Below are 57,671 nucleotides of genomic sequence, written 5' to 3'. Positions count from 1 at the left end.
CGCATCTTCATGAAGCTGTTCAAACGTTTCAGGTGAACATGCTTTTAAATGTTGCTGTAAAAATTGTTGAAACAATGCATGGAAACGATATTTCCTTCCCCCTGCAAGCGGAATGACAAAGGCTATTTTAGAAAGCTGATTTTGAACATCTTCTCCCCATTTTTCTCCGTAAATATCCGTTAGCACATCTAGAGAAATTAATTGATGTACACTCAGCTTCAATAAAAGTTGCTGTACATTGGATTCAAGCTTATCAAACACTTCCTCTGATAAAAACGCAAAGAAGTTGGTCACAGAACCATTTGCTATATCGATCAATTGTTTATCCGTATGCTTCGCTTGATATGCAAGTAAAAGCACAGCCATTGCCCAACCCTCCGTCATTTGCATCACAAACTCACATTCCTCATCAGACAGACTGCGTTCAAAATAAGCTTCAAATAAAAACTGAATATCTTCTTCGGAAAAAATAAACTCCTGTTCTACGCATTCAATTAATTGATTATTCATGCGCAACTTCAGTAAACAATTCCACTCGGGCATTTTTCGTGTGGCCACCATAAGATGAATTGTTTTCGGCAAAAATTGCAATAATTGATTTAATACATAATTAATAGAGAAGACGTGCGACACATAGTGATAATCATCCAGCACAACTAAAATTGGTTGATTAATTTTATGAAATTCATTTACTAGCTGCTTTGAAAGCTGTAAAAGTTCCTCTACGTTATGAAATTTTAACTTAGCGTCCCAGCCTGTCATGCCTTGTCCAAACGTAGGAAATTGCTGTTGTACACTAACGATTAAATGTCTTAAAAATGGGAAAATCGCATCATCGTCACTCGTAATTTGGTACCAAGTACAAACTATTTTTTGATCATGAACGAATTGGCTAATCAATGATGTTTTTCCGTAGCCCGCGCTACTTGTTAAAATAATGCACTTTGCCTGCTCCCATTCCGAAAGCTTTTTCAACAAATTCGCTCTTCGTAAATAGTTTTGTACAGGTGTTGGCGGAATCAATTTCGATACAAAAATATGCTGTTCCATATGCCCCACCTCCACTCTATTTTCAGAATAGTTTAACATAAAAAAGACACTCTATCTTTTTAATTAAGTAATTATAAATAATATTATTCGATTTAAAGTTAGTTTATGTTTTCCTGAATTACCCATAATAACTTGCTTTATATGAAAGTTTTTTTCAATAGAAGACAATGGCTATTCTATTAAAAGCAAAGGACTGATTCCATCGATAAAGCATGGAATCAGTCCGACTGTCTTTTTTAATTTGGTAAAGTAAACATTAATCTTTTACCTTTAGAAGTATCTTTTGCTTCTTTATCTTTAATTGGACCAAGTTCAATTTCAAAAGCTTTATCTTTCCATATCTTTTCATATTGTTCTTGATCAAAAGCGTATACTTGTAATAACTCCCCAGATTCTCCAGGCTTAATGTTGTCAGCCTCACGATATTTTAGTAGCATATTATCATTTAATAAATATTGAGAACCGTCATTAACAGTTAGTCTTGAAGTCATGAATGGCATGCCAATTTCACTAGATGCTTTATTATCTAGCTTAAACTTCGCTGTTAATATTACAATACCATTCTTGAAATTAGAAAATCGAGGTGCTTCTACCTCATTTGGTGTAAATGAGGTAAATTGGTAACCATCTAATGTGACATTCACATCACCCAATTGCTTACTGTCATTGATGCCGCTTTTTTCCTTCAGCATCTCCTTATCACCCCAGTTGTCCACTGTTGCTCTATCTTGATAAAACACTGCGTTACTTGCTATTTTTTCTACACCACCTTCATTCATGGCAAGCTCAAATTTCCCCTCTGAACCAAGCGATGTCGATGTACTAAAATCCCCTTTTTCTGTAAACACCTTTGGCACCATTACTGTCACAGTTTCTAGCTCATTAATTTTCTTTAAGTCAGTTGCGCCGAAAGAATAAGCGGCGTACCCTATCACTTCTTCACCCGCTTTTAGCAAATAATCTTTATCAAAAGGCAACTTTGTTGATAATTGATCTTCTTTTGGAATTAAATATCTATTATGCGAATAATGTTTTTCTGCACCCGTAAAGGTAATATATTCACTAGGCATGTAATAAACATCTTTCTCCATATCATTCTTCACCGTATACTTAGCTAAAATGACACCACCATCTGTTTCACTTCCAAACGGTATACTGAAATCTGTGTGGAAATCCTTTAATTCTACTATTGTATATGCATCTAACGATATAGAAACATTCTCCATTTTATGTGCTTGTGGCGTGTTGTTCTCGTAAAGAACTTTCGTTGTCCCTTGCGTTTCTTTCTCCATATATTGAATTAATGAAGAAAAGTCATTCGCACTGGCAGTTTCTTTATTATCCTCTTCTTTCTCTTCCTTGGCTTCTTTATCTGCTTCGTCTGGTTTTTCTTGATCTACATTAGCTGAAACTTCTTTTTTTGTTTCTTCTTCACTTCCTGCACAGCCACTAACCATTAGTACAGTAATCATTAATAACGAAAAATACACAATTAAATTTCTTTTCATTTTTACCCTCCAAAGATGTTCTAACAATAAATTCAGGACTCAACTCCCTTTATGTGGAAAATTTAGGACCTGTTGATATTTTAATCTACTAATCGGATAAAATTCAATAATTACTGGAAATTTTATACTACAGAACCATTTTAATTCCATATATTGTTTGCAGAAAAATACATTAGTTCCTAAAATTTTTATTAATTACATTTTAATTATGTTTCCTGCTAGCTAATTTCCTTATATAAACGAAGAAAGTCCTATATAAATTGCAATCCCCAGATTTTAATTAAATATTTCTAACCTTTAAGTTACTTTGGCAAGGATCTAATAATGTGCTGTATGAGAATTGTTTTGAAACCTCCTGCAAAGAAGGGAAGGTACCCAACTGAAAAATGAACAATTTTTCCTTTAATGCGTTACAATTCATGAATTTTCTCAATTAATCATTGCATTTCAATGCTTAATAAATTTTTATAGAAATTTGAAAACGTGACCAATGCAGATATATGTATATTTAAAGCGTTTCCAATATTTTTACCTCAAATTTTACTCAGTACAAAACACTTTTAAAAATATTCCGACTATTGTATCATTAAAAAAAGGAGATGATACGAATGACAAACTACACTTATTTAGACTCTGACGAAAATGATGTTTCTTACTTGTACGAAGATGATCAAGACTTCTTTAATTTAGATGGTTTTGACGACAACGATATTTAATAGGGAGCTCACAATTTCATGGAAGCAAAAAAACAAAAAAGGATGTGGCTAACGTTGTAATTTACGCGCCCCATCCTTTTTGCTATTATTTCACATATTTCACGAGCCAGACCGACTCATGTTGACGAATTGAAATGCCTATATAACCTTCTTTGAGTAGTGTTTGTTGACCTTCTGTATCCGCCATTGAAAGTTCCGTCTCACTTTCGAAATTTCGTACTTCCTCGTTTAAAAACTTCGCAAATACATAACGTAACTTTCCACCGTATTTATACTTTAAAGCTGCGACATGCATCCCCTGTGAAAATTTATCCTTTAAGCTCGCGATATTAAACGGCATCACTGTCGCACAAATGACGTTGAATTCCGTTGTATTCACTTGCTGCATAATAATATCCGCCATTGTTCGTTGCAAACCGTAACCTCGAAATTGTGGGTGCACATTTGAAATTTCTTGATAAAGCACCTGTTTTAACTGCACATCCGTCGTTAAACCTACATCCAGTCCAAGGTGTTCCGCATCCATTTGCGGCTTAAGCAACGCACGGAAAGCCATTAGTGAGCCTTCCACAAAAACACCGACCATTAAGCCGTTTCCTTGTAAAATATTACTTAGCTCATCCTCATCTAGCGGCTGTAAAATCGCTTTATCTGGCAATGCCTCCACAACTTCTTGCTGTAAAACCATCAACTGAGGAATATGTGCCTCTGTTAACGCTTCCACTTCATATGGTGTTTCACCTAAAAAACCAGTTGCAATCATTTTACTGCACCACATCTTTTTCACGTGTTAATTCGGCTAAAATCATTTCATCCACTTCAATACCTAAGCCGGGTTTTTCATTTAACTGAATAAACGGAACATCATATTGTAGATTACCAATATCTTTTGAAAATTTAAGTGGTCCTGTTAGCTCAACACTTGTAAATGCTTTATTTGAAAATGCCACATGAAATCCTGCTGCTGAACCAACAGAAGATTCCACCATGGAGCCGATTTGACACTCAATACCGGCCATTTCGGCCATATGAGCAAGCTTCATAGCAGGGTAAATTCCCCCACATTTCATCAATTTAATATTTACTTTATCTGCTGCACGTTTTGCGATAATTTCACGCATGTCGCGGAAACCACGTAAACCCTCATCAATCATCATTGGTATTGATGTTTTTGATTTAATTTCTACCATGCCATCAATATCATCTGCACGCACAGGCTGCTCAAGCCAATCAATATTTAGCTGCTCTAATTCACGGACTGCTTGCATTGTTGTAGAACTGTTTACCCACCCTTGATTTACATCGACACGAATCGCAATATCCTTGCCAATACGTTCACGGACTGCTTGAATTCGTGCGACGTCACTTGTCACATCACGCCCAACTTTCATTTTGAATGATTGATAGCCCATTTCCACACGCTCTGCTGCTTCATTGGCCATTTTTTCTGGTGTACCAATACTTAACACATGCGTAATCGGGAATTTTTCATGATAGCGACCACCTGTTAATTGATACGCCGGCACATTTAGTTTTTTACCTACAAGATCGAAGCATGCAATATCAATGGCTGCTTTTGCTGCCGGTGCACTATAAATAAGCGCATCCATTTTTGCATGAAGCGCCTCAAAATTCATTGGATTTTCACCAATCATTGCGGGTGCTAGTGTATGCTTTAATACCGCATAAGTCCCCTCTAATGTTTCACCTGTTACATGCTCATCTGGAACGGCTTCTCCCCAACCGATTATTCCACATTGCGTCGTCATTTTCACAATAATTGATGGCATATTTGGATATGTACCGTAGCTGACAATAAATGGCTCGATTAATGGTAATTCAATATTAAAAATTTCTATTGTTTTTATTTGTAACATCATTTTTCCTCCTATAATTACAGTGGGCGCTCTATTGTAAATTGCTTGCCGATTTTTGCATAGTCATTCCCTGCCAAACGGCTAACAGCAGCCAGTCCATCTGGATCGATTCGCCCATCTTCGTAAATACTTTCTTCTATATAATATTTGGTTACTTTACCAATAATTAAATCACAACCTTTGTTTTCACCAACACCTCCAAGTTCTAAAGTTGTTTCAAGCTCACATTCCATTCGAATTTTCGCCTCTTTAATACCTGGCACTCGAATCGTTGTACTATCAATTAACGTCAGCCCAACCTTTTCAACTTCACTTTCATCTGGTGCTAAATTCGCTGCGGTTCCATTTACTTTCTCGACATTATCAGTATCAACAATATGCACGACAAATTGGCGATTTTCTTTTATGTTACGTGCCGTATCTTTCATTTCACCTTGTTTCCTTTGTATGCTCACTGAAATCATCGGTGGATTCGATGAAACAATATTAAAGAAACTAAACGGCGCTGCATTGACAACACCTTCCTTTGACATTGACGTGATAAATGCAATCGGACGTGGGATGATTGAGCCAATTAGTAACTTATAATTATCTCGTTCTGTTAATTTTTTAGGATCAATTGCGCGCATTAGTTTTTTACCCCTTTCTATCATTAATTCGACTTTATAGAACTCTCCCCAACGCGTCAAATAGTTTGCTGAAAAGTCAACAATTCAATATGTATGATTATACGGCTATCTCCACAACTGTTTCCCCATAACTTTTATGATTATAAATTAAATAATTTTAAAAATAATTGACCTAATTCTCCATTCGAATAAACCAATATATTTTCTACGCAATCAAAACTTACATCTCGAAACAGCAAAAATATCATTTTATTTAAACTGTTATAAACAGTTCGCATTTTATAGCTAGGATACCTCAAATATGACTAGTAATTTTCAGATTTCTCGTTAAACCCGTTGATATATCAATGTATAATACTACTTCCCCTTAATTTCCTGTGTATTAGTAACTGTTATACTATCGTAAAAAAAGTAATAACCCATCCTTATCCCATTACCCATTTTTAGAGAAAATAGAAATAAATTAGATATTTTTATTATTCAAGTAGAAATTTATCGCTTTTTTTAAATTATTTTCATTTTCACCTCTCATTTTACTTCCCAATCACTTACTTTCCTTAAATATTATTCAAAACGTTGATTTATCAACGTTACCAGAGATTTATCTATCCATATAATTAGTTCACCAAGTACAATTTTTATACGCAAAAACAGAAATTTATGTTTTTTCGAGATAACTTTTTTTCAATTTTCACTTGCCTAACATAATAATTTGATGTTAAGTTATTGTCATGAACGTTCATAGTTTAGACATATCTACTTGAAAGAGAAAATTATTGCAGTATCGCTGTTTTCTTTTGAATTAGGGGGAAAATCATGAAAAAGAATCGTTGGCTTATTGCTTTATCTGCAGTTGCCATTCACCTTTCAATTGGGGGCGCTTATGCATATAGTGTGTATAAAAATCCAATTGCTACTGAATTAGGTTGGGAAGCATCGCAAATTACAATTGCGTTTACAATAATGATGGGATTAGCTGGTTTTTCGGCAGCATTATTCGGTGGAATCGTAGAAAAATTAGGTCCACGAAAAGCTGCCATGGTCGCTGCTGTCCTTTTCGGTTTAGGTCAAGGTGGCGCAGGACTAGCCATTTCAATGGATTCTGTTGTTTTATATTGGCTCACATATGGTTTACTTAGTGGTTTAGGGATGGGGATCGGTTATATTTCACCAGTTTCGACACTTGTAAAATGGTTCCCTAATAAACGTGGCTTAGCAACGGGTATGGCTGTACTAGGGTTCGGATCAGGCGCATTAATTACTGCACCTGTGGCAGTATTCTTAATGGAATCTGTCGGTATTGCTAATACGTACTTCATTTTAGGGATCAGTTACTTTACATTTATGATTTTGGGCGCGCTTTATATTGCACCACCTAAACCAGGTGATGTAGAAGAATCCATCGCAACAGGCAATAAAAAACCACAAGAAATTGCTCAATTGTCTGCACGTGAAGCAGTTCGTACAAAACATTTCTGGATGCTTTGGGGCATGCACTTAATCAATGTTACTTCAGGTCTTATGATGATTTCAGTTGCTTCACCAATGGCACAAGAAATCGTTGGACTTTCCGTAGCATCTGCTGCAACAATGGTAGGACTTATGGGATTATTTAACGGTGGTGGACGCCTAATTTGGGCCGCTGCATCGGATTATATTGGACGTTCAAACGTATTCGTTATTTTCTTTGCGATCCAATTAATCGCGTTCCTAACATTACCATTTACGACTAACGTTATTATATTCCAACTATTTATTTTCCTAGTTGTTAGTTGTTACGGTGGTGGTTTCTCAAACTTACCAGCATTTGCGAGTGACTTATTTGGTACGAAGCAGCTTGGTGTCATTCATGGTTATTTATTAACAACATGGTCACTTGGTGGTATTTTCGGACCAATCATTGTGTCTGCTATTAAAGAAGCAACAAATAGCTATATACCAGTTTTCTACGTATTTAGTTTCTTAATTGCGATTTCGTTTGGTATTTCATTATTACTTCGCTCTGATGTTAATAAGTTGAAAAAACAACAAGCGATAGAGCGTGAAAAATCAAAAGCGGATAAGAAAACACCGGTTCATTCATAAGGGGTTTCTTCATAAAAGGTAAAGGCAAGTCGTGCGAACATGCATGGCTTGCTTTTTTTAATCTCTTTTTTACGGCCTGCACGATGCTGATCAGTTATCCGTTATCGCACAGTTGTGACGAATATGCGCAATCACTCTGCGCTCATATAAGCCGATTCCGGACGCAATAAACCGAGGCGTAATTGATTTATGTTAGAATGAAAGTAATTCAAATAATTTGTGAGGTATTTAAATGCTTTATACAATTATATTATACACACATATTTTTAGCGCCATTATTTCAATGGGACCTTTATTCGCTATTTTCCCTTTACTTAATCGAATGAACGACGCATCCTCTGATCAGGTTAGCGGCTATATTCAATCCATACAAGGCATTTTACGAGCAATTGCAAATGGTGGACATATTGTTGTCCCCTCTGGACTATTACTTATTTGGTTTGGTAGCTGGTCATGGAAAACTTCATGGGTGCTCCTCACGATTATCGTCATGTTTGCTTCTTTATTTTTTATGGCACGTGCATTTAAACCCGCTATGACCTATTCAAAATCAGATGGGTTTGTTAAAGAAAAATTTATTTCTATGATAAAAACCGCAACGTGGAAATATATTTTTTTAATGGGGATTTTACTGTGGTTAATGGTCGTTAAACCGAATTTTTGGTAGAGTTCTAACTAACCTACTCTAGAATTTGATGTTAGGTTCGGTTACTACCACTAAATCATTATAAAGATCTTTTTTGTTCGTGAATTATATTACAGGAAATTCTGTTTTATTTTCTACTTAGCAATGAAACAGCAAAAGGAATGGGAAAAATCCATTCTTTTTTTTGTCATTATTAAATTGATTTTATTGCTAAATCTTCAATTAAGTTTAATATTTTTTAATTTTAGCACACTCTTCTTTGGTCACGTCGTTGATACAAGTTAGTAAAGTGAAATAATAATTCCTGTTCTGCTTCTAGCTCATATTGGTTTTGTTTACAAATTGTTACTAATTTAAATTAACTCCTGTGGTTGATAATCGTCAAAATTTAAATGTCGTGAAAATCTGCGACGTCAGCCTTCATTGTTATCTAAGAAAGACTCCATTTTTCTACATTACCATTACCGGCTACAATAACAATTAATTTACCGCAATGGTCTTCCATATATTTCAGCAAAATTTCAATAGCTTTGTGACCTGGGTCTTCTTCAGCTCCATTATCCAGTAACTTATAAAACTTAAATGCAGCTTTCCCTTCTCGTAAGATACCCGCCCTGGAAGTTTAGTATAGAACATCCATCTTTTTTATATTTTATAATAGTCCGTTTTTACTATATACCAAATTTTTCTATAAAGTAAAATAAATGGATATAAATAACTGACGGAAACTTATATTATTATTAAAGGAGAAAAATCAGATGGAAAATTACTATGAGGAACAGCCTATAAATATTTCATTCAGAGACAATAAATAAATCATTTTATTAATGAGGGGATAATCATTTTGAATATAGATCATATTAAAAATATATTTGAAAACTGGTACAAAAATGAAATGCAACCAATTCATTGGATTATTTATGGTTTGGCTGTATTTATTTCTACGGAAACACATAGCCCATTTTATAGCCTTATTGTCATTATCGTAATTATTTTATCAATGCACTATTTAAAACAAAAAAGCGTATGGGCCAATGTTGCATTTGGTTTATTTACATTAAACATTTCCTTAACTTTAGGTGCGCTAAGTGTATGGTATATCGAAAAGAATCCAAATAAATTGAATGGCGATTCTTTTAATGCACATGCATTTGTTGATTCTATAAAAAAATTTTTTTCGAATAATCTTAACAAATTATTAGCTGAAGTATCGAAAAAAGAAGAGGAAGATCTATTTGCACATAATAAACTCATATCTGAAAAAATGCTTGCTGAAAAAAATGCCGAAGAAGAGCGTCGACTTGTAAAACAGCATCAACTTGATGAACAACGTCGCCTTGATGAACAACGTCAGCTTGATGAACAACGTCAACTTGATGAACAACGTCGCCTTGATGAACAACGTCAGCTTGATGAACAACGTCGCCTTGATGAACAACGTCAACTTGATGAACATCGTCGCCTTGATGAACAACATCGTCATGAAAAACAAGATCAAGCTTACTTTTATAGAAAGCATGAAGATCCTCAATGGAAAATTGACGAAGCAGATGATGCATTAGGACGTAATAGTATAGAACGAGACTATGAGGATGAAAAATATACGTCGAGATGTAGCGGTTGTGGCGAATTTGAATCAAATTGCCAATGCTGTTACGAATGTAAGAGTTACCCGTGTCAATGTTGTACACAATGCAGGAATCATCCTTGTCAGTGCTGCTATGAGTGCAAGAACCACCCGTGTCAATGTTGTATACAATGCCAGAATCATCCTTGTCAGTGTTGCTATGAGTGCAAAAGCTATCCTTGTCAATGTTGTATACAATGCCAGAATCATCCTTGTCAGTGCTGCTATGAGTGCAAAAGCTATCCTTGTCAATGTTGTATACAATGCCAGAGCCATCCTTGTCAGTGCTGCTATGAGTGCAAAAGCTACCCGTGCCAATGTTGTAAAGAATGCAGAACACATCCATGTCAATGTTGTACAGTATGTGGTTATACAAGCTGTCGTTGTTGCTATAGTTGTGGGCATTATAATTGTCGATGTAATGACTAACACTACGCAAAATAAACGCTTCTGAAACAAAAAAATTACCATTCGCAAGTACACTTCGGGTCGTTATCAATGTATTGGCTTTGATATAACACTAAATTATGTGTTTCCAAACTTTGCTGAATTCTATATACATTAATGGAATTGTTGAAGAATTAGTATTATTTTTTTAAACACTAACAAAAGTAGTACGGACCAAGGCCATGGTTTGTACTACTATTTTTTTATAGCAAACGTGAAGGGAATCTTGAGGCATTGCTTTACTTTCCTTTCATAGAATTTTATTAGTAAAATACAAAAACGTTCTCACAGAATAATCTTAAGCAAAGGAATTCTGATTCTTTATTTTGATTTTTTATTTAAACTATTTTTTCCATATTAAGTTCCCAAACATTTATTTTAGAACAACCCTTTTAATCTGAAATTTCAAAATGTTACAATGAAGTTTAATGAGAATCTGAATTTTAAGGGGGCTTGTTCATGAATCGGCAACATGCAGGGGTTATTTGTGGGGGAATTTTATTTTTAGTCATAGCAATGGGCATTAGCCGTTTTGCTTTTACGCCAATCTTACCGTTTATGCGCGTTGATGAAGGGCTAAGCTTTTCACAAGGGGGCTGGCTCGCTTCTAGTAACTATGTCGGTTACTTTGTTGGTGCGTTAGGTGCAGGCTTTATTTTACGGAATAAAAAGCGTTTTGTGATTGCGAATGTCATGATCAATATTATCTCAATTTTAATAATGGGTTGGATTGATTCCTATGGTATATGGATTGTTTTACGCTTTATTGCAGGTGCAACAGGGGGCTTTATTTTCGTATTAACGTCGAGTATTGTCATGGATTATTTAGCATCGAATTTATTAACGCGTTGGAGTGGCTATGTATTTAGTGGTATCGGCCTTGGCATTGCCATTTCTGGATTATTTGTTCCCTACATAGAAGCTTCCTTTGCATGGCAAGGTACGTGGATCGGACTCGGCATCTTATCCCTCCTATTTTTACTAACGACACTTTTATTATGGCGCAATATCCACGTGCAAAATGGTGAAAAGCTTACAAAATCGGATGATACAAATATTTGGCGTGGTTTTATGCCATGGCTTATTGTCGCTTATGGCTTTGAAGGGCTTGGCTATATTATTACCGGTACATTTTTAGTGGATATTATTTATAATATTGAACCATTACGAGCGTATGCCGGTTATAGCTGGGTCATAGTTGGACTAGCAGCAATCCCTTCAGCTCCATTATGGATGCATCTCATGTCGCGTTTTTCTACGATTTCAATGATGGTGATTGCCTATGCTCTTCAAGTAATTGGTATTTTATTACCAGTTCTTTCTCAATCGGTTTGGAGTGTACTTTTATCTGCCTTTTTATATGGGTTCACATTTGTTGGGCTCGTTACGATGACAACTGGCTATGGGCGTCAGCTATTTCCAAAGCAAAGTGCTTATGTTGTATCGATGCTCACAACATTTTATGCGCTCGGACAAATTATCGGTCCCCTTCTTGCGGGGCGCTTAGAAACGTATTTTAATTCGTACAAAGCGCCACTTGTTTTCGCAGGAAGCATTGTGGCATTTGCGCTCGTTGTTTTAATCATTGGGTATGCACGCAGTCAGCGCATTAATCTTAGAACAATTGAAACCCTTTCATAATGCTACAATAGAAGGACATAACGATGGTTCACACGAGCCGAGTTATGTCTTTTCTCTATGTTTAATCAAAAAATAAATCACTAATAAGGAGTACAAGATGGAACAAACTTATTCTATTGGCGAAGTGGCGAAACTGACGAATATTTCGATTCAAACATTGCGCTACTATGACCAAATTGGGTTATTTAAACCTTCCTATGTCGATGAAAAAACGAATTATCGCTATTATAAAGACTCTCAATTATATTATTTAGATATTATAAAATCATTAAAATATGTTGGAACCTCTTTGGACGAAATTAAAGAAGCCCAACAGTTTACCCCCGCACAATTATTAACCTTTTTAGAACAGCAAGAATCCGTTATTGAGGAGCGGATTAATCGTCTTGTTGAAATTCAACAAAGCCTTTTTAAATCTAAAAAGCAAATGCAAGAGCAAATCGCCATTACTGTCTTTAATGAAGTGTATGAAAAAGATGAAGAAGCTACACGTATTTTAACAATTGCACCTAAACAGCTTAATCCGAGTTATATTCCAAATTCGTATTATAGCTCTTTGCTCAAAACGCTAGAAATTGAAAATACGACAATTAGCAGCCGTTATGGCTGTATGTTTAAATACGCAGCTTATGAGAACATTGAAGAAATCATGTATAATCATATCTTCACACCACTATTAACCGATCGTTATATTACAAATTTACCCCCGGAAATGGATGTCCAAACTACACCTGAAGGACGCTATATTTGCATTGCCTTTAAATTTACGGTGTTCACGTATTTTGAGCAATATATAAAATTACGCCATTATATAGAAAAAAACGAGTTAGCAGTCATTCCCATTGTGTACGAAATTTTCATGCCGACAAATTACGCACCAAATGAAACGGATGAATTTATTGTGGAATTAAAAGTTAAACGAAAGTAGCCATATATCTCCCCTTTTTTCACAAAAAAGAAAGCGGGATTCATTGACTCTATAGTTACTATAGGGTTTATTTTAGAAAGATACGGAAAATATTTGTAACAAATTAAGGAGAATTACTATTATGAAAGAACAAAGAGTCACCTTAGGACTACTTTTAATGAATTTGTTCATTGCTTTTATAGGTATTGGTTTGATCATCCCAGTACTTCCTACATTAATGAACGAGCTCCAACTAAGCGGACAGGTAATTGGCTATTTAACAGCAGCATTTGCGGTTACACAGCTTATTTTCTCTCCTTTAGCTGGTCGAGCTGCCGATAAATACGGACGAAAAATTATGATTGTCCTCGGATTATTTATTTTCGGTGCTTCAGAGTTTTTATTCGGGCTTGGAACAACGGTTGAAGTTCTATTTATTTCACGAATTTTAGGCGGAATTAGTGCTGCCTTTATTATGCCTGCTGTAACGGCATTTATTGCGGATATTACGACGATGGAAACACGTCCGAAAGCACTTGGCTACATGTCTGCTGCGATTAGTACGGGCTTTATTATCGGACCAGGCATTGGTGGATTTTTGGCTGACATCGGAACACGCGTGCCATTCTTCTTTGCCGGAGCGCTTGGTACGATCGCTGGGATTCTCTCGCTTATTTTACTACGCGAGCCTGAGCGTAATGCCGAAAATATTGAAAATGCGCCTGTTCAACAATCCGGGTTCAAACGTATTTTTGTACCGATGTATTTTGTTGCTTTCATTTTAATTTTCGTTGCATCATTTGGTCTTGCTGCATTCGAATCGTTCTTTAGTTTGTTTGTGGACCATAAATTTGGTTTCACTCCAATGGATATCGCGATTATCATTACAGGTGGTGCGATTTTCGGTGCGGCTGCACAAATCTTGTTATTCGACCGTCTTGCGCGTTTATGGGGCGAAATCAAATTAATTCGATACAGCTTAATTTTATCGGCAATTTTAGTCTTTTTAATGACAGTCGTTCACTCTTATTTTGCGATTTTACTGACAACATTTATCGTTTTCGTTGGCTTTGACTTATTTAGACCTGCAGTTACAAGTTACTTATCAAAAATCGCAGGCAATGAGCAAGGTTTTGTTGGTGGCATGAACTCCATGTTTACGAGTTTGGCGAATATTTTTGGTCCGATTTTAGGTGGTATGCTATTCGATATTGATATTAACTACCCATATTACTTTGCAGCAGTTGTATTAGCATTTGGTATTCTGTTAACATTAATATGGAAGAAGCCATCCACAATTAAATCTTGATTACGCTTTTTCTTTTGTAAAATGACTTTCCTATTAACCTACGAGGGGGATTATCATGATAACAAGATCACAGCAATACATTGATCAAACCGAAAAATTTGGCGCACATAATTATCATCCACTGCCAATCGTTATTGAAAAGGCAGAAGGTGTATGGGTGACAGATCCAGAGGGAAATCGCTACATGGATATGCTATCTGCGTATTCTGCACTGAATCAAGGACATCGCCACCCTAAAATTATTCAAGCACTGAAAGATCAAGCTGATTCCGTAACACTCACATCTCGGGCATTTCACAGTGCGACATTAGGTGTATGGTATGAAAAATTATGCACGTTGACAGGCAAAAACATGGTGCTACCAATGAATACCGGGGCTGAGGCAGTTGAGACCGCTATTAAAACAGCTCGTCGCTGGGGCTATGACGTAAAAAAAATTCCAGCAGAGCAAGCTCAAATTATTGGCTGTAACGGAAACTTCCACGGACGAACAATGGCTGCCGTTTCATTATCTTCAGAAGCAGAATACAAACGTGGATTTGGACCGATGCTACCAGGATTTACGCTCATTCCTTACGGGGATATCGATGCGTTAAAAGCAGCGATCACTCCGAATACAGCCGCGTTTATTGTCGAACCGATACAGGGTGAGGCAGGTATTATCGTTCCACCAGAAGGTTTCATTCAAGCGGCCTATGCGCTGTGTAAGGAGCATAATGTACTATTTATTGCAGATGAAATTCAGACTGGACTCGCACGTACCGGAAAAATGTTTGCCTATGAATGGGAAAATATTATTCCTGATATTTTAATTTTAGGTAAGGCACTTGGTGGCGGCGTTTATCCAATCTCAGCAGTTGTCGCAAACGATGATATTCTTGGCGTTTTTACTCCAGGCTCACACGGTTCCACATTTGGTGGAAATCCACTTGCCTGTGCCGTTTCAATTGCCGCACTTGAGGTTTTAGAAGAGGAACAGCTTGCAAAACGCTCATTCGAATTAGGAAATTATTTTATAGAGCAGCTGCAAACCATTCAAAATCCGATTATTAAAGAAATTCGAGGGCGCGGACTATTCATTGGTGTCGAATTACACGAAGCAGCAAGACCTTATTGCGAGAAGCTTGCTGAGCGTAAATTATTATGTAAAGAAACACACGATACAGTCATTCGTTTTGCCCCACCATTAATTATTTCGAAAGAAGATTTAGACTGGGCCATTTCGCAAATAAAAGAAGTGTTTAACTAGCTCAGCAATTCATCCTCCACTTCTATAAGAGGAGGATGAATGTCAAATATGCCCTTACTTTAATGAGAGTTCAAACCCCCGGCTGAATAGAGGAACTCGGGCTAAGAACGCCGCATCGTGCGGCAACGCCTGAGTGACCAACATCGTGTTGGCCAAATGCCTCGGCGGATATCACAAATTTTTGGAAAAATAGCTCACCAATTCACTATGCATTCGTGAATTGGTGAGTTTTTGTATTATAATTAAGTATCATCAATAATCTATACTAAAGGAATGACTAACATTGAAATCACTATTTGTCACAGGTTATCGACCACATGAGCTTGGTATTTTTAACGACAAACATCCTGGTATTGCCATCATAAAAAAGGCTGTTGAAAACCAGCTTCGTACTTTGATTGATGACGGCTTAGAATGGGTTATTATTAGCGGTCAACAAGGCGTTGAAACTTGGACCGCTCAAATTGTTCTTGAGCTCAAGGAAGAGTTTCCACATTTAAAATATTCCATTATTACTCCTTTTTTAGATCAAGAAAAAAATTGGAATGAGCATAAACAGGCTACCTATATGCATATAATGAATGAGGCCGATTTTGTGACCAGCGTAACAAAAAGACCATATGAAGCACCTTGGCAATTTATTGAAAAAGATAAATTTATTATTGATAATACGGATGGAGCGTTACTCGTGTATGACGAGGAAAATGAAGGGTCTCCTAAATATGTTTTAAACTTAATTGAAAAATATCAAGAGCAACAAATCGATTACAAACGATTGATAATTAATGCCTATGATCTTCAAATGGTAGCAGAGGAAATTCAGCGTGGTGACGATTGGTAGAAAAACTGCACTTTTTAACAATGTTTTAATTTATTTAATTTTCTGATTACTTATTTTCGTTTTTTGATATAATAACTTTATATGCCCTATTATTTTTAGTTATTGAGGAGGAAAAAAATGAAACAAATTTCAATGGTAACAGAAGCTACACCAATCAACATTCAACACCATACGTATAAACGAGAATGCCGTTACACAAGAGGTGTCCACATTCCTCTTGCTGATATTGAAATAATTTTGAACGGCCTGAATGAAGACACATTAGCCTATTTTGAGTTTCATAATATTGCAAAAGAAATTAAAGCGGGTACATTTTTAAATGGCTATGCGGGACTCGCAAATATTATTTCAGATTACTATAAACAGGAAAAAGATAGTGAAATTTTAGAATTAACAAATGGACGCGACTTTTACGTTAAAATTATTTAATCATCCGAAGAGGTGGCAAGTTAATTGAATACCAATCAAAACAACGTCTTATTTTAACCGGCTATGCACGATTAAAATGAGGCGTTGTTTATTTTTATATGGTTTAGAAAGGACTTTTTCTTGTGCTATTTTTTCTTACATTTTTTTATTGACATTCTAATTGATAAAGATTATCATTATCAATGTAAGGAATACATCTTAGTTTTAAACATCTTTTCGAAACCGTTCCCCCCAGTTCAGGTTCGAAACGCAATTTATGACTTTTATTTATATTAGAAAAATGGCAAATATCCTACGTGATTTGCCATTTTTTCATTTAAAAACGGGTAATACTATATTGATTGAACATATTTGAATAAAAGGAGTCGTTTACATTGGAATATCGTATTGAAAAGGACACTTTAGGTAACGTTAACGTTCCAGCAGATAAAATTTGGGGTGCTCAAACACAACGCAGTAAAGAAAATTTCCAAATCGGAATAGAAAAAATGCCGATTGAAGTAATCCGCGCTATGGCCATTTTAAAAAAATCTGCTGCATTAGCAAATCAAAAATTAGGCAAGCTTTCGAACATTAAAGCGGATGCAATCGTGGAAGCGGCGAATGAAATCATCGCAGGAAAATGGGATGATCACTTCCCTCTTGTTGTTTGGCAAACTGGTAGCGGTACTCAAACGAACATGAATGTGAACGAAGCGATTGCATATTTAGCGAATGAAAAATTAGTGGCGCAAGGTTCCAGCGAGCAAGTTCATCCAAATGATGATGTTAATAAATCGCAAAGTTCTAACGATACATTCCCAACTGCCCTTCACATTGCGGCTGTTGATATTGTAGAAAATTATTTAATGCCACGCTTGAACCTTTTACAGACAACATTAAAAGAAAAATCAATCAACTTTAAAGATATTATTAAAATCGGGCGCACCCATTTACAAGATGCTACTCCGTTAACGCTTGGTCAAGAAATTAGCGGCTGGCATCATATGCTTAAAAAATGCGAAAAAATTATTATGGTGAACACGCAATTTATGAAGGAACTCGCAATCGGTGGAACAGCTGTCGGTACGGGAATTAATGCACACCCTGAATTTGGTGACCGTACCGCCGCTGAAATTAGTGCGTTGACAGGCAAAAATTTCACTTCAGCTGAAAATAAATTTCACGCACTCACAAGTCATGACGAAATTGTTGCGGCACATGGGGCGTTAAAAGCTTTGGCTGCAGACTTAATGAAAATCGCCAATGACGTGCGCTGGCTTGCAAGTGGACCTCGATCTGGTATTGGAGAAATTACAATTCCCGAAAACGAGCCTGGCTCTTCTATCATGCCAGGAAAAGTAAATCCGACACAAAGTGAGGCACTAACAATGGTCGTAACACAAGTTATCGGGAATGATGCGACCATTGCATTTGCTGCCTCTCAAGGAAATTTTGAACTAAACGTATTCAAGCCTGTAATTATCTATAATTTCTTACAATCTGCACGCTTATTGGCCGATGCGATGAAGTCTTTCAATGATCATTGTGCGATTGGAATCGAACCGAATACGGAAGTGCTCGATGCCAATTTAAAAAATTCATTAATGCTTGTTACGGCTTTAAATCCATATATCGGCTATGAAAATGCGGCCAAAATTGCAAAAACAGCCCATAAAGAAGGTTTGACGTTAAAAGAAGCTGCAATTCAATCGGGATTATTAACAGAAGAGGAATTTGACCGTTATGTTGATCCGAAAACAATGATTTACCCAAATGCAGAATAAGGGACTTTTGAATATAGCTTCTACAGAATAAAAATCAATTTTATATACAACATAAATATGTGGGTTTGACTATGTCAAATTCGCATATTTTTTATTTCCAGCTAGTTATAATTGTAAAAAAATCTACCAAAAAAACCTCATTTTCCATTCGTATACTTCCTTTTTTAGCGGAGCACAATATGACAACAGGAGGTTTTATATCGGATGAAAAGAATTCAATTTATCGAGGATGGATTTGAAATTGTAGTCGATATTCCTATGATTTATTCGAAGTTTCAATTTTATGTAATTGAAGGAGAAGCGTATTATAAAGATTTTGAATTGTACCGTATTTTAGTCATTGCAAGTTCAGAACAAAAAGTTGTTGAGTTGGCCACAAAGGAGCTTTTGACAAACCATCCATTTGAAAAGGTTATTTTAAATTATTAGAAAAGCTTCTCCCCCTATCAAATAATACGAAAATCCCCAATTATCCTCCTACTAAAAAGGCTGTCCTATATGCCATTTTCATGAATTTAAGGACAGCTTTTTGCTATGTTTTTAATCTCTACATTCATCAATTTTTTGCGTTTAAGCCTAATTATATTAGTATACTTCAAAATTACTTTTCAATTATGTATACCCTCACCCAAAAAGTTTCTCCCATATTTAGTTGAAATATGTCTGTATGTAATCTTGATTCATTATTTGTATAATTTGATTTTATGAGATTTTCCTTTTTTACTTCCATAATTATCCCCCTGTATATACCTTTTAAGAATGTTCTTACTCCAAACATTCTTAAAAGTTAAATGTCTACACTCTAGTTTTCAGAAAATTTTGAACCGTTCACATTTTAGACATATATTTTAGTACCGCTTTCATTCCTTTTATAAAAGCTTTTCTAGAAAACTATCACGAATCCCGAAATAACTCATGTTATATTTCCTAACATGTAAAGACGGAAAAGAATTGCGTACATCACCTTGTAGCTTTAACATTTAAATTACATTAAAGTAAGGAGCTGGTGCTGATGAAAAAAATAGAGGCAATCATTCGTCAAGATGTTTTTGGTCTTGTTCGTGACGGACTTGCAGATATTGGTATTTCAGGTTTGAGTATTTCTGAAATTGCTGGATGCGGTCGGCAATTAGGGCGCACAGGTTTATTCCGTGGGAATGCGTATGAAATTGAGTTTTTACCAAAGCTAAAACTAGAAATGGTAGTAGATGACGAAAAGGTAGAAGCCATTGTTGAAGTCCTATTACGTGATGCAGCAACCGGTAAAGTTGGGGATGGTAAAATCTTTATTTATTCTGTAGAACAGGCAATTCGTATCCGTACTAAAGAAGTCGGATCAATTGCAGTAGAATAGAGGGGGCGACAAGTATGGAAGAAGTTATGTTATCTGTAAATTTAGTGTGGGTTATGCTCGGAACAATTTTAGTGTTCTTTATGCATGCAGGTTTTGCAATGGTTGAAGCAGGCTTCACACGTTCAAAAAATGCCGTCAACATTATTATGAAAAACTTTATTACAATTTCTCTTGGTGGGATCATTTATTTCTTATGCGGGTATGCCATTATGTTTGGGGATACTGCTGGTGGTCTTATCGGAACAAGTGGTTTTGCTTTAATAGATGTAGAAAATATCGGTTTCTTCATCTTCCAAGCAATGTTTGCAGCAACAGGCGCTACAATTCTATCTGGTGCAGTGGCTGAACGTACGAATATTATGGCCTATATAGGTATTGTTTTTTTAATGACATCATTCGTTTATCCTGTGGTCGGTCACTGGATTTGGAGTGGTAGCGGCTGGTTAACGGATCTTGGGTTTGTGGATTTCGCAGGCTCAACGGTTGTGCATTTAACTGGTGCAGTAGCTGCATTTGTAGCTGCTATTATGATCGGTCCTCGCCTTGGAAAATATGGGGATGGCAAAGTGAATGTTATTAAAGGGCATAGTATTCCTCTTGGGGCATTAGGTGTATTCATTCTTTGGTTAGGTTGGTTCGGTTTCAACGGCGCTTCCACTTTAGCAGCAGATCCTGCAACAGTTCCTGGTGTTATTGCAAACACATTCTTTGCAGCTGCAGCAGGTGTTGTAGCAACTGTTTTCTATACAAAATTCCGTTATGGTCATATTGACGGTTCTCTAACACTAAATGGTGCATTAGCTGGTTTAGTAGGAATTACAGCAGGTGCCGCAAATGTAAGTATTGTCGGCGCGATTTGTATCGGTGGTATCGCAGCTCCATTACTTGTTGAAGGGGTACGATTTATCGAATGGAAGCTAAAAGTGGATGATCCAGTCGGTGCAGTAGCGGTCCACGGTATTTGTGGAATTTGGGGTACACTTGCAGTTGGACTTTTTGACATTGGTGGTCAAGGTTTATTCTACGGCGGTGGCATCGGTTTACTAGCCGTGCAAGCTATTGGCGTATTAGCTACTATTGCATGGGTTAGCGTGACTGTTACAGGTGGTCTATTCCTTATTAAATTATTTATGCCACTTCGCGTATCGAAAGAAGAAGAAATTGCTGGTCTTGACGTAATTGAACACGGTACACCAGCTTATGAGTATCAAGAAATTTTCAAAAGCTCAGCATTACGTAACGAAACATTTGCACAACGTTTAACACATTTCGGTAAACCTCAAAGCATACATGAAGAACATATTTCTTAATCATTATTAAAAGGGATGGTCTCTCCAGTTTGAGCCCATTCTCTTTCAATTTGTTCTATTTGTAGTAAAAATCCCTTCATCAGAGTACCACTCCGAAAACCATTTTTAATTATTTCAATAATTCACTAGGATAAAAAAACTGTCCTTAAAGTCATTTACATGCCTTTAAGGACAGCCTTATGCTACGTATTTGTTAATCTACATGCATCGGATCTTTGCGTTTCGGTCCAATCATATTTAATAGAATATTTAATAGAATCGCTGTAATTGAACCAGCTACAATTCCGTTTGAAGTCAAAATCGATAGTGATTTTGGTAAGTTAGCGAAAATTTCTGGTACTACTGCAACACCTACACCTAAACCAACTGCTATTGCTGCAACCATCGCATTTTCCATTGATTTTGCAATCTCTGGTGCTAGCATGCGAATCCCTTGCGTAATTACCATACCAAACATGGCTAACATCGCTGCCCCAAGCACTGGCGTAGGGATGATCGTTGTAATCGCCGCTAATTTTGGTAGGAAACCAAGTGCTACAAGCATACCACCTGTAATGAAAATCACATTGCGGTCACGTACACCCGACATTTGGATTAAACCAACGTTTTGGGAAAACTATGCCTGTTTTGAATAACATCTATATGTACTTCTTTAATTTCCTTGAAATAATTATTGTAATAATCCCACATTTGATAGTCACCTACATTTACTATCATATTATTCAAAATTGTACTTTATTAGATTCACATTTACAAGTAATTACTGAAATTAGACTATAAAAAAGAAGGTGATGCAATTAAGCACCACCACTTTTAATTATTTTGCAATCTTGATAAGACCAGTTTCAGTACCAAAGAAACCTGTTTGAACTTGTAGCATTAAATCTGGGTTTGCGATTACTTCATCTGTTACATCAAATACGACCGTACCTGCGTTTGATAAGTCTGGGTTTACTTGTTGTAAGAAGAACTTTAATTCCATATCAGTATGCATAGAAGCAGTACTATCTGCTTCATAAGTTTTTTCACCGACTTTTAATTTGAAGAAAGAAGAATCAGTTGTAATTGCTTCATTGCCTTTATTAGTAACTGTTACATCAACTAATAAGTACGTGCCTTGTGCATTACTTCCAAACTGACCACCAACATTTTTAGCAGTTGAAGTTCCGTTTACAGTAAACTCTACATCACCAACTGTTACAACTTCACCGATACTAGCAACTTTTGGTTCTTCTTTTTTAGCTGGTTCTTTTTTATCAGCAGTTTCAGTTTTAGGTGTTTCAGCTTTATCATTAGTTACAGGTGTATCTTCTCCACCACTACCAATTGCAATAAACACAATAACAATAATCAACCAAAACCACCATTTTTTATAGAATGGTTTCTTCAGAAGGTTTTTAGCATCCTTCTTTGCTTGCTTTAATTCCTCTTTACTCATTGGTGCGTTACTCATGTTGTAATTCCTCCTACGAATCTACTCTGTAAATAAGTTTCCATATATAAGATCGAAACACATTATTATTTTAACATATTACTAATATATTACAATCTAATCATTTAGCCTCATAAAATATATATAATAAACCATTTACCATTATAAAAACCCGCGTTTTTAAGTAAATTTTAACATAATCAAGCAATGTATAATTATATAAATAATAACAATATTAAATCTCTAAATTCTCATGTGCACTATCATCCTTTAACCTTTGACATATACTTTAGTAAATAGTGACAATAGAAAATTAGTATTCTTTGTAAGCAGTCAGAATGTATACACGCCTTCACTATTTCGTCTTACTGTATTGTTGTACTTTGGTTTGATGTTAGATTGGGCAGTCCACCTTTCAGATATTATCTAATCATTGAGAGATAGCCATTTTAATTCAATTGCTATATATCATCACTCTCCAAATATTCTTTTAGTAGCGTTCTCATTCGCTTTGAAGGTATATATAGATTAATTGATTCTCCTTAGACCTTCCACTCCTAGCCTTTAATGGTCGCTAACACCAATTCAGATACCCATACCAACAAGGAAGTATGTAATGGCATCCTAGACTTAATTATTGCGGCGGCTAAGTCATAACCTTTCAAGTTTATTTAGCTGGTGTTAGTAGGCATTCCACCAGTGAGTTTTACCTAAAAAAGACAATAGGAAAGTAGACCTTTGCACTTTAGCTTTTTTTGAAGTAAAATGAAGGCAATATAACTCATATTCAGTTATCGATGCTGAGTCGATTTGTTAATGGGTTTTGCACTACTATGTCGTCAAACATATAGTGTATTTCTTCAAGAGGGTGTTTCCAGCACTCTCTTTTTATTTATCTTAAATACATCATCTACGTCTCTTGTACGCCATTTGATTAAGTGGACTATACAAATCATGCTGATTTTTTATTGTTTCATCATCAAAATGAACGTATTTTTTCGTAGTGCTTATTTGTGAATGACCAGCTATCGCTTGTACCACAAATACCGAAGCACCATTTTTAAGCATGTCTGTAATTGCTTGTCTCCTAAAGTCATGACAGCTGTAACCTTTATTTATCCCTGCTTTCTTAAGATAACGTTTTAAATTCCTTCTAAAGGTATCTACCGCCATTCTTTCACCGTACCAATTCAAGAAAACCGCTTCCGCATCCTTAAACACTTTCTTATTTTCATCAATCAGTTTAATTAGTAGCTGTACTGTTATATTTGATATTGGAATTGTCCTATATCGTCTGTCTTTCGCCTTACCTGATGGAAGTATAATCTGTTTCCTCATTAAGTCTATATCCACCACATCAAGATTGATTGCTTCGGAAATTCGTAATGAACTATCGTAGAGTACATGAAACAACACAAAATCCCGCCATTGCGGATAATATTTTTGGTCTGGTATTTCAAATAATCTTTGCATTTCATCAGCAGTTAGTAGTGTCACATTCTTTTCATCTACTTTTAAGTAATTAACTCTAAGCAAAATATTATCTTTTATTAAGTTTTCCTTTTTTAAAAAGGAATACCATGTTTTCAGAAACCTAATTCTAGCGTTGATAGTTTGAATGGATAACCCTCTTTTGCCTGTTTTAAAATTGTAATGTTCTTCCCGCATATAGTTAATATAAGCCCGTACAATTTCTCCAGATAAGCCATTAACACTTTTCAATTTATAATCCGTGATTTCTAACCAATTAGTGAAAAAGCGAAAATGTTCTACATACGTGACAAGTGTTTTTTCTCGAATATTTTCAGCCTTTTTCGCTGAATAAAAATAGTCATAAGCCTGCTGTAAAGTAAGAGATTCCGTATCGTCATTTATATCATCCCTCATTAAATAGCCCTTTTTCCGCATAAAAAAATGCCACCTCCTCAAATCTAAATCAATAGATAAAAGTAGGTGACAACATTCATTTCATCAAAATATGTGGGGTATTTTAATGAACGTTATTAAATTATTTATTGTATTTGTTAATCTACATGCATGGGATCTTTGCGTTTCGGTCCAATCATATTAAATAGAATATTTAATAAAATCGCTGTAATTGAACCAGCTACAATTCCGTTTGAAGTCAAAATCGATAGTGATTTTGGTAAGTTAGCGAAAATTTCTGGTACTACTGCAACACCTACACCTAAACCAACTGCTATTGCTGCAACCATCGCATTTTCCATTGATTTTGCAATCTCTGGTGCTAGCATGCGAATCCCTTGTGTAATAACCATACCAAACATGGCTAACATCGCTGCCCCAAGCACTGGCGTAGGAATAATTGTTGTGATCGCTGCTAATTTTGGTAGGAAACCAAGTGCTACAAGCATACCACCTGTAATGAAAATCACTTTGCGGTCACGTACACCCGACATTTGGATTAAACCAACGTTTTGGGAAAATGTCGTATACGGGAATGCGTTGAAAATACCACCAATAATTGACGCTAAACCTTCTGCACGGTACCCTTTTGCTAAATCTTTTGAAGTTAAATTCTTTTTACAAATATCACTTAATGCATAGTAAACACCTGTAGATTCTACTAATGAAACCATCGCGACTAATGTCATCGTTAAAATTGCGGACGCATTAAATGTTGGTGTCGCTAAGTAAAACGGCTGCATAATGTGTAACCACGAAGCATCTGCTACTGGTGTAAAATCAACTTTATCCATGAAAATACCAAGTGCTGTACCTGCTACCATCCCTAGTAAAATAGAAATGGCACGAACAAACCCAACAGTAAAACGGTACACAACTAAAATAATTACTAATGTAATGAACGCAAGCGCTACGTTTGATCCAGATGCAAAATCAGGAGCACCTTGACCGCCACCCATATTGTTTATTGCTACTGGAATTAAGCTAATTCCGATAATCGTTACGACAGAACCTGTTACAACTGGCGGGAAAAATGGAATTAATTTACCGAATAATCCACCAATAATAACAATAATTATACCTGATGCAATAATTGCTCCATAAACATCCCCTAAACCACCTGAAGTACCAATCGCAATAATTGGACTTACAGCAGTGAACGTACAGCCTAACACAACTGGTAAACCGATCCCGCTAAAGCGACCTTTCCATACTTGTAGTAATGTTGCCACACCACACATAAAAATATCAATCGCGACTAAATACGTCATTTGAGCAGGGGTAAAGTTAAGAGCTCCACCGATAATTAATGGCACTAAAATCGCACCTGCATACATGGCAAGTAAATGTTGAATCCCAAGCATTGTAGCTTTTGTGTTATTCATAAAAACGTTTTCCCCCAATTTATGTGTACTCTTGATGAGTAAAAAATCGATTCGTTTAACTGTTCTACTGAAAATTAGTCAAAAAATTCTACTTTACCATTTGCTAAAGATTTAATATTAGCTAATGATTCGATACGTAATCCTTGCTCACGTAAAATTTTGCCGCCTTCTTGGAATCCTTTTTCAATGACAATCCCTGCACCAACGATTGTTGCGCCAGCTTGATTAGCGATATCTACTAATCCTTTTAACGCCTCGCCATTCGCTAAAAAATCGTCAATAATGATGACATTATCATCTGCTGATAAAAATTTATTAGAAACCGAAATCTCATTCGTTTCGTTTTTAGTAAATGAATGTACTTTCGAAGTATACAAATTATCCGTTAGTGTAAGTGATTTGCGTTTACGAGCAAATACGACAGGTGCACCTAATGTTAATCCTAAAAATGTCGCTGGTGCGATACCTGAAGACTCAATAGTTAATACTTTGGTAATAACTACATCCGAATAACGGTTCGCAAACTCTTCCCCTACTTCTTTCATTAATAGGGGGTCGATTTGATGATTTAAAAATGAATCTACTTTTAAGACAACATCTGATAGTACTTGTCCTTCTTGTTCAATCTTTTCTTTTAAACGTTGCATATTATAAAGTCCTCCTTCAATTTCGTAAAAGTATTCCCAACTACAAAAAAACTCAGTAAACCTGTCCCCTTGTTAAGAGTGGAGCAAGTCTTCTGAGTAAAGTTCAAAAGAAATAACAGATGAGTAGCACAACGATTCTAAGTGAATTATCGGACTATTCATTCGTTAATCATGCTTCACCCATAGTCGATTTATTTATGGTAAATCGGTAGAAACTCGCAAGCCTTATCCCTGCTATTATATGAGTAAAGTTATTTAAGTCATGTGAATGTTCCAATTATAATCATCTCAATTTTGAAAAGCAATAAAATTAAAATAAAAAAATTATTCTTATTATTCGGAAATCTGGTGTTATTTTTATCAAAAAAGAAGTTAATGTTCGGATTTTGCTTTAATTATCCAGAATTTCGCAAATTTTATTTTTAAAACATTCGAATTTAGAACCATCTTTCCCAAAATAAGACATGCTACGTGTTGCGAAAATATGTACCTTTTTACCGTTATGATCGAGCATTTCTGCAAAGGCGCCTTCTGCCTCTAAATGCTGCACTTTTGTTATTGTAGAATTATAAATTACTAATTGTTCAGCATACATCGCTTTAAATTGATTCAACGCAGCTGTTCCTTGGAGCACAATTATTTCTGGTTGAAACTCATTTAATACCTCGTCAAAAATAACTTGCCCGCGTGCAAAAGCTTCTGGATTTTCCTTTTTTACTTCCTTTAACTCATCGGCACTTTCAACTTGGTACGTATTCAGAGATGTATATACAGCCGTTTCATTTAATTCCTTTTGCAGCCATTTCGCAAAGTGCAAAGATCCTTTAAATTCGCGTGGTGCATGTTGTACTTCACTATTATATAAATCTTCCATTAAATCCCTGTTTAGTAACGCATCAGCAAACCCTTTTTCACTGCCTTGCTCCACCTTAAAAAAAGGAATGGCATTTGAACCAACTAAAAATAAACGTGATTTATAAGGATTTCCATCCAAAATAAACGGTCGGTAAATGACTTCGTTTTTTGCTTCACTCATTATCCAGTTGTAAATTTTTTTATAAAACCCTATTGAAACAGTCACCTTCATCACTTCCTTAACTTTCATTTATCGTAAATAGCTTTTGTCAACGCTATTTTCATTTCTTTCATTATATTCTTATAATACCATCCCTATTTATCTTTTGGCGCAATATGAATTTTTTTTATGTGGATTTTTATGAACTGACATTACAAATGGCCAAACACCTTGTTTTTTCTCGAAGATGTTGTCACTGGACACGATAGTATTAACCTTTGTTTCTACTTGCTGTTTCTACTGGATTCGAGGCTCCCATATTTTGCAACTCATAGTATATCTAAATTTTATATCTATTTCTTTTGTTAAATTTTACAATTAGCTCCAACGATAAGTGTGCTAACAGTTAATGCAGCTTCAACGAAATCGTGCGATGTATACCAACTTTCACACAATAAATACATCAGTTGTTCAATACGAGATCAATCGTTCATTAACTCAGTTATCAGTCGAATTTTACTATCCATATTTTAGTTTTTGAAATAACCTAAAATCACAAAAAAAGCAAAACCCCAGCTTGAGGTTTTGCTTTTTTTTAATATTTATTTGTTAAATCGCAATCCTTTAATGGCACGATTTTTGTTTTATGCTTCCACTTATAGCCGATCCACAGTGCTGCGAATAATGGTAAACCAATGTATGACACTAAAACGCCGTACCAATCAATTGTGTCACCTGTGAATGCCATATAGTTTTGCCCTAAAATAACAATCATACAGAGCGCAAATGCGAATAATGGACCAAACGGGAAAAACTTCGATACATATGGTAAATCACTAAGTGAATGCCCTTGCGCCACATATGCACGACGGAAGCGGTAGTGACTGATTGCAATCCCTAACCAAGCAATGAATCCGGATAGCCCCGATGCGTTTAATAACCAAATATAAACGACACCATCACCGAAGAATGAAGCTAAAAATGATACGCAACCTACAGCCATTGTCGCCAATAAAGCATACACCGGAATTCCGCGCGTATTCACCTTTGCAAAAAACTTTGGTGCTTTTCCATCCACTGCTAATTGGAATAGCATACGGCTTGCTGCATATAAACCAGAGTTCCCTGCAGATAGCATCGCTGTTAAAATGATTGCATTCATCACGGAAGCGGCAAATGCAAAGCCTAAATTTTCAAATACTAATGTAAACGGACTTGTCGCAATGTCTTCTGACAGTAAACGTGAATCTGTATAAGGAATTAATAATCCAATTGCACCAATGGCAAAAATATAAAATAGTAAGATACGCCAAAATACTGAACGTACTGCCTTTGGAATATTTTTTGCTGGATCATCTGTTTCACCAGCCGTTACACCGAGCATCTCTGTCCCTTGGAATGAGAAACCTGCAGCTAAGAAAATACCAAAAATAGCTAGGAATCCACCGTTAAATGGTGCATCTCCAACAAAGAAGTTTGTAAAGCCTACCGGATCATTGCCACCTAAAATCCCGAAAATCATCAGGAAACTGACAATAATGAACACAATAACTGTTACTACTTTAATCATCGCAAACCAATATTCACTTTCACCGTAAGCTTTAACCGAAAGTAAGTTAAACGATAGAACAACGATAATAAATAATATCGTCCATGTAAGCGATGAACTATTTGGAAACCAGTATTTCATAATTAATGATACGGCTGCGATTTCTGCCGCGATTGTAATTGCCCAGTTGTACCAGTAGTTCCAACCTAATGCGAAACCTAGCGCCGGATCGACAAATTTCGTTGCATACGTACTGAACGAACCAGATGTTGGCATATATGCGGCCATTTCCCCTAAGCTCGTCATTAAAAAGTACACCATCACGCCGATTAATGCGTAGGCAAGTAATGCACCACCAGGACCAGCTTGAGCAATTGCACCACCAGAAGCTAGAAAGAGCCCTGTTCCAATCGTACCACCTAAAGAAATCATCGTTATGTGGCGACTTTTCAGGCTTCTTTTTAATTTATTTTTATTACCCAGTTGATCTGTTTTTATTTCACTCATGAAAAATTCTCCTTTTTATTTCATTTGAATAGGGTCAAATCTAATCATCCATACAGATTGAATTCTTCTGTTAAATGAAGATAAAAAGCCGCCACAAGTTTTTGTGACGGCTTTATTTAACACCAGACAAACTTGAAAGATAGCTCAACACATGCTTTAACATGTGACAGTTCTGTTCCTTTCGGAGACAGCCCCAGCATCATTTTTTGAGAATCAAAATGACACTTCGGCAATCATTCCTTTCATATTAGCTTCACAGATTTTCTCAATCTCCACTAAACTACTCTTAATGCTTGCGACCTCTACCTCATTTTGACATGAGGTAATGTAATATTTAATTTTTATAACGGTTCAAATTCTAGCATACCAAATTTTTGATAGCAACCAATTCGAATTTTATTATCTCTTCAGATAATTCGCGCAACTGATCTCATCTGTTATAATAATATTGATTTAAATAAAGGACGTGAAAAAATGAATTCTAAATTAGTTACATACACAGACAAAAATTTATCATCAAATAAATCTATTTGGCTATTTACACTGGCCATTATTTTATTTGCGACAACACTTCGAACGCCTTTAACGGTTGTTGGACCCATCATTTCGTTCATACGAGATGGACTAGGGATTTCAAACGTCCTTGCTGGATTTTTAACAACGATTCCTTTGCTTGCTTTTGCGGCAGTATCGCCGTTTGCAGCACGTATCGCTAGGAAATTCGGAATGGAATGGACACTATTTTATTCGGTTATCATTTTATGTATGGGTGTTGCGCTTCGTTCTGTTGGCTCGACTTCGCTTCTCATTTTTGGGACGATACTAATCGGGGTCGCTATCGCTTTTGGAAACGTGCTCATCCCTAGTTATTTCAAGCTGAAATTCCCTCTTCATATTGGATTATTAACAGGTATTTATTCTGTATCTATGAATATTTCTGCCGGACTTGCAGCAGGACTTAGCTATCCAATTGCATCGATTTCTGGATGGCAACTAGCACTTGGTCTTTCACTTATTTTAGGAATATTAACCTTACTCTTTTGGCTTCCAATATTAAAGGATCGAAAAGTAGAAATGAACTTTGCCAGCTCGAACAAACCGAAAAAGAAAATGTGGAAATCCCCTCTTGCATGGGCAATTGCAGCAACGATGGGCTTACAATCACTCATTTTTTATTGTTCAAGCGCTTGGCTACCAGACATCTTTATTAGCCAGGGGATGGATGCACAAGCTGCTGGTTGGATGGGCTCCATCATGCAGCTTGCACAAATTCCACTAACATTTGTCGTTCCAATTATTGCCGGAAAGCTTTCATCACAACGTCCGATTGTGCTCTTTTTTTCCATTTGTTACATAATCGGGTTTACTGGTGTGTTAATGGAATGGACAAGCTTGGCCGTTTTATGGATGATGTTTTTAGGTTTTGCAGGAGGAGCGTCATTTAGTCTTGTCCTTATGTTTTTCACATTACGAACAGAAACTGCTTTTGAAGCAGCTGACTTATCGGGCTTTGCACAGTCTGTCGGTTATTTAGTTGCAGCAATTGGTCCTGTATTATTTGGCTATGTCCACGATGCAACGAATAGCTGGACAATCCCGGTTCTATTATTTTTAATCGCTTCCGTATTATTATTTACTGCTTCCTTTATAAGCGCGAAAAAACAATTCGTCTAATGCAAACGTATGTACTCATTTATGGTATACTCTAATTACAAGAAACATCACAACATTGAAATTTAAAGGAGTACATAGAAGTTGCGTAAACGAAACCGACAAAGAAAGAAAAGAATGCCTAATTTCACATTGTTCATGATCGTCCTGGCGGGTGCAGCTGGCTGGTATTTTAATAAAACATTACAAGGTGTCGGCATTGGGATTCTTCTTTACTTTGTATTATTAATAGCTTTTAAAATTTGGTGGAAATCTCGAAAAACAGCAAAGCTACGCAAATCCGGTATTCGTGAAGTCGATGTAATGAGCGGAGAGGATTTCGAACGCTTTTTAGGCGAGTTATTTAAACGCCGAGGCTTTAAAGTGAGCTATACAGCAACAAGCGGAGATTACGGTGCTGACCTTCTATTAAAAGATGGCAAAGAGGTAATTGCTGTACAGGCAAAGCGCTATTCTAGTACTGTTGGTGTGAAAGCAGTGCAGGAAATTATCGGTGCTGTAAAAATGTATAATGCGACTGAAGCTTGGGTTGTGACGAATAGCCATTTTACAAAACAGGCAAAAAAACTGGCCGACATTAATGATGTTTATTTAATTGATCGTGACGAATTAATTGATATCATTTTGAATAAATAACGAAAGTATCCCCCTTATCCCTTTTACATGGATGAGGGGGACTTTTTGTTTATTTATAAGGAAGCTGCTGGTAGAAATAATTTGGTTTATTCGTTTTATTGTGAATCGGTTGATGGTAAATAGATGTTGTCGCAGGAGAAAGTGGTGGAATGAGCCACACCCAGTTCCCCGTTACTTCGCGCTGTTCTTTTTGTTCCTGCTGTTGAAACAATTGAAACTGTTGTGCTGCGGTATGATGATCCACAATGCTCACACCCGATTTCTTATAGGAATGTAACACCGCGACATTTAATTCTACAAGTGCTCGATCTTGCCAAAGTGATGCATTCGAAGTTGTTTCTAGCCCCATTTGCTGTGCCACCTTTGGCAAGAAATGATAGCGTGCTTCATCAGCTAAATTACGCGCGCCAATTTCTGTTCCCATATACCAGCCATTAAACGGCGCTGCTTGAAAGTCCATTCCACCAATATTAAAGCGCATGCTCGAAATAATCGGAACGGCATACCATTTCATTTGTAAGCTTGAGAAATCATAGTGTGGATGCTCGATTTGTACTTCGACTATATAGTCTTTCGGAATTTCAAAAAACGTTGGTTGGTGATCATCTATTTGAATGACAAGTGGCAGCACATCAAAATTTGTACATGCCCCGCGCCAACCTAATGCCTCACATATTTTTGTAAAGGCCAATGAATCTGAATCACCAATTACACCATCTGCGGTTTCATAGCCTGCATAGCGAATGAGCTGATGATTCCAAATATGTACACGGTTTTGTGCAAAAATCGAAATGACTGGCCGGATTTTTCCGTTGTTTGTAGCAAAGGCAATATGCTCTAGTAGCGCTCCAAAAACCTCTTCCTCATCCAATAAATGACGCTGGTCCAACACAGTTAAGCTATTCCAAAATAATCGACCAATGCATTTATTACTATTGCGCCAAGCAACACGCGCACCAAATGTTAATTCCTCTGTTGTAAAGTTAAATTGTGGGTCTTCCGCTTGATTAAGGCGACGTTCTAGCCATGCATCTGTTTGTTTCGTTTCTTTTTTATATAAAGCTAAAAATGAATTTAGTTCTTGTTCGTTCATGTTGTATTCCCCCTACCCCTTTCATTTTGAAGCGTTTTTGTAACAAACTCAATGAAAGCCTTTCCATAGTAAAGATGTATTTTACATACATGACTTAAAGTGTTCAAATTCGGGTTAATATATACGAGCAAGACATAGCTCACCTTCGATAAAAACTATGTCTTTTTTTATGTGGTTTTACTAAATGCCTTTTTATTCATAAAGCGGAATGCGCCAAGGTTTTTCCAATGGATTAAATTTCACAACTTTCGTAAGGTGGAGCGTAAATTCCTCATCTAAAGAATCCACCCCGTAAACGAGCAAACGGCCTCCACTATTATAAACGGTATACAACTCACCCTTGGAATCCTCTAAAACCCAGCTATCCAGTTCCTCTTTTATTTTTTCACGATCATAATCAATCATAATTTCCGCATAGTGCTCTCGCTGTATAAATGGCCAATCCATTCGCAAACCTGTATTCGTCACTTTTTGCATGAACTTTACCGTTATCGGCTCGCCATTAAATATAAGGGCTGGTTTGTCTTTCTCCTTATTCTTCAAATCAGAAGGATGGAATTTTACAGCTTCCTCAACTGTTTCGTGATTTAAAAAACCTGCAACAACAAGGGATGGCTTTTCTGTTTTTATAGGGACAAACATTTCCTTATGACTAAATTGTTGTTGGTTTTCTGAAGTAGTACCAATTGCAGAAATTGCCCCCTTACCGTCACCAAAATAACTACCATAAGTGAAATTCGTTGCAAGCAGCTCACCTTTCTCATCTTTAATCATATACGCGACATCTACATCAGGTTGTGTAAAAGCCTTTGCTGACAGTTTTGATTCCTTTAACGGCTCTGTAAATGCAGTCGTATAGCTTATTTCCATTGCGGATGGTGAAAATCGCGCTTTTTCAAATGTGACGCTTACATTTTGCTGTGCATACGTCGCGTTTTGTAAATTCAATATTGTCATAGAGGCCAGTGCTTTTTCGATAGGAATCGGAATCTCCATATCCCAATTTCCTTCTTTGCCATTGATGTCTCGTATTTGCCATTTTAATATAACGTCCTCTGTAACATTCGGTGTTCTCAATTCAAAAAAGCCGATATCGCCTTCTTTGTAGTGCCATGAACCATAATCTTCTTGTGGCAATTCCTCATTCGCATTATTCATAAACTTCATGTTATTTTTTTCATGCCAATTCTCAATATAGGGATTCTTTACCTTGCCATTTTTATCGATAATTTGGTACGTGAATGCGAGTCGTGTTGTATCTGCCATCACCTCATCGACCCGAACTGTTAACCCGTTGTCCGTTACTTCATAATTCACTTGCTCAACAAAACCAAGCGTTTCTGCCTCATGATAGCCTGAATCCACCTGCTCAGTTGAAAAGAAACTGGCAATTAATTCCGCAAAGCTTGGACTGACTACTGTTAAAATCCCCACTGACAAAACCGCTGCCGCAGCGACACCTGAGCTAATCATCCAAATAGTTCGTTTTTTCTTATATGGCTTTACTTGCGCTAAAATTTGCGCTTCAAAATCATCTGGTAACGTTGGTGCTTGAAGCGTTTCTTTTAGAAATTGCTCTTCTCCTTCAAATAACGTAACAATTTGCTGACAGCTCGTACATTGTTTCAGATGTTCCGCAATAGCTTGCTGTTCCTCTTGATTTAGTAAGTGATCCACATATTGCGATAGCTTATCCACGCTCGGACAGTTCATAAAAATCGCCTCCTTCTTTTACTTGCTGACGCATCTTTTTCTTTGAACGATGTAATTTATTGCGAACATCCGATACTGATATATGCATCAGCTCACTAATTTCCTCATAGCTGCATTCATTGTTATAGCGTAATAATAAAATCATTCGTTCCTGCTCGGGTAATTGACTTAGCAACCGTTCTAATTGCCGCTCCCTTTCTCTTTTCAAATACACTACTTCAGGATGATTTTTTTCCACAAGTTGCTCATCCTCAATCGGCTCATTTTTATATTGATACTGCTTTTTCCGTAGTTCATCCAAACAATGATTAATAGCTACACGGTACATCCAGCTTTTAAATGAGCCCGTTGCTTTATAGTGCGCTAGCTGCTCATATATTTTAATAAATGCTTCCTGCACAAGGTCCTGAGCAAGCTGTGCATCATAAGTCATGCGTAAAATCGTGGCGTAAAGTGGATTTTTATAGGTTTGAATAATTGCGGCAAAGGCACTTTTGTCGCCTGCTAATACTTTTTTTATAATCAATTGCTCGTTCATCATCTTCCCCCCTTCATTAACTATAACGGGTTGGCGAACGAAATAATTTCACTATTTATAAAGGTTTTTACCAGAATATATGTTTGTCTATGTAAAATGAAATAAACAATTTTCAATCGTTCAGCGAAACTTGTACATATTGACTATTTCTTTAGGTGTTGTATTTTTTACCCAGTTGTTTTCAAGACTTTCAACTGAATCTCTGTTGTGTTCGTGCAACTCATGTGCAATTTAATACTTGCTTATTAAGCATAATAAAATCCACATAGTAAACCTTATATGTAAAATAATGATATAATTGTACTAGGAAAATGTTTTTGGGGGATATGAGGTTGTTTGTAAATTACTATTTTTAGAGGGAGAAATACTGGAGTAATAGACTAGAAACTGCCCTATTTAATCTTTTGAATCCAGAACATTATTCAGTCCTTGAATGAGGAAATTTTTGTTCCATCTTTAATTATACATATTATCTTCTTTCTTATACGACAAGTGACACCTCAATAGTTTATATGCTTGTCTTATTTGGCGCGGGATTGTAATTCCTGTAGCAGTCAATTATTTAGCTGATTTAAACATAACTTTTCCAGTAACCTATTTATACATAGGTACTAGTATTCTGTTAGCATTAATCTTTACACTAGCATCAAAAGAATAACTTAAGACGGGGTATCACATGGAGCTTTTATTTTTAATTATTGAGTTTGTTTTAATATTTTGGGCAATTACCTTCATAACACAAAAAAATATTAAACATAAGGATATTTTAGTTTATGTTTTAATGGTTATTTGCCCTACTACTCTTATTTTCCTTTGGATTGGTCAGTGGCAAGGAATTATTTTCATAATCATAAGTTTCTTTCTTTATTTTTATTGGTTAACTAAAAGATACCTTACTCTTATACATCTATGTTTCGTTTTGATTATCGGTATTATATCAGACAACGTTTCACAATATTTGATGAAGTCCTTACCTTATGATTTCCTGCCAGGAATTTTAGAACAATATTGTATATTTGTTGTTTTATTTTCAATTAACACCATCGTTTATCATTTAGTAACAAGACGGATTTATATAATGTTTGGTAAAAAGAAGAGTGCCTATGTACTGATTATGTTTATAGCATTTGTGACGATGAGCACCTTCTATATCAACATTTACTTAACAGAATATTTTTCACAAGATAATCTACTGAAATTCAACATTATTACACAGTTTATTTATTTTACAATCATGTTATTTGTTCTTTATTTCACAACTAAAACTATAAAAAAGGAAAATAATATCCAAAAGATTAAATTTGAAACCGAACAGTTTACAGACTATATGCATTCAATGGAGTTAATCAATCATGATATGCAAAAGTTTCGTCATGACCATGCGAACATCTTATTTACGATGCAGGGATACATAGAGCTAGATGATTTTGAAGGTTTAAAGAAATATTTCAAAAAGCATATTTTTACAGCCGAAGAAGATACATTAAAAAGAAATGAGCAGCTAGCGAACATATCAAAGTTGCACATTCCAGGAATTAAAGGGCTCATTTTAACGAAGACGTTGCAAGCTGAAAAAGAAGGCATATCAGTCGATCTTGAAATAGCTGATGAAATTGACGAAATCAATATGAATGTAATTGATATCGCTAGAATTTTAGGCATCTTTTTTGATAACGCAATTGAAGCGAATAATCGCACGGAGTCTCAAAAAGACATTGGTATTGCGTTTTTTAAAAGTACTCCAGATTCCTTGATGATTATTATTGATAATACTATGGTCGATGAACCGGTCAATATAGAGCAAATATTTACAGAGAGCTTTTCAACAAAGGGACAAAATCGTGGAAAAGGGTTAAGCACGGTTAAAAGTATCTTGAATAATTATCCGAATGTAACGTTAAATACAAATGTAGAAAATGGATTTTTTACTCAAATTATCGTAATCGAATAGAGGGATTGTATGAAGGTTACTATAAGTGAAGAAAATTCATTTATGTTAAACAAATGATTCTAACATCTTAATGTAAGTTTTCTATGATGCATTCGACGGCATATGTTATAAGCTTGAATATTTCGCAAGTACAGATTTTGGTGTTAAGCTATTTTAAAAAATACACAGGCATCACCTCACTGCCTGTGTGCTCATCTGCTCCGGGCTCAATTACGCCAAGGTGTAATTCATTTCTTCCATTTATCGCTCGCCTTGAAATTATATACCGGCGTAATATGCTTTTGGATTTCGACCGTCTCACCAATTTGATCGACAATTTCTTGCATCGGCTTGTATGCCATTGGGGCTTCATCTAATGTTTCTTCTGATACAGAAGTCGTCCAAATGCCACTCATTGTCTCATTAAAATCATCCATTGATAAGTTTTTCATCGCTGCTTTTCGTGAATAAATACGTCCTGCTCCGTGGGGTGCTGATTCGTTCCACTCTGCATTACCTTTCCCAACACAAATTAATGAGCCATCACGCATATTCATCGGAATGACTAACTGCTCCCCACTTGCCGCGCGAACAGCCCCTTTACGTAAAATCATCGAATCCGTATCAATGTAATTATGCACTGAATCAAACTGTGATTGATAATCCCATTTCATATGTTCAGCAATTATTTGTGCAATGACCTTGCGATTATCTCGTGCGAATTGCTGTGCTAGTTTCATATCTGCAATGTAATCCGTAAACAAATCGCCTTCTAAATAAGCTAAATCTTTCGGTACAACAGGATTTTCTAACTTAAATGCTTGAATCATCTCTTGAATTTCCTGATGACGGCCTTCCTCTTTTAACTGATTCATCTTTTCCGTTAAATCCGCACGCTGCAATGACTCAAATGCACGTTTTTGATGCCAGCTTGCCACCTTCGCACCTACATAACGTGACCCTGTATGAATGAGCAAATAGTGTATGCCTGTATCATCTTGTGCGATCTCTACGAAATGATTGCCTCCACCAAGCGTACCGAGCGAACGATTCGTATAATCATCTTGTAAGCCGCGTGCAATAAAAGCTTCATTTGTATATGTTTCGGTTAGATTGGCCTTGTCTACGTTTTCATGAATTGCATTCCCACTTGGGACAAAGCTACGAATGATTTCATCAAGCTTATTAAAATCAACCTTTCCCTTGCCAATTTCTGAAACGAGCACACCACAGCCAACATCCACACCGACTAAATTTGGCACAACCCGATCATTCAATACAATCGTCGTACCAATTACACAACCTTTCCCTGCATGGTAATCTGGCATAATGCGTACCTTTGCCCCTTGCATAAAGGATTGATTGACGAGCTCCTTGATTTGCAAAATGGCAGCTTCTTGCGGGTTATTTGTATAAATCACTGCATCCGTGTACTGACCTTTTACTTCAATCATTACCTTCACTTCCTTTGCATTATTTTTATCCATCCGATTATAAAGTGCTTCATAAAACTTACATAACAATTCGCATACATTCTTCCCTTTCCCATAAACAGTCATGCTATTATTTACGAAAAATGTAAAGATAAGTTTCAAATTATTCCCACTTTACATATAAAAAAAGCGTAACCTCAGTTAAGCGGTTACGCTCTCAATTCATTTCAAATATACATATCTAGAAACCATCGCCGTTAAAAACGCATACGTTCCCGCTTTCACTGTTTGTTGCTCAAGTGTATCACGATACGGATCTAAACATACAAAGTCCATGCCGCGCACGATGTCGTATTTCCCTACCTCATACAATAAATCAAATAGCTCATCCGTGCGCATCCCACCCGGAGTCGAAGCGGGCACACCCGGTGCGTATGTAATATCTAGCACGTCCATGTCAACCGTTACATATACAATATCGACCTTGTCCTGCAGTGCCTTCATCACTTCTGCAATTTGCTTTTCCGCACCATTTTCACGAAATTGCTTCAGCGTAATGCGATTCACACCATAATGATTCGCAGCTTTCATTAAACTTGGTGCATTATAAAATCCATGAAGTCCGATGTTATAAACATCCTCGCCACGAATAATTCCTGCATCCAGCAGTTGGCGAATCGGCGTACCATTTGACGGACCATCACTTTCAGTAGAACGCAAATCTAGATGCGTATCAAATTGTACAATCCCAATTCGTTTACCTGTATGTTTTGCTAATGAACGAATAATTGGCGCTGTAATCGAATGATCGCCACCAATTTGAACATAAAAGCTATCTGGGCATTTTTTTTGAATATCCGTTATAGCATGCTCAATATTTTCATGACATTGTAAAATATTCGTGCCATGCATTTTGACATCCCCTACATCGGCAATGCGTAGTGCACGAAAATCAACGTCCTCATCAATAGAATACGTCGTAAAGAAGTTCCAACTTTTACGGAAGCTATCTGGATATTCTGAAGCAGCTGATGCACTAATCGAAGAACGTGATAACGGTACACCCGTTATCACGACATCAAATCGATTTTCTAATTGTGCGTAGCTTGGCTCAATCCAGTCCTTTACTTTCATATCCTCGTGATTGACACGATTCCATGTTGTAGCAGGTGAAATGAGAAACTGACTCACAATAAGGTTCCCCCCTGTACAACTACTTTCCCCGCTTTAATCACAGTGTCCGTATGATTCATGCCATAGAAATATTGTAGTTGCTTATAGTTCGGAACATTTAAAATAAGTACGTCTGCTTTTTTCCCATTTTCCAGCGTGCCGATTTCATTGCCCCGATTAATCGCATACGCTGAATTGACAGTTGTCGCACAAAGCACTTCTTCCATCGTCATGCCCATATTCATACAAGCTAAATTTTGAACGAACGGCAAGCTAATCGTAGGAGATGAGCCCGGATTAAAATCAGTCGAAATAGCAACTGGTACACCACTATCCACCATTAAACGACCTCTTGCATAAGGTGCGCGTAGGAAAAAGGCAGTTCCCGGTAATAGCACGGCAATCGTTCCGGCTTTTGCCATCGCCTCAATGCCTTCATCTGAAGCAACGAGTAAATGCTCCGCTGAAATAGCACCTACTTCGGCAGCCAATTCCGCACCTTCATACGGTTCAATTTCATCCGCGTGAATTTTCGGTGTTAAACCGTATGCTTTCCCTGCTTCTAAAATGCGGCGTGATTGCTCCGGTGCAAAGACACCCTTTTCACAAAACACATCGTTAAATTCGGCCAATCCAAGCTCAGCAACTTTTGGAAGCATGTCATTGATGATTAACTCAACAAACGCTTCCTCATTCCCTTTATACTCAGTTGGCACTGCATGAGCACCCATAAAAGTTGAAACAATATCTACCGCATGTGTTTCTTGCAATTTTTTTGCAACTTCTAATTGTCTCTTTTCCGTTTCCCAATCAAGTCCGTAACCAGATTTTGCCTCGACCGTTGTAATGCCGTAGCGTAAAAAATCATTTAAATGATTGTACGTTTTGTCATACAGTTCATCAAAGCTCGCTTCTCGTGTCTTTGTTGTCGTGTAATGAATGCCACCACCTGCATTCATAATTTCCATATACGTTTTTCCAGAAAGACGCATATTCAACTCATGCTCACGCGTCCCCCCATGCACTAAATGTGTATGGCAATCTACGAGTCCAGGCATAATAATTTTCCCGGCTGCATCAATCACTTCCGCACTTTGTACTAAGTGCGGAAATTTTGCTTCAAGCTCTTCAAGCGGTGCAATCATAATGATTTGCTCGCCATCTAAAAGTACACAAACTTCCTTCAGCAGTCCAAGCTCACTCATCTGTTCCTTGCGACGGGGACCTTCTACATTCGACTGCATCGTAATGACTTCATTTGCATTTTTAATTAAAATTGCCACGATTCATCATCCTTTTAGCATCGGCATATTAACGCCTTTTTCTTTTGCTGTACGAATTGCGATCTCATAGCCTGCATCCGCGTGACGTACAACGCCCATTCCTGGATCTGCTACTAATACGCGATTAATTTTATCTGCTGCTAACTGTGTGCCGTCCGCTACTAATACTTGACCTGCGTGCTGAGAATAACCCATCCCTACACCGCCGCCATGATGTAGGCTTACCCAGCTTGCGCCACCTGCTGTATTCACTAATGCGTTTAATAACGGCCAATCCGATACTGCATCTGAGCCATCCATCATTGCTTCTGTTTCACGGTTTGGTGAAGCAACTGAACCCGAATCTAAATGGTCACGACCGAAAACAATTGGTGCTTTTAATTCGCCACTAGCAACCATTTCATTTACTTTTAATGCGAAACGATGACGATCGCCATAGCCTAACCAGCAAATACGTGCTGGTAAGCCTTGCCACTTCACCATTTTTTGCGCCATATCAATCCAATTGACTAACCCTTCATCATCCGCAAACATTTCCTTTGCAAGTTGATCTGTTTTGTAAATATCTTCAGGGTCTCCTGATAATGCTGCCCAGCGGAATGGTCCTTTTCCTTCACAGAATAACGGACGAATATAAGCTGGTACGAAACCTGGGAAATCAAAGGCATTTTCTACGCCCATTTCTTTTGCGTAAGCACGAATATTATTTCCGTAATCAAATGTTTCTGCACCCTTTCCCTGGAATTCAAGCATTGTACGAACATGCTCTGCCATTGTTTCTTTTGCAAGACGCTCATATGTTTTCACATCTGATTTGCGTAGCTTTAACGCTTCCTCCAACGTCATACCATTTGGAATATAGCCATTTATTGGGTCATGCGCAGAAGTTTGATCCGTTACAAAATCCGGAATCACGCCACGGTTTAATAATTCACGGTTTACATCTGCACAGTTTCCTACTAATCCAATTGAAGCAGGTTCATTCGCAGCTGTCAGCTTATTAACAAGCTCAATCGCTTCATCCACTGTTTCAACAATATAGTCACAGTAACCCTCTTTAATTTTACGTTCGATGCGCGTGCGATCTACCTCGACAACTAAAATTACCGCGCCCGCCATTTTTCCAGCAAGTGGTTGCGCACCACTCATACCGCCCATACCACCTGTTAAAATGAATTTTCCACGTAAATCAGGTGTACCAAATTTCTTTTTCCCTGCTTCTACAAAACTTAAATACGTCCCTTGTAAAATCCCTTGTGCTCCAATATAAATCCATGAGCCTGCCGTCATTTGACCGTACATCATTAAGTTGCGTTCTTCTAATTCATAAAAGTGATCCCAATTTGCCCATGCTGGTACTAAGTTTGAGTTTGCGATTAATACGCGTGGTGCATTTTCATGTGTTTTAAAAACTGCAACTGGCTTCCCTGATTGCACAAGCATTGTTTCATCGTCTTCTAATACTTTTAATGTATCGATCATTTTTTCAAAGCTTTCCCAATCACGTGCTGCCTTACCAATACCGCCATAAACAACTAATTCGTCTGGATTTTCCGCTACTTCTGGATCCAAATTATTCATCAGCATACGCATTGCTGCTTCCTGTGTCCAACCTTTACATGTTAATTCGTTTCCTCTTGGTGCTCGAATGTTTGTTTTAAATACCATCTTAAATCGCTCCTTTTAATTTTAAATAAAACGTTATTTTTAAGGATCTTTACTAAAATATGCGCTTAACCGCATATTTCGGTGTTGGACCATTTTTAAAATAAGATAAATGCTATTGGTGTTACGATTATGAGTGTTAATACGACACGTTGGAACCAAATAATAATCATTTGGCGAATCGTTAACGGAATATCTGTTGATAAAATTACTGGTATTACCGCAGAGAAAAATAAAATAGCCGAAATCGAAATAACAGCAATGATAAATTTCGTAATAATATCAGCGCCCGCTACAATCATTGCTGGTAAAAACATTTCAGCAATTGATACTGACATAGCTTTCGCTGCCAACATCGGCTCTGGAACTTGTAATAAATACGTGAAAGGCACAAAAATATACGCTAACCAATCAAATAATGGAGTATAAATGGCAAGTACCATGCCTAGTAAACCTATTGATAAAATAGAAGGAATAACTCCCATCGCCATAATTAAGCCATCTTTTAAATGGATGAATAAATTCTTTGCTAATGATGGATTGGAGTTCGTTGCTTCCACTGCTTCTGTCCAAGCCGTTTTCAAACGATCCTTTGTCACCATTTTTTCTGGCTGTGGTGTCGCACCATCATAGTATTCATTTTTAATTTTATTTAAAGGATAAATACGCGCAGTAATGGCTGTTACGATGAATGTCACAATAAGCGTTACCCAGAAAAATGTATTCCAGTGCTCCATTAAATCTAATGTTTTTGCGACTATGACCATAAATGTTGCCGATACTGTGGAGAAGCCTGTTGCAATAATAGCCGCTTCACGCGCTGTATATTTCCCTTCTTTATAAACACGATTCGTTAAAAGTAAGCCTACCGAATAACTTCCTACAAATGACGCCACTGCATCTACCGCTGAGCGACCTGGTGTTCTAAAAACAGGTTTCATAATTGGCTGCATGAGTACCCCTATAAACTCAAGCAATCCATAACAAACAAGCAAGGCTAAAAAGACAGATCCAATTGGAATAACTAAACCAACTGGCTTAATTAATTTTTCTAGTAAAAATGGACCAATATCTGGATTAAATAACCAAGCTGGGCCGAAGCCAAAAATAAGCATGACACCTGCTACAAGTCCACCTAACTTAAAAATAGATAGCACCATATTTACAGCAGAAGTTTTCCATTTTTTTGTGACAAATGGATAGAATGCACCGAGCACTAGTAAAATTAAGACATAGCCGTTTACTAATGCTGGTGTGTAAGTAGAAATAGCATTAACAACGTGGTCAACTAAGATTGTTTTTTTTCCGTTCCATTCAAATGAAACAAAGAAACTAAAAATTCCTATGAAACTACAAATAATCATTTTCATAAATATGGATAGTTCAAATTTTTCGACTTTTTGAATCCCTTGATTTTGTTCTTGTTGGTAATTTGTCAATTTCCCTCACCCCTCAGTTCCACTATAAGTGTCTTTTAATTCGGAATATATAGAAAAACTTACACCTTTATAGTAAAATTTTATAGTAATGACGTATTTATCTATTATTAATAGTAATTTTATTTTAAATAGTAATTTTATAAGGTGGGATGCCGGTTTATGCGTATTTTATTACTTGAACGCGACCAAGCAGAAATACAGGGGATAGAGTGGTATTTAAAAAATTATTTTTCGAGTGGAATGCAATTTTCAGGGCTTACGGATGTAATGGAATTAGAGCGAATGCTCAATTCATTTGAACCAACAATCCTCATGCTCGACGTGGCGCTTGTAACGGTACATGTTGAGAAACTCTTAAAAAATAGGTTGCTTCATATCATTTGTTTTACCGCACAGCCTTTTTTTCAGCACGCGATGAAAGCTATCTCGCTGCAAGCAAAACAATTATTTGTAAAGCCTATTCCTTTAGAGCAGTTAAAATCGACGTTGATGACGCTACCCACACCGGAAAGCACAATTTCATTTGCCAATCAGACGCAAACCGATGCCCAAATGTATGTAGATTTATTTTTAAATTCGCCAGAAATCATTCATTCGACACAATCAAAATTTATTTTAATCGAGCCTTCAAATTTTGATGCGAACTTACAGCTTTATCATTGGCTTATACAGTCACCTATTTTTTCAGAGCTAACAGCATTTCCATTGCAAAAGCGGATTTTATGTTTAATCTCGGGGCAAGAGCAGGCACAATTTGGTAAAAATTTGCGCTTAGTCATACAAGAATGGCATATGATGACCGGGGAATTTTTAAATATCGCCATTTATGATGGAATGGATGCAACATTGCGGGATATGTATACTGAGGCAAAGCAAGTACTGACACAACGCTTTTACAAAGGGTATGAGCATGTCTTTTTAACATCGGAATCTATTTCCTTATCGCATTTGGATCCGTTACTAACACCCGAGCAGCAGCAGCTTTGGATTACTTCTTTAGAAGAAGGGAATTTATCTGCGGTGAAACAATTTTTATATAAATTGTCAGAACCAAATCGCTTTTATCCACAGGAAGAAGTGCGCATTCATCTCACGAGCGTGCTTGCACAAATTCGCCGGTTCATGCTAAAGCACCATTTGCAGCAGCAAGTAAAGGTCGAACATCACTACCGCCAATTATTTTCGTTAATTTTAGATGAGCCTATTCTTTATACAATCGTGCAGGAGATGATTTTTTTCACGCAGTCTGTTTTAACATTCGCCAAATCCGCACGTATGCAACAGCTAACAGATTATAGTGAATTGGCCATTGAACAAATTGAAAAACTATATTCCAATAGCTCCTTATCCCTCTTATTAGTTGCAGAAAAATTGCGTATTACACCAAATTATTTAAGTCAACTCTTTTCAAAAAGGCAAGGTGTGACGTTTAAAAGGTACTTGCAGCAATACCGCGTACAGCAAGCTGAAAAGATGCTACTTGAAACCGATTACCCTATTTCAGAAATCGCTGAAATGAATGGTTTTGTCGATAGTAATTATTTTATTAAAGTATTTCGAGAGCATACCGTCCTGACACCGTATAAATACCGAAAAACGTATCAATTGTAAATTGCAACAAACTATATAAGATGAAATAGAAAATTCCTCCTGCTAATGTAAGTCTAATAAAGTTTGTACTTGTTAGGCTGGCTCAAGCACATGAGTCGCACAGCTTTGTGCAAGGCCAGCCATATAAAGTTAGGCATACTGAAACCTTCTGCATATTGTGCGCCGCTATCGTGAAAGGCGGCGGATTCTTAGTTAGATCTCCATTCTAATATTCGGGATATTTCATATGTTCAATTTTTATAGCTAAAGAAATAGGGCACTTCCTATTCGAAATCGAACAAAAAGTGCCTTATTTTTATTTGAAGATGATTAATAATTTTTAATCATACGTTTTTCAGTGCCCTACTTAAAAAGTGGCATCATGTCTTTCGTTTATTCATTTCGTTAGAATGGGAATAATAATGGTACCGCGATCATCATGACAATAAACATCACAACTTGTAACGGAACACCTATTTTCACAAAGTCCATAAATTTATAACCACCTGCAGTTAATACAAGTGAGTTTGTTGGTGAAGCAATCGGCGTAGCAAATGCCATACTCGCTGCTGTTGCAACAGCAATCATAAAGGTGTAAGGATTAACGTCCATTGCGAGTGCCGCTGTAATGGCAATCGGTGAGAACAAGACAGCCGTTGCCGTATTACTTACAAACTGGCCAAATACAACGGTCAATAAGTAAACCCCCATCAATACACCATACGGACCAAACCCACCCAATACTGAAATAATGCCGTCTGCCAGTAATGTCATCCCACCTGTTTTTTCAAGTGCTGTTGCCATCGGGAGCATCGCCGCAACAAGAACAATACTTTCAAAATTCATTTTGCTATACGCATCATCCATATTGCGCAGGCAGCCAGTAATAATCATTAACACCGCTCCGATTAACACTGCAATGACGGCGTCGAACACTTCTAATACCATGAGCGCAATCATAAACACCATAATAATTCCTGCAATCGGGGCTTTGCCATTTGCCGCTGCCATTCCTGCATGCTCGAGCGGCTGACCTACAACGACTACATCCTGTGTTTCACGCGATAACAATTCAATTTCTTCCCATTTCCCTTGAACTAAAATTGCATCCCCGAAACGTAGTTTTTGTTCCGCCATATTTTTCAAAATATAGTCGCCTTTTCGATTGATTCCAAGAATGTTTAAATTATATTTCTCTCGGAAACCAATTTTACTAACCGTCTCACCAATTAAGCGTGATTGTGGTGTTAATAATACTTCTGCAACACCAATTGCCTTAGAAACAAGCTCTTCTGCATTATCTTCAAACGGTTGTACTTGTACACCGTAATCCGTTGCAAAACGCTCGATATCCTCAGCCATTCCTTGCATATACAATTCATCACCACTATAAATAACACTTGTCGGACCGGCCATTTCCTGGTACGTTATCGGCAATAAATTCATGCCATCTGCCGCGCCACGTTTAATTTTCATAATATATATTTGATAATTTGCTGGCAATTTTAAATCCGCCAGTTTCGCATTGACGATTAATGAATTTTCCTCTACGACAACACGGAATAGTTTATCTTGTAAATTATATTCTTTGACAATCTTTTTCGGCGCTAACTTATAACCTGCACTAGATTGTGTACGATTTTTATCATTAGGCAACAGTATATTGCGCACTAAAACTAAATACGTAATTACCGTAATCGTCGCAATAATACCAATTGGTGTAATCGTAAAGAACCCTAGCTTTTCAAATCCGTGATCAACGAGTGTTTGCGAGGCAATTAAATTCGTCGGTGATGCGATGAGCGTCATTAAACCCGACATACTCGCAATATAAGACAGTGGTAGTAAAAATTTCGATGGGCTTACTTTAATACTAATCGCAATGGATACAACAATCGGTAGCATGAGCGCAACGGTTCCTGTATTACTCATAAACGCACCAACTGTTGCAACAATGACAAGCAATAAAATAAATAAGCGTAGTTCGCTATCTCCTGACCATTTAAGTAGTAAGTTCCCGGCCATTCCTGCAAGCCCGGTTCTCAAAATGCCCGCTCCCACGACAAATAATCCTGCAATCATAATGACGACTGAATTTGAAAAACCTGCTAACGCTTCTGCGGGTGTTAAAATTTCAAACACGACAAATGCAAGCAATGCCATCATCGCGACTAAATCTCCACGCAATCGATTCGTCATAAACAAGATGATTGTTACGGCTAAAATAATAAATGTTAAAGTTAATTCCATAATAAATCCCTTTCTTTCTATACTCATATAACATTATAGGTGATACCATCATGAAAAAGGGGATAACTTATAAGTCATTTTCAATTAGCCCTCTTTTTTTCAATAGCACGACAACAAAAGCACATATACCAAGTACTTTATTTTTATTTTCAAACCCCCATCCAAATCGCAGTACAGTATTTCTCTATATATTCGACTATATTCTATTTTTTGTAACGAATTATCCTAAGAATAAATTATCCCACACTGTTGCAAAGAATATTCTCGCTTTTATTCACCAAAAAGACATTACTAGACAAATTATTTAAAAAGAATTATTATAATCTAGTAGAATTTATTATTTGTATTTGTTATAGTAATTTATGAAGAGATTTTTAATTTTATTTTGGAGGTATGAAAAATGACAAATGAACGTTTAACAACGATTACAGGTGCACCAGTCGTAAGCAATGACAATTCTCAAACAGCTGGTCGTCGTGGCCCACTCCTTTTACAAGATGTATTCTTAATTGAAAAATTAGCAAACTTTAATCGTGAAGTTATACCAGAACGTCGTATGCACGCAAAGGGTTCAGGTGCATTCGGTAAGTTCACTGTAACTCATGACATTACAAAATATACTAAAGCTGCGATTTTCTCAGAAGTTGGAAAAACGACTGATATGTTCGCTCGTTTCTCAACAGTAGCAGGTGAGCGTGGAGCAGCTGATGCAGAGCGCGATATTCGTGGATTCGCATTAAAATTTTATACAGAAGAAGGTAACTGGGACATGGTTGGAAACAACACACCTGTATTCTTCTTCCGTGATCCATTGCACTTCCCTGATTTAAACCACGTTGTAAAGCGTGACCCAAAAACAAATATGCACAACCCGAACTCAAACTGGGACTTCTGGTCATCACTACCGGAAGCTTTACACCAAGTGACAATCGTGATGTCTGACCGTGGTATTCCAAAAGACTACCGACATATGCACGGTTTCGGATCTCACACTTACTCTATGATTAACGACGTTGGCGAACGAGTTTACGTGAAATTCCACTTCCGTACACAGCAAGGGATTAAAAACTTAACAGGTGCTGAAGCTACGGAACTAATCGGAAATGACCGTGAATCATCACAACGCGACCTATTTGACTCAATCGAAAAAGGTGATTTCCCTAAATGGAAAATGTACATTCAAGTAATGTCAGAGGAACAAGCACGTCAACGTAAAGATAACCCATTCGACTTAACAAAAGTTTGGTTTAAATCGGAATTCCCATTAATTCCTGTTGGTGAATTCGAATTAAATCGCAACGCAGAAAACTACTTTGCAGATGTTGAACAAGCTGCATTTGCGCCATCAAACGTCGTACCTGGTATTAGCTTCTCACCAGACCGTATGTTACAGGCTCGTTTATTCGCTTACCAAGATGCAACTCGTTACCGTTTAGGTGTGAACCACCATCAAATTCCGGTAAACACACCAAAATGTCCATTCATGGTTTATCATCGAGATGGCGCTGGCCGTGCAGATGGCAACCGTGGTGCGGCAACAACTTACTATCCAAACAGCTATGGTGCATTACAAGGTCAATCGCAATATAAAGACCCTGCCCTTGCTTTAGATGGACCTGCGGATATTTATGATTTCGCTGAAGATGATAACAACTATTTCGAACAACCAGGGAAGTTATTTAACTTAATGGACGATGAGCAAAAACAAACGTTATTCAATAACACGGCTGCTGACATGGCTCCAGTAGAAGAATTCATTAAACGTCGTCACATTTTACACTGCTACTTAGCAGATCCAGCTTATGGTGAAGGTGTAGCAAAAGCGATGGGTCTTTCATTAGAAGGTATGGATCTTTCAAACCCATATACAATAGAAGTAAATTCTAAATAACGTATCACTTTCCACTTAAGAAGCTGTAAAGATCCTCTAAATGCGAGATGGCTCCATTTTACTAAGTCTTACTGGACAAATAAATGCCATTACCATTATGAATCTGTTTGGGACAGCTATAAAAAAACATGTATTTAATTTGTTATTACCAAATATTATCGTACCAACGCCAACAAAGTAACAACTATTCCAATTAAAAAAACTGATTATGAGCTATTTGAAAAATGCGGCTAGCAATTGATTTCATTAGAAGACGCCATGTTGTTTTTACATCGACATGGCGTCTTTCATTTCTATACAGGCATGTTATCATCTTCGCGTAATTATGAAAATACGAAATCACTTAAAATTATCCTTCAATTGGACGCCCCCCTTTTCCACAACAAAAAAACTAAGGAAGAAAATCCTTAGTTTAATACAAATAAATAATTTGACATGTAAATAACGACCGTTACTGTGAGACAGCTAATAATGGTTGAAAATAAAACGGTTTGCGCTGCCGTGTCTGATTCAATATCGTATTCTAAAGCGAGACTTGCACTATTTCGTGAGGTTGGAAAAGCACTGGCAATAAATAAGGATTGTGCCACGACACCGTCTAATCCAAGCGCAAAAATAACAAGCAATGCTATAGAAGGCCCTACAACTAAGCGTGTAAAGCAGCTCACGAAAATAGTTTTATTAAACATCGAACGCATTTCTATTTGCGAAAGCTGCGCACCAAGTGTAATTAATGCGACCGCTACAAATCCATTGGCAATATGGTTCATCGGAATGCTAAACGTTTCAGGTATGGGCACATTAAAATAATTGAGCGTGCCCCCTAAAATAAGTGCATGCACAATCGGCATCTTCAAAAAATCACGGACAATCGCAATTCCTGACTTCGTAGAAGAAATCAAATTGTACAGCCCATATGTATACGTCACCATATTTTGAAAAATTACCATAATGACTTGGATTGCTACGCCAATCGGTTGTGTAGCAAAGATCATTTGTGCAACCGGAATGCCATAATTTCCCGAGTTGATGAGCACGACACTATTTTTAAACACGGCCGATTCTTTTCGTTCCAGCTTTAGCACTTTTGCTAAAAATTGACTTAATAACATTTGAATTCCGATAAAAAGCACGATAAAGAGGGTAATTTCCCCAATGACACTCACTTCAATCGAGGTTTCATAAATATTAATAAAGACCGCTGCCGGCATGAAGCAATATGTAATTAAATGTGATAATGCTTTTAAATTAAAATTGAATTTTTTCTGTAAGATTGCCCCAATGACAAGCAGTATTAAAATAGGGGCAACAATTTTAAAGAAAATCATTGATAAATAAACCACAATGCTCCCTCCTTTTTTATGAACATCCCACTCACATCAAATTAACATAGTATTCTATCTATTTATTATAGCCCAGTTTTTCATAATCAGCCAAATGCAAAATACAAAAGCACAGCGCTCAATACGCCGTGCTTTGTTGATCAATTATAAATACCCAATAGCTGTTAATGCACTGTAAAGCATTTCTGCGAACTGTGCTCTCGTTAACTGTTGTTGTGGGTTAAATTGATTTGAAGCTGTGCCATCCACAACACCGAACAGCTCTAAAATCGCAATACTTTGACGTGCTTCATAAGATAAGTCAGAAATATCCACAAATTTTGTTTTTAGTTCATTATAAGCTAATGATAAATCTTGATTTAAGTGGCGATACATATTGGCAATGATGATTGCTGCTTCCTGACGTGTTATCGCTATATTTGGGTCGAATTGCTGCGTTGTCACACCACTCATAATGCCTGCCTCTAATAAGCCTTGCGCTTGGCTTGTTGATACTGTATTCCCTAAATCTTTATATTTTGTAGACTGTGTGCTTGAAATGTCAATTGCTTTTGCAAGTAATGTTGCGACATCTGCACGTGTCACACTTTCATTTGGAATAACCGCTTTCCCTGCCGTCGGATATGTAATACCGCGCGTTGCGAGTTCGCGTATACCCGTCGTACTTGAACTCGATGCCGTTAAGTCCGAATACGATGTTTTACTTGTTCCCGCAGTAAAAGTCCCACCTGTTTTCGTTCGAATCACATAATTAGAACCTTCGATTTTATAGCTTGCTGATGATGTCCCATTATAAACGACGCGTTGCACAGCCATTGATGCATTTCCGCCTAGTAAACGCATCGGAATACGAATTTCAACAACGCTCGAAAATGCTTTCGCTGTATGACCTTCTGTGAAACTAATGTCTAATCTATTATTATTCGTCGACATTGACACACCAATTGCTGCAGATGTCCCTTTAATATCCGCTGTCGGGATTAATATTTCAATATCTCCAGCCTTCAGCATCATCGTCTTATCTGCCACATTGGTCATTTGTGAGGAGGTAATCGTCGCTGTGTATCGACCGTTATAATACGTCATTTCCTCATATGGCGACCACGTAGTATTCGGCGGTACATATTCGTCGGAATTTGAATCATCTGGAATATACAATGGATCATATACCGGCTTCTCTACTTCAATGCCCCCTGGTTTTATCGCATGAATATAATCTGGGTAGTACGTGAAAATTAATCCTAAATAATCCGGATCATTCCACATCGTTTCAAGTCGACGCAACTTTTCGTACATTTTAACCTGTCTCTTTGCCTCATAGGATAATGAGTTGTAATACGCGCGCGCCTTCGCAATTTCTGCTGTTGACGAATTCCGAGTAATGTTCGCCATGTACGCATCAAATGCGGCTGCTTGTAATTTTGCTTCTTTGACAACTGAATTTTGATATAAAATATAGGCTTCCTCATTAATTAATTTTTGTATGTTCGTTACATAACTTTTCGCCAATTCGCTCAGCTTATTATACGCAAGTCGAACGTCTTTAATTTGAGCTTCTGTATAGCTATTTGTAATGCGATTAATACGATCAATAATTACCTGTGCCTCTTTTTCCGCTTGCTCAACCTGCTTATTCATAATGGTTTCATAAGTTACAAGCAACTTTAACATCTTTTCAGACACTAACTTTACCGCATTTTCATTTAATGCCTCATACGCATTACGCACTGCTTTAATTGCTACAGGAGTAGATTCATCATTCAAAGCATTAATCTTTTCCTCTACTAAACGGGCCTCCTTCTCATCAAGAATAGCCAATAGGTTTTCGGTTTTTTTATAATCTTTTACTAATTTACGCGAAGCTTCTGGCAATTTGTAATATTCAGCTTGAGCAGCTAAAATTTTTCCCCTTGTTGAATCATTATTAAGTTCTTCGATTAAGCAATCTACATCATCAATGGCTTTTTGAATTGCATTTGCGTCTTCGCTTTCTTTTGCCTGTAAACTTAGGCGTTCTCCGGAATTTGAAGCGCCTACACAACTATTATTAATTTCAAATGTGGATGTTACTTCCTCCGCATGCACTTGCCCAGCAACAATTACCGTCGCAGGGATTGCTAGCATGGCGGCAAGCAATTTTTTAGATTGATTCATCTAGTTAAAACATCTCCTCTTCAGTTTCTCTATGTATTGGATCAATTACGCCTCGACGTAATTGCATCCAGATTTTGAATATAATATCATTGTCCTTTATATCGACATTTATTGTTAATTTTAGAATAGTAGATTGCACGAATTTAAACTTTTTCTTTTGGAAAACATTAATCAATTAAATGAAACCTAGTCCTCTCTTATGTATTTGTAAAAAAGGAAGGATAGAAACATCTACCCTCCCCTAAAATCATCTTTTCCTAAGCGCATTAATTTGCTGAGTAAGCTCTAAAAATTGAGCATCAAGCATCGAATAGTTTGTATCTTTCGATGTCATGAAACTCAACTTCCCTAGCACTTCCTGACGTGCGGTTTCTAGCTGCAATAACTGGTCTTCTGTTGTATTTTTTTGTGCATTCGATTGACCAAACGCCTTTTTTTGAATGGTGCCGTCTTGAATGACAAGATGCATATTTGCTAGTTTGTCGATGAAATATTGGTCATGCGACACAAGGATCAGTGTCCCTTTATACTGAGCAAGTGTCGACTCTAGCTGCTCTCGTGATGGTAAATCTAGATGGTTTGTCGGCTCATCTAGAATCAACACATCCCGATTTTCTAAAATATATTGCATCAGCTTACATTTCACGCGCTCCCCCATGCTCATGTGGGCAATTGGTTCTCTCCACTGCTCCATATGAAAGCCAAGATGCCTCATTAAATTTTGCACAAGTCCACGGTCAGTAAAATTATCACGATGAAAAAGCATTGCGGGCGTTTGATGCTCCGGCAAATCAAATACTTCTTGGGTTAAATAGCCGATATTCGTCGTCGGTGAAAACGAAAGTTCTCCATCAAAGGATTCCCGCCCTAAAATCATATTTAAAAAGGTTGTTTTACCACTTCCATTTGCCCCTATTAACGCCACACGCTCACCATGCAAAATCGTGAAATTTACCTGTTCAAAAAGACGACGCTCCCCAAAATACTTCGATACATTTTTCGCCTGTAAAAATCGTTTGCCTACCTTGTTATTCGCTTGCAATCTAAAATTGACCGGCTGTTCATTCGCCACTTGCTCAACTTTATTTTTCTCGATTTCCTTTTCCAGCATTTTTCTCTTTGACTTCACTTGGGCATCCATGCGCTTTGCCTTAACGCGATAATATTCTTTCGGAAATTCCTGCTTTGTAGAATCGCGGTGCGCCTTTTGCGACCAGGACGTCAGCGCATCCATTTGTTGCTCCAAAATATCAATTTTCTTTTGCTGTTTCTCATAGGCGCGTTGCTGTGCGAGACGACGCTGCTCACGAACATCCATATAATGCGAGTAATTGCCCTGCTGCTCGATGAATTGCTGTTGTTCCAATGACCATATTTTTGTAGTCACCTCATCCAAAAAATAACGATCATGCGAGACTAGAATAATAGTTCCCGAATACGCTTTAATCCTATCAATTAAACTTTGCGTACTTACCGCATCTAAATGATTGGTCGGCTCATCTAATAATAAAATTTGTGGGCTTTGCGAAAACCCTTTCGCTAATCGGCGCTTTAATCGTTCCCCACCACTGAGTTTCTCATACAAAACATCGGGAACTTTCCATTTTGCGAGTAAAACCGCTTCCTCCTCCGTTGTCATCTCCGGCTGAAAATGCTGTTCTTCCTGCTCAACTAAATAAACAGAAGTATCTGGTTGAAGCCATTTCCGCTTTCCACTTGTAAATGGCCGCACACCTGCAATTACATTCAATAAAGTAGATTTCCCGCTTCCATTCCGACCGATAATACCAATTACTTCACCTTGCTTTATTATGGCATTGGCATTTTCAAAAAGGATCCGGTCTGCTAACTCAATCGTTCCATGCTGCAATTTCAATAATTCTTTCATATGTGTTACCTCCGCAATTTGGGAAGAAAAAAACCTCCCAAAAAAATTAATTTGGAAGGATTAGCTGCTGTTCATATTTGTATAAAAAAGACGCCAAAAAAGCGTATAGCAAAAAGCTTTTTATACAAATTTATTGGAATTTGGGCATACTAATCCTATTTTTTGTTTGAAAAAATTTTTTCAATTACTCAAAAATAAGATTAGTTAATCATCGTTCACCCGTCACTCCTTCAATCATTTATGTAACTCACTATATCAAATTTGGACTATGTTGTCATGAACTTTAGGCATTCATTGCGGGAATAAATGGAACATGCTACAGTTAAATAAATCCATTTATTATTAATCACTTTAAGGAGGGCTTTCAATGAGGCGAAAACGCTACCTAATTCTAACTTTATTGTTCCTAGTTATGAGCTTTTCATTAAGCACGACTACATCTGCTGCAAAAGCATTATTTAAAGATGTACCAGCCCATCATTATGCATATGACGCAATTAAATGGGCATATGATTTCGACATTATAGGTGGGTATCCGGATGGCACATTTCGCCCAAATCAACCGGTAACCGAGCAGCAGTTTGCAAAAATTTTAGTAACCTATTTTGAGTTAGAAGCGGACACAGAAGAACTTGATAAATTCACCAAAAAGAATACCGCTTCAGATCATTACTACAATACACTCGCTGCCTATCAAGTACCACTAAACGGATATTTTCATAATGACATTCGCGAGCGTGCCGTGACCCGTGGCGTCGTCGCACAAGCAATTACCCATGTAGCAGACGGTAACGCTACATTAAATCAATCAATTCAATTTTTACTCGACCATAGTATTTCTAGTGGGCAAAATCCAAAATATGAGTACACTAACCTAGCTAAGTATTTTGGTGCTTCAAACAATTTAACTCGCGCGCAAGTCGTTGCATTTTTCTACAATTTACAAAATAAAAATTACTTCTATATTTCTCAAGATGCAGAGGATAGCTATGAAAATTTAGACGGGCTCCCACTGTACGTTCGTGCCAATGCCGCACGTAAAACCGTGGATACTTCTTTACGAATCGGTAAAGATTGGTCAACCGTATCAAAAGAAAACTCTTGGGATGGCCATTACTTCTACTATTATAAATACGGTCGAGGGGAAGCTGATTCAAGCCTTCGTGATTTGACGATTTCTTTTAGCTCAAAAAAGGATTTTTATGTTGAATATGAAACCTATGATGGCTATGCAACCGGCTTTGTTCAAGGTTATGCAACCGTGACATCAGATAAAAAAGCTATGCTATCCGAAACGATCGCTGGTGAACGCTGTGTAATTGAGTTCCAAAAGCTAAATAACGCTATTAAAACGATTGAACATGATTGCGACAGCTCACGTCAACGCGAAACCAACTTTAATGGCATTTTAAAAACCAAATAATACACAACATCAATCAGTGGGGGAACTTATATAGTCATCCTCCTTGATTGTTTGTCTTTACCAATCAGTCGGGGGCAATCTTCCAAATTCGCTTAGACCCGAAAACAGGAATCTTACTGCTCGTTAATACCGAATCAATTTTTTCATTCATCTGTAAACTATCATCCTGTTTCTATATATCCATACTTACAATCATACAAATAGCCCTTCATAACACAATTATTCATCTAGGTCATTATAAGAATACACATACATATCAATATCTAATATCGCATTTATCTCCGCAGCAAATTTACTAAACTCAGGGTAAATTACTAATGCCGGAGTATATCCATCGTAAATATTTACAACTAACTCTAATTGAACATCTAATGTTAGTTCCTCTTTTAACTGATTTATCATATCTGTCTTTAATTAAACACGTTTAAAAGCGGACATAATACATCATCTGTATCTAATGATTCTTCCGTGTCTATTTCGAAACGCCAACCAGTGTATGACCTTATCCTATGATTTATTGGATGATTAGGGTTAACACGTCCTCCCATTTTCCAAGTTTTCGTAGGTTGCACTCCTAGCCTTTCTGTTACAACATCTAGTGGGGAATCATCATTTCCGCTAAATAGGATATACGCAAATAGAGATGTTTTACTCATATAAACCGCATTTTTTATTTCATTTTACCTTTATTGTTCAGTAAAATGAA

The 57,671-nt window shown here is 37.0% G+C and carries 45 protein-coding genes, 1 pseudogene and 2 riboswitches (1 of these 48 running past the window's edge); of the genes and pseudogenes, 19 read left to right on the top strand and 27 right to left on the bottom strand.

The features are described 5' to 3' along the window. The 5 genes from CSE16_RS01450 to CSE16_RS01430 all read right to left on the bottom strand — a co-directional run. On the bottom strand, positions 1 to 1,050 hold the 5' portion of the coding sequence (locus CSE16_RS01450; protein ID WP_099422217.1) for an AfsR/SARP family transcriptional regulator. The gene continues 2,082 nt to the left of window position 1, outside the view; 1,050 of the gene's 3,132 nt are visible here — the first part of the coding sequence; the start codon lies at positions 1,048 to 1,050; the stop codon falls past the left edge of the window. Positions 1,051 to 1,286: 236 nt separating this feature from the next. Continuing rightward, positions 1,287 to 2,558: a DUF5068 domain-containing protein gene (locus CSE16_RS01445; protein ID WP_099422216.1), complete on the bottom strand. Its 1,272-nt coding sequence runs from the start codon at positions 2,556 to 2,558 to the stop codon at positions 1,287 to 1,289. Positions 2,559 to 3,359: 801 nt separating this feature from the next. Continuing rightward, positions 3,360 to 4,037 carry an N-acetyltransferase gene (locus CSE16_RS01440; RefSeq protein WP_099422215.1) on the bottom strand — a complete coding sequence of 226 codons (678 nt, stop codon included), beginning with the start codon at positions 4,035 to 4,037 and terminating at the stop codon, positions 3,360 to 3,362. Between the two features lies 1 nt (position 4,038). Beyond that, positions 4,039 to 5,151, bottom strand: a complete 1,113-nt coding sequence (locus CSE16_RS01435; RefSeq protein WP_099422214.1) for a mandelate racemase/muconate lactonizing enzyme family protein — start codon at positions 5,149 to 5,151, stop codon at positions 4,039 to 4,041. Positions 5,152 to 5,168: 17 nt separating this feature from the next. Then, positions 5,169 to 5,780, bottom strand: a complete 612-nt coding sequence (locus tag CSE16_RS01430; RefSeq protein WP_099422213.1) for a flavin reductase family protein — start codon at positions 5,778 to 5,780, stop codon at positions 5,169 to 5,171. A gap of 816 nt (positions 5,781 to 6,596) precedes the next feature. Between CSE16_RS01430 and CSE16_RS01425 the strand changes: the two genes are divergently transcribed. Both CSE16_RS01425 and CSE16_RS01420 read left to right on the top strand, forming a co-directional pair. Next, positions 6,597 to 7,865: an L-lactate MFS transporter gene (locus CSE16_RS01425; RefSeq protein ID WP_099422212.1), complete on the top strand. Its 1,269-nt coding sequence runs from the start codon at positions 6,597 to 6,599 to the stop codon at positions 7,863 to 7,865. A 232-nt stretch (positions 7,866 to 8,097) separates the two neighbouring features. Beyond that, positions 8,098 to 8,532: a hypothetical protein gene (locus tag CSE16_RS01420; RefSeq protein ID WP_099422211.1), complete on the top strand. Its 435-nt coding sequence runs from the start codon at positions 8,098 to 8,100 to the stop codon at positions 8,530 to 8,532. 1,229 nt (positions 8,533 to 9,761) lie between these two features. On the opposite strand, the gene CSE16_RS01415 is transcribed toward CSE16_RS01420, so the two are convergent. Next, complete coding sequence (locus CSE16_RS01415; protein WP_099422210.1) at positions 9,762 to 10,070, bottom strand: hypothetical protein; 309 nt, start codon at positions 10,068 to 10,070, stop codon at positions 9,762 to 9,764. 33 nt (positions 10,071 to 10,103) lie between these two features. On the opposite strand from CSE16_RS01415, the gene CSE16_RS01410 reads away from it, so the two are divergent. The 11 genes from CSE16_RS01410 to CSE16_RS01360 all read left to right on the top strand — a co-directional run bounded on the left by CSE16_RS01410 (position 10,104) and on the right by CSE16_RS01360 (position 21,391). Next, positions 10,104 to 10,592 (top strand): hypothetical protein, encoded by a 489-nt coding sequence (locus CSE16_RS01410; RefSeq protein ID WP_099422209.1) that lies wholly within the window; start codon positions 10,104 to 10,106, stop codon positions 10,590 to 10,592. 452 nt (positions 10,593 to 11,044) lie between these two features. Further along, on the top strand, positions 11,045 to 12,226 hold the full coding sequence (locus CSE16_RS01405; RefSeq protein ID WP_099422208.1) for a YbfB/YjiJ family MFS transporter: 1,182 nt from the start codon (positions 11,045 to 11,047) through the stop codon (positions 12,224 to 12,226). 97 nt (positions 12,227 to 12,323) lie between these two features. After that, positions 12,324 to 13,154 (top strand): MerR family transcriptional regulator, encoded by an 831-nt coding sequence (locus CSE16_RS01400; RefSeq protein ID WP_099422207.1) that lies wholly within the window; start codon positions 12,324 to 12,326, stop codon positions 13,152 to 13,154. Between the two features lie 121 nt (positions 13,155 to 13,275). Further along, positions 13,276 to 14,442, top strand: coding sequence for an MFS transporter (locus tag CSE16_RS01395; RefSeq protein ID WP_099422206.1), 1,167 nt, complete (start codon positions 13,276 to 13,278; stop codon positions 14,440 to 14,442). A gap of 55 nt (positions 14,443 to 14,497) precedes the next feature. Continuing rightward, a complete protein-coding gene (locus CSE16_RS01390; protein ID WP_099422205.1) occupies positions 14,498 to 15,691 on the top strand; it encodes an ornithine--oxo-acid transaminase in 1,194 nt (397 codons plus the stop codon). A gap of 283 nt (positions 15,692 to 15,974) precedes the next feature. Then, positions 15,975 to 16,532, top strand: a complete 558-nt coding sequence (locus tag CSE16_RS01385) for an SLOG family protein (protein WP_099422204.1) — start codon at positions 15,975 to 15,977, stop codon at positions 16,530 to 16,532. Between the two features lie 117 nt (positions 16,533 to 16,649). Further along, complete coding sequence (locus CSE16_RS01380; protein WP_099422203.1) at positions 16,650 to 16,961, top strand: hypothetical protein; 312 nt, start codon at positions 16,650 to 16,652, stop codon at positions 16,959 to 16,961. A 374-nt stretch (positions 16,962 to 17,335) separates the two neighbouring features. Continuing rightward, positions 17,336 to 18,727, top strand: coding sequence for a class II fumarate hydratase (gene fumC / locus CSE16_RS01375; RefSeq protein ID WP_099422202.1), 1,392 nt, complete (start codon positions 17,336 to 17,338; stop codon positions 18,725 to 18,727). 204 nt (positions 18,728 to 18,931) lie between these two features. Continuing rightward, positions 18,932 to 19,156 carry a hypothetical protein gene (locus CSE16_RS01370; RefSeq protein ID WP_099422201.1) on the top strand — a complete coding sequence of 75 codons (225 nt, stop codon included), beginning with the start codon at positions 18,932 to 18,934 and terminating at the stop codon, positions 19,154 to 19,156. 583 nt (positions 19,157 to 19,739) lie between these two features. Next, positions 19,740 to 20,081 (top strand): P-II family nitrogen regulator, encoded by a 342-nt coding sequence (locus tag CSE16_RS01365; protein ID WP_099422200.1) that lies wholly within the window; start codon positions 19,740 to 19,742, stop codon positions 20,079 to 20,081. A gap of 14 nt (positions 20,082 to 20,095) precedes the next feature. Further along, positions 20,096 to 21,391 carry an ammonium transporter gene (locus CSE16_RS01360; RefSeq protein WP_099422199.1) on the top strand — a complete coding sequence of 432 codons (1,296 nt, stop codon included), beginning with the start codon at positions 20,096 to 20,098 and terminating at the stop codon, positions 21,389 to 21,391. 193 nt (positions 21,392 to 21,584) lie between these two features. Here CSE16_RS01360 and CSE16_RS01355 read toward each other — a convergent pair. The 7 genes and pseudogenes from CSE16_RS01355 to CSE16_RS01325 form a co-directional block, all read right to left on the bottom strand. Beyond that, positions 21,585 to 22,007: pseudogene (locus CSE16_RS01355) on the bottom strand (solute carrier family 23 protein); the annotation flags it as partial. Between the two features lie 201 nt (positions 22,008 to 22,208). Beyond that, on the bottom strand, positions 22,209 to 22,844 hold the full coding sequence (locus tag CSE16_RS01350) for a DUF4352 domain-containing protein (protein WP_253896145.1): 636 nt from the start codon (positions 22,842 to 22,844) through the stop codon (positions 22,209 to 22,211). An 885-nt stretch (positions 22,845 to 23,729) separates the two neighbouring features. Continuing rightward, entirely contained in the window at positions 23,730 to 24,731 is a 1,002-nt protein-coding gene (locus CSE16_RS01345; protein ID WP_099422198.1) for a tyrosine-type recombinase/integrase, read from the bottom strand. A 116-nt stretch (positions 24,732 to 24,847) separates the two neighbouring features. Beyond that, positions 24,848 to 26,134 carry a nucleobase:cation symporter-2 family protein gene (locus CSE16_RS01340; protein ID WP_099422197.1) on the bottom strand — a complete coding sequence of 429 codons (1,287 nt, stop codon included), beginning with the start codon at positions 26,132 to 26,134 and terminating at the stop codon, positions 24,848 to 24,850. A 74-nt stretch (positions 26,135 to 26,208) separates the two neighbouring features. Continuing rightward, positions 26,209 to 26,781, bottom strand: a complete 573-nt coding sequence (locus tag CSE16_RS01335; RefSeq protein ID WP_099422196.1) for a xanthine phosphoribosyltransferase — start codon at positions 26,779 to 26,781, stop codon at positions 26,209 to 26,211. 163 nt (positions 26,782 to 26,944) lie between these two features. Beyond that, a riboswitch (purine riboswitch) is annotated at positions 26,945 to 27,046 on the bottom strand. A 126-nt stretch (positions 27,047 to 27,172) separates the two neighbouring features. Then, on the bottom strand, positions 27,173 to 27,862 hold the full coding sequence (locus CSE16_RS01330) for an RNA 2'-phosphotransferase (protein ID WP_099422195.1): 690 nt from the start codon (positions 27,860 to 27,862) through the stop codon (positions 27,173 to 27,175). A 529-nt stretch (positions 27,863 to 28,391) separates the two neighbouring features. Further along, a complete protein-coding gene (locus tag CSE16_RS01325) occupies positions 28,392 to 29,852 on the bottom strand; it encodes an amino acid permease (protein WP_099422194.1) in 1,461 nt (486 codons plus the stop codon). Between the two features lie 132 nt (positions 29,853 to 29,984). Continuing rightward, positions 29,985 to 30,165, bottom strand: a riboswitch (Lysine riboswitch). Between the two features lie 161 nt (positions 30,166 to 30,326). Between CSE16_RS01325 and CSE16_RS01320 the strand changes: the two genes are divergently transcribed. Then, positions 30,327 to 31,526 (top strand): CynX/NimT family MFS transporter, encoded by a 1,200-nt coding sequence (locus CSE16_RS01320; protein ID WP_099422193.1) that lies wholly within the window; start codon positions 30,327 to 30,329, stop codon positions 31,524 to 31,526. A gap of 81 nt (positions 31,527 to 31,607) precedes the next feature. Then, positions 31,608 to 32,159, top strand: a complete 552-nt coding sequence (locus tag CSE16_RS01315) for a restriction endonuclease (RefSeq protein ID WP_099422192.1) — start codon at positions 31,608 to 31,610, stop codon at positions 32,157 to 32,159. Between the two features lie 49 nt (positions 32,160 to 32,208). Here the strand turns inward: CSE16_RS01315 and CSE16_RS01310 are convergent, their stop codons facing one another. From CSE16_RS01310 to CSE16_RS01300, 3 genes are all read right to left on the bottom strand, one after another. Next, positions 32,209 to 33,252 (bottom strand): nitric oxide synthase oxygenase, encoded by a 1,044-nt coding sequence (locus CSE16_RS01310; protein ID WP_099422191.1) that lies wholly within the window; start codon positions 33,250 to 33,252, stop codon positions 32,209 to 32,211. Between the two features lie 192 nt (positions 33,253 to 33,444). Next, positions 33,445 to 34,965, bottom strand: a complete 1,521-nt coding sequence (locus CSE16_RS01305) for a DUF4179 domain-containing protein (protein WP_099425719.1) — start codon at positions 34,963 to 34,965, stop codon at positions 33,445 to 33,447. After that, positions 34,943 to 35,503, bottom strand: a complete 561-nt coding sequence (locus tag CSE16_RS01300) for an RNA polymerase sigma factor (protein ID WP_099422190.1) — start codon at positions 35,501 to 35,503, stop codon at positions 34,943 to 34,945. The genes CSE16_RS01305 and CSE16_RS01300 overlap by 23 nt, the downstream gene beginning before the upstream one ends. Positions 35,504 to 36,179: 676 nt before the next feature. On the opposite strand from CSE16_RS01300, the gene CSE16_RS01295 reads away from it, so the two are divergent. After that, positions 36,180 to 37,454, top strand: a complete 1,275-nt coding sequence (locus CSE16_RS01295; protein WP_099422189.1) for a sensor histidine kinase — start codon at positions 36,180 to 36,182, stop codon at positions 37,452 to 37,454. 227 nt (positions 37,455 to 37,681) lie between these two features. On the opposite strand, the gene CSE16_RS01290 is transcribed toward CSE16_RS01295, so the two are convergent. The 5 genes from CSE16_RS01290 to CSE16_RS01270 all read right to left on the bottom strand — a co-directional run bounded on the left by CSE16_RS01290 (position 37,682) and on the right by CSE16_RS01270 (position 44,426). After that, a complete protein-coding gene (locus CSE16_RS01290) occupies positions 37,682 to 38,887 on the bottom strand; it encodes an RtcB family protein (RefSeq protein ID WP_099425718.1) in 1,206 nt (401 codons plus the stop codon). 201 nt (positions 38,888 to 39,088) lie between these two features. Further along, entirely contained in the window at positions 39,089 to 40,057 is a 969-nt protein-coding gene (locus CSE16_RS01285; protein WP_099422188.1) for an agmatinase family protein, read from the bottom strand. Beyond that, on the bottom strand, positions 40,054 to 41,325 hold the full coding sequence (hutI, locus tag CSE16_RS01280) for an imidazolonepropionase (RefSeq protein ID WP_305849725.1): 1,272 nt from the start codon (positions 41,323 to 41,325) through the stop codon (positions 40,054 to 40,056). The genes CSE16_RS01285 and hutI overlap by 4 nt, the downstream gene beginning before the upstream one ends. Positions 41,326 to 41,328: 3 nt before the next feature. Then, entirely contained in the window at positions 41,329 to 42,990 is a 1,662-nt protein-coding gene (gene hutU / locus CSE16_RS01275) for a urocanate hydratase (RefSeq protein WP_099422186.1), read from the bottom strand. A 95-nt stretch (positions 42,991 to 43,085) separates the two neighbouring features. After that, positions 43,086 to 44,426 carry a YjiH family protein gene (locus tag CSE16_RS01270; RefSeq protein WP_099422185.1) on the bottom strand — a complete coding sequence of 447 codons (1,341 nt, stop codon included), beginning with the start codon at positions 44,424 to 44,426 and terminating at the stop codon, positions 43,086 to 43,088. A gap of 159 nt (positions 44,427 to 44,585) precedes the next feature. Between CSE16_RS01270 and CSE16_RS01265 the strand changes: the two genes are divergently transcribed. After that, positions 44,586 to 46,037, top strand: a complete 1,452-nt coding sequence (locus tag CSE16_RS01265) for a response regulator transcription factor (protein WP_099422184.1) — start codon at positions 44,586 to 44,588, stop codon at positions 46,035 to 46,037. Between the two features lie 384 nt (positions 46,038 to 46,421). Here CSE16_RS01265 and CSE16_RS01260 read toward each other — a convergent pair whose 3' ends face one another. Beyond that, the gene (locus CSE16_RS01260) at positions 46,422 to 48,266 is read right to left on the bottom strand and encodes an SLC13 family permease (protein WP_099422183.1); all 1,845 of its coding nucleotides are present in this window, start codon (positions 48,264 to 48,266) and stop codon (positions 46,422 to 46,424) included. 400 nt (positions 48,267 to 48,666) lie between these two features. Between CSE16_RS01260 and CSE16_RS01250 the strand changes: the two genes are divergently transcribed. Continuing rightward, positions 48,667 to 50,157, top strand: coding sequence for a catalase (locus CSE16_RS01250; RefSeq protein WP_099422181.1), 1,491 nt, complete (start codon positions 48,667 to 48,669; stop codon positions 50,155 to 50,157). A gap of 407 nt (positions 50,158 to 50,564) precedes the next feature. Here the strand turns inward: CSE16_RS01250 and CSE16_RS01245 are convergent, their stop codons facing one another. The 3 genes from CSE16_RS01245 to abc-f form a co-directional block, all read right to left on the bottom strand. After that, positions 50,565 to 51,500, bottom strand: a complete 936-nt coding sequence (locus CSE16_RS01245) for an AEC family transporter (protein ID WP_099422180.1) — start codon at positions 51,498 to 51,500, stop codon at positions 50,565 to 50,567. A gap of 144 nt (positions 51,501 to 51,644) precedes the next feature. Beyond that, on the bottom strand, positions 51,645 to 53,654 hold the full coding sequence (locus CSE16_RS01240) for an S-layer homology domain-containing protein (protein ID WP_253896144.1): 2,010 nt from the start codon (positions 53,652 to 53,654) through the stop codon (positions 51,645 to 51,647). A 247-nt stretch (positions 53,655 to 53,901) separates the two neighbouring features. Then, positions 53,902 to 55,542 carry a ribosomal protection-like ABC-F family protein gene (gene abc-f, locus CSE16_RS01235; protein ID WP_099422179.1) on the bottom strand — a complete coding sequence of 547 codons (1,641 nt, stop codon included), beginning with the start codon at positions 55,540 to 55,542 and terminating at the stop codon, positions 53,902 to 53,904. A 367-nt stretch (positions 55,543 to 55,909) separates the two neighbouring features. On the opposite strand from abc-f, the gene CSE16_RS01230 reads away from it, so the two are divergent. Continuing rightward, positions 55,910 to 56,965, top strand: coding sequence for an S-layer homology domain-containing protein (locus CSE16_RS01230; RefSeq protein ID WP_099422178.1), 1,056 nt, complete (start codon positions 55,910 to 55,912; stop codon positions 56,963 to 56,965). A 219-nt stretch (positions 56,966 to 57,184) separates the two neighbouring features. Here CSE16_RS01230 and CSE16_RS22135 read toward each other — a convergent pair whose 3' ends face one another. Continuing rightward, positions 57,185 to 57,367: a hypothetical protein gene (locus tag CSE16_RS22135; RefSeq protein WP_371514516.1), complete on the bottom strand. Its 183-nt coding sequence runs from the start codon at positions 57,365 to 57,367 to the stop codon at positions 57,185 to 57,187. Between the two features lie 8 nt (positions 57,368 to 57,375). Beyond that, complete coding sequence (locus tag CSE16_RS21690) at positions 57,376 to 57,621, bottom strand: DUF4279 domain-containing protein (RefSeq protein ID WP_253896143.1); 246 nt, start codon at positions 57,619 to 57,621, stop codon at positions 57,376 to 57,378. Positions 57,622 to 57,671 lie beyond the last annotated feature (50 nt).

Origin of the sequence: Solibacillus sp. R5-41 (assembly GCF_002736105.1) — a bacterium.
GTDB lineage: Bacteria > Bacillota > Bacilli > Bacillales_A > Planococcaceae > Solibacillus.
This window is presented reverse-complemented; position numbering and strand designations above follow the sequence as displayed.

Bases quoted from the DNA above. Each gene is read 5' to 3' on its own strand.
- CSE16_RS01425 (WP_099422212.1), top strand. From the start codon at position 6,597: ATGAAAAAGAATCGTTGGCTTATTGCTTTATCTGCAGTTGCCATTCAC.
- CSE16_RS01360 (WP_099422199.1), top strand. From the start codon at position 20,096: ATGGAAGAAGTTATGTTATCTGTAAATTTAGTGTGGGTTATGCTCGGA.
- CSE16_RS01320 (WP_099422193.1), top strand. From the start codon at position 30,327: ATGAATTCTAAATTAGTTACATACACAGACAAAAATTTATCATCAAAT.
- CSE16_RS01370 (WP_099422201.1), top strand. From the start codon at position 18,932: ATGAAAAGAATTCAATTTATCGAGGATGGATTTGAAATTGTAGTCGAT.
- CSE16_RS01405 (WP_099422208.1), top strand. From the start codon at position 11,045: ATGAATCGGCAACATGCAGGGGTTATTTGTGGGGGAATTTTATTTTTA.
- CSE16_RS01230 (WP_099422178.1), top strand. From the start codon at position 55,910: ATGAGGCGAAAACGCTACCTAATTCTAACTTTATTGTTCCTAGTTATG.
- CSE16_RS01395 (WP_099422206.1), top strand. From the start codon at position 13,276: ATGAAAGAACAAAGAGTCACCTTAGGACTACTTTTAATGAATTTGTTC.
- CSE16_RS01240 (WP_253896144.1), bottom strand. From the start codon at position 53,654: ATGAATCAATCTAAAAAATTGCTTGCCGCCATGCTAGCAATCCCTGCG.
- abc-f (WP_099422179.1), bottom strand. From the start codon at position 55,542: ATGAAAGAATTATTGAAATTGCAGCATGGAACGATTGAGTTAGCAGAC.
- CSE16_RS01305 (WP_099425719.1), bottom strand. From the start codon at position 34,965: ATGAACTGTCCGAGCGTGGATAAGCTATCGCAATATGTGGATCACTTA.
- CSE16_RS21690 (WP_253896143.1), bottom strand. From the start codon at position 57,621: ATGAGTAAAACATCTCTATTTGCGTATATCCTATTTAGCGGAAATGAT.
- CSE16_RS01435 (WP_099422214.1), bottom strand. From the start codon at position 5,151: ATGTTACAAATAAAAACAATAGAAATTTTTAATATTGAATTACCATTA.
- CSE16_RS01335 (WP_099422196.1), bottom strand. From the start codon at position 26,781: ATGCAACGTTTAAAAGAAAAGATTGAACAAGAAGGACAAGTACTATCA.
- CSE16_RS01400 (WP_099422207.1), top strand. From the start codon at position 12,324: ATGGAACAAACTTATTCTATTGGCGAAGTGGCGAAACTGACGAATATT.
- CSE16_RS01365 (WP_099422200.1), top strand. From the start codon at position 19,740: ATGAAAAAAATAGAGGCAATCATTCGTCAAGATGTTTTTGGTCTTGTT.
- CSE16_RS01430 (WP_099422213.1), bottom strand. From the start codon at position 5,780: ATGCGCGCAATTGATCCTAAAAAATTAACAGAACGAGATAATTATAAG.
- CSE16_RS01420 (WP_099422211.1), top strand. From the start codon at position 8,098: ATGCTTTATACAATTATATTATACACACATATTTTTAGCGCCATTATT.
- CSE16_RS01350 (WP_253896145.1), bottom strand. From the start codon at position 22,844: ATGAGTAACGCACCAATGAGTAAAGAGGAATTAAAGCAAGCAAAGAAG.
- CSE16_RS01445 (WP_099422216.1), bottom strand. From the start codon at position 2,558: ATGAAAAGAAATTTAATTGTGTATTTTTCGTTATTAATGATTACTGTA.
- CSE16_RS01250 (WP_099422181.1), top strand. From the start codon at position 48,667: ATGACAAATGAACGTTTAACAACGATTACAGGTGCACCAGTCGTAAGC.
- CSE16_RS01295 (WP_099422189.1), top strand. From the start codon at position 36,180: ATGGAGCTTTTATTTTTAATTATTGAGTTTGTTTTAATATTTTGGGCA.
- CSE16_RS01300 (WP_099422190.1), bottom strand. From the start codon at position 35,503: ATGAACGAGCAATTGATTATAAAAAAAGTATTAGCAGGCGACAAAAGT.
- CSE16_RS01410 (WP_099422209.1), top strand. From the start codon at position 10,104: ATGAAAAATATACGTCGAGATGTAGCGGTTGTGGCGAATTTGAATCAA.
- CSE16_RS01340 (WP_099422197.1), bottom strand. From the start codon at position 26,134: ATGAATAACACAAAAGCTACAATGCTTGGGATTCAACATTTACTTGCC.
- CSE16_RS01310 (WP_099422191.1), bottom strand. From the start codon at position 33,252: ATGAACGAACAAGAACTAAATTCATTTTTAGCTTTATATAAAAAAGAA.
- CSE16_RS01260 (WP_099422183.1), bottom strand. From the start codon at position 48,266: ATGGAATTAACTTTAACATTTATTATTTTAGCCGTAACAATCATCTTG.
- CSE16_RS01265 (WP_099422184.1), top strand. From the start codon at position 44,586: ATGCGTATTTTATTACTTGAACGCGACCAAGCAGAAATACAGGGGATA.
- CSE16_RS01440 (WP_099422215.1), bottom strand. From the start codon at position 4,037: ATGATTGCAACTGGTTTTTTAGGTGAAACACCATATGAAGTGGAAGCG.
- CSE16_RS01290 (WP_099425718.1), bottom strand. From the start codon at position 38,887: ATGATTGAAGTAAAAGGTCAGTACACGGATGCAGTGATTTATACAAAT.
- CSE16_RS01415 (WP_099422210.1), bottom strand. From the start codon at position 10,070: ATGCATCATCTGCTTCGTCAATTTTCCATTGAGGATCTTCATGCTTTC.
- CSE16_RS01390 (WP_099422205.1), top strand. From the start codon at position 14,498: ATGATAACAAGATCACAGCAATACATTGATCAAACCGAAAAATTTGGC.
- CSE16_RS01380 (WP_099422203.1), top strand. From the start codon at position 16,650: ATGAAACAAATTTCAATGGTAACAGAAGCTACACCAATCAACATTCAA.
- CSE16_RS22135 (WP_371514516.1), bottom strand. From the start codon at position 57,367: ATGATAAATCAGTTAAAAGAGGAACTAACATTAGATGTTCAATTAGAG.
- hutU (WP_099422186.1), bottom strand. From the start codon at position 42,990: ATGGTATTTAAAACAAACATTCGAGCACCAAGAGGAAACGAATTAACA.
- CSE16_RS01345 (WP_099422198.1), bottom strand. From the start codon at position 24,731: ATGCGGAAAAAGGGCTATTTAATGAGGGATGATATAAATGACGATACG.
- CSE16_RS01325 (WP_099422194.1), bottom strand. From the start codon at position 29,852: ATGAGTGAAATAAAAACAGATCAACTGGGTAATAAAAATAAATTAAAA.